This is a genomic window from Saccharothrix violaceirubra (assembly GCF_014203755.1).
Classification (GTDB): domain Bacteria; phylum Actinomycetota; class Actinomycetes; order Mycobacteriales; family Pseudonocardiaceae; genus Actinosynnema; species Actinosynnema violaceirubrum.
Window position 1 is genome coordinate 5,149,823 of record NZ_JACHJS010000001.1, and the last position, 57,671, is coordinate 5,207,493.

Annotated in this window: 48 protein-coding genes (2 of these 48 running past the window's edge); 29 read left to right on the top strand and 19 right to left on the bottom strand. The window is 70.0% G+C overall.

The features are described 5' to 3' along the window. The 5 genes from F4559_RS23485 to F4559_RS23505 form a co-directional block, all read left to right on the top strand. Nucleotides 1–843: the 3' portion of a WXG100-like domain-containing protein gene (locus tag F4559_RS23485; RefSeq protein WP_184672084.1), read on the top strand. The gene continues 534 nt to the left of window position 1, outside the view; the window shows 843 of its 1,377 coding nt (coding positions 535–1,377); the start codon falls outside the window, past its left edge; its stop codon occupies nt 841–843. Beyond that, nucleotides 840–1,316: a hypothetical protein gene (locus F4559_RS23490; RefSeq protein WP_184672086.1), complete on the top strand. Its 477-nt coding sequence runs from the start codon at nt 840–842 to the stop codon at nt 1,314–1,316. The genes F4559_RS23485 and F4559_RS23490 overlap by 4 nt, the downstream gene beginning before the upstream one ends. Before the next feature lie 88 nt (nt 1,317–1,404). Continuing rightward, a complete protein-coding gene (locus tag F4559_RS23495; protein ID WP_184672088.1) occupies nt 1,405–2,580 on the top strand; it encodes a DUF418 domain-containing protein in 1,176 nt (391 codons plus the stop codon). Then, a complete protein-coding gene (locus tag F4559_RS36540; RefSeq protein ID WP_184672090.1) occupies nt 2,577–3,758 on the top strand; it encodes a sensor histidine kinase in 1,182 nt (393 codons plus the stop codon). The genes F4559_RS23495 and F4559_RS36540 overlap by 4 nt, the downstream gene beginning before the upstream one ends. After that, nucleotides 3,755–4,390 carry a response regulator gene (locus F4559_RS23505; protein ID WP_184672092.1) on the top strand — a complete coding sequence of 212 codons (636 nt, stop codon included), beginning with the start codon at nt 3,755–3,757 and terminating at the stop codon, nt 4,388–4,390. Before F4559_RS36540 ends, F4559_RS23505 begins: the two co-directional genes overlap by 4 nt. Before the next feature lie 67 nt (nt 4,391–4,457). Here the strand turns inward: F4559_RS23505 and F4559_RS23510 are convergent, their stop codons facing one another. From F4559_RS23510 to F4559_RS23550, 9 genes are all read right to left on the bottom strand, one after another. After that, nucleotides 4,458–5,219, bottom strand: a complete 762-nt coding sequence (locus tag F4559_RS23510; RefSeq protein WP_184672094.1) for a lytic polysaccharide monooxygenase — start codon at nt 5,217–5,219, stop codon at nt 4,458–4,460. 136 nt (nt 5,220–5,355) lie between these two features. Next, a complete protein-coding gene (locus F4559_RS23515; RefSeq protein WP_184672096.1) occupies nt 5,356–6,951 on the bottom strand; it encodes a carboxylesterase/lipase family protein in 1,596 nt (531 codons plus the stop codon). A gap of 312 nt (nt 6,952–7,263) precedes the next feature. Continuing rightward, a complete protein-coding gene (locus F4559_RS23520; RefSeq protein ID WP_184672098.1) occupies nt 7,264–7,983 on the bottom strand; it encodes an alpha/beta fold hydrolase in 720 nt (239 codons plus the stop codon). A gap of 42 nt (nt 7,984–8,025) precedes the next feature. Beyond that, complete coding sequence (locus tag F4559_RS23525; protein ID WP_184672100.1) at nt 8,026–8,613, bottom strand: TetR/AcrR family transcriptional regulator; 588 nt, start codon at nt 8,611–8,613, stop codon at nt 8,026–8,028. 24 nt (nt 8,614–8,637) lie between these two features. Then, the gene (locus F4559_RS23530; protein ID WP_184672102.1) at nt 8,638–9,477 is read right to left on the bottom strand and encodes an ATP-binding cassette domain-containing protein; all 840 of its coding nucleotides are present in this window, start codon (nt 9,475–9,477) and stop codon (nt 8,638–8,640) included. Continuing rightward, a complete protein-coding gene (locus F4559_RS23535) occupies nt 9,477–11,336 on the bottom strand; it encodes a dipeptide/oligopeptide/nickel ABC transporter permease/ATP-binding protein (RefSeq protein ID WP_184672104.1) in 1,860 nt (619 codons plus the stop codon). Before F4559_RS23535 ends, F4559_RS23530 begins: the two co-directional genes overlap by 1 nt. Further along, on the bottom strand, nt 11,333–12,274 hold the full coding sequence (locus F4559_RS23540; protein ID WP_184672106.1) for an ABC transporter permease: 942 nt from the start codon (nt 12,272–12,274) through the stop codon (nt 11,333–11,335). The genes F4559_RS23535 and F4559_RS23540 overlap by 4 nt, the downstream gene beginning before the upstream one ends. Nucleotides 12,275–12,336: 62 nt before the next feature. Beyond that, entirely contained in the window at nt 12,337–13,878 is a 1,542-nt protein-coding gene (locus F4559_RS23545) for an ABC transporter substrate-binding protein (protein WP_184672108.1), read from the bottom strand. A gap of 249 nt (nt 13,879–14,127) precedes the next feature. Next, nucleotides 14,128–15,105: a methyltransferase gene (locus tag F4559_RS23550; RefSeq protein WP_184672110.1), complete on the bottom strand. Its 978-nt coding sequence runs from the start codon at nt 15,103–15,105 to the stop codon at nt 14,128–14,130. Nucleotides 15,106–15,359: 254 nt separating this feature from the next. Here F4559_RS23550 and F4559_RS23555 point away from each other — a divergent pair, with 254 nt between their 5' ends. The 6 genes from F4559_RS23555 (at nt 15,360) to F4559_RS23580 (ending at nt 21,593) form a co-directional block, all read left to right on the top strand. After that, on the top strand, nt 15,360–16,082 hold the full coding sequence (locus tag F4559_RS23555; protein ID WP_184672112.1) for an SDR family NAD(P)-dependent oxidoreductase: 723 nt from the start codon (nt 15,360–15,362) through the stop codon (nt 16,080–16,082). Nucleotides 16,083–16,315: 233 nt separating this feature from the next. Continuing rightward, on the top strand, nt 16,316–17,422 hold the full coding sequence (locus tag F4559_RS23560; protein ID WP_184672114.1) for a zinc-binding dehydrogenase: 1,107 nt from the start codon (nt 16,316–16,318) through the stop codon (nt 17,420–17,422). Between the two features lie 17 nt (nt 17,423–17,439). Continuing rightward, complete coding sequence (locus F4559_RS23565; RefSeq protein WP_184672116.1) at nt 17,440–18,396, top strand: aldo/keto reductase; 957 nt, start codon at nt 17,440–17,442, stop codon at nt 18,394–18,396. A gap of 10 nt (nt 18,397–18,406) precedes the next feature. Next, nucleotides 18,407–19,402 carry an alpha/beta hydrolase gene (locus F4559_RS23570; RefSeq protein ID WP_221447358.1) on the top strand — a complete coding sequence of 332 codons (996 nt, stop codon included), beginning with the start codon at nt 18,407–18,409 and terminating at the stop codon, nt 19,400–19,402. A gap of 83 nt (nt 19,403–19,485) precedes the next feature. Beyond that, on the top strand, nt 19,486–20,397 hold the full coding sequence (locus F4559_RS23575) for an alpha/beta hydrolase (RefSeq protein WP_184676138.1): 912 nt from the start codon (nt 19,486–19,488) through the stop codon (nt 20,395–20,397). Continuing rightward, complete coding sequence (locus tag F4559_RS23580; protein WP_184672120.1) at nt 20,394–21,593, top strand: multidrug effflux MFS transporter; 1,200 nt, start codon at nt 20,394–20,396, stop codon at nt 21,591–21,593. The genes F4559_RS23575 and F4559_RS23580 overlap by 4 nt, the downstream gene beginning before the upstream one ends. A 271-nt stretch (nt 21,594–21,864) precedes the next feature. On the opposite strand, the gene F4559_RS23585 is transcribed toward F4559_RS23580, so the two are convergent. Beyond that, the gene (locus F4559_RS23585; RefSeq protein WP_184672122.1) at nt 21,865–22,161 is read right to left on the bottom strand and encodes a hypothetical protein; all 297 of its coding nucleotides are present in this window, start codon (nt 22,159–22,161) and stop codon (nt 21,865–21,867) included. A 112-nt stretch (nt 22,162–22,273) separates the two neighbouring features. On the opposite strand from F4559_RS23585, the gene F4559_RS23590 reads away from it, so the two are divergent. The 4 genes from F4559_RS23590 (at nt 22,274) to F4559_RS23605 (ending at nt 24,489) form a co-directional block, all read left to right on the top strand. Continuing rightward, complete coding sequence (locus F4559_RS23590; RefSeq protein WP_184672124.1) at nt 22,274–23,167, top strand: helix-turn-helix domain-containing protein; 894 nt, start codon at nt 22,274–22,276, stop codon at nt 23,165–23,167. Between the two features lie 15 nt (nt 23,168–23,182). Continuing rightward, on the top strand, nt 23,183–23,362 hold the full coding sequence (locus F4559_RS23595) for a DUF397 domain-containing protein (protein WP_184672126.1): 180 nt from the start codon (nt 23,183–23,185) through the stop codon (nt 23,360–23,362). A gap of 338 nt (nt 23,363–23,700) precedes the next feature. Further along, nucleotides 23,701–23,901 (top strand): hypothetical protein, encoded by a 201-nt coding sequence (locus F4559_RS23600; RefSeq protein ID WP_184672128.1) that lies wholly within the window; start codon nt 23,701–23,703, stop codon nt 23,899–23,901. A gap of 6 nt (nt 23,902–23,907) precedes the next feature. Beyond that, nucleotides 23,908–24,489: a DUF3558 domain-containing protein gene (locus F4559_RS23605; RefSeq protein WP_184672130.1), complete on the top strand. Its 582-nt coding sequence runs from the start codon at nt 23,908–23,910 to the stop codon at nt 24,487–24,489. A 471-nt stretch (nt 24,490–24,960) separates the two neighbouring features. Here the strand turns inward: F4559_RS23605 and F4559_RS23610 are convergent, their stop codons facing one another. The 5 genes from F4559_RS23610 to F4559_RS23630 form a co-directional block, all read right to left on the bottom strand. Next, the gene (locus F4559_RS23610; RefSeq protein ID WP_312865788.1) at nt 24,961–25,569 is read right to left on the bottom strand and encodes an alpha/beta hydrolase; all 609 of its coding nucleotides are present in this window, start codon (nt 25,567–25,569) and stop codon (nt 24,961–24,963) included. A 109-nt stretch (nt 25,570–25,678) separates the two neighbouring features. Continuing rightward, nucleotides 25,679–26,410 (bottom strand): hypothetical protein, encoded by a 732-nt coding sequence (locus F4559_RS23615; RefSeq protein ID WP_184672132.1) that lies wholly within the window; start codon nt 26,408–26,410, stop codon nt 25,679–25,681. Continuing rightward, nucleotides 26,407–27,306 (bottom strand): ABC transporter ATP-binding protein, encoded by a 900-nt coding sequence (locus tag F4559_RS23620; RefSeq protein ID WP_184672134.1) that lies wholly within the window; start codon nt 27,304–27,306, stop codon nt 26,407–26,409. Before F4559_RS23620 ends, F4559_RS23615 begins: the two co-directional genes overlap by 4 nt. Beyond that, nucleotides 27,303–27,515, bottom strand: a complete 213-nt coding sequence (locus tag F4559_RS23625; protein WP_184672136.1) for a helix-turn-helix domain-containing protein — start codon at nt 27,513–27,515, stop codon at nt 27,303–27,305. The genes F4559_RS23620 and F4559_RS23625 overlap by 4 nt, the downstream gene beginning before the upstream one ends. Continuing rightward, complete coding sequence (locus tag F4559_RS23630; RefSeq protein ID WP_184672138.1) at nt 27,515–27,994, bottom strand: DUF2975 domain-containing protein; 480 nt, start codon at nt 27,992–27,994, stop codon at nt 27,515–27,517. The genes F4559_RS23625 and F4559_RS23630 overlap by 1 nt, the downstream gene beginning before the upstream one ends. Before the next feature lie 164 nt (nt 27,995–28,158). Between F4559_RS23630 and F4559_RS23635 the strand changes: the two genes are divergently transcribed. Then, nucleotides 28,159–28,698, top strand: a complete 540-nt coding sequence (locus F4559_RS23635; RefSeq protein ID WP_184672140.1) for a pyridoxamine 5'-phosphate oxidase family protein — start codon at nt 28,159–28,161, stop codon at nt 28,696–28,698. 165 nt (nt 28,699–28,863) lie between these two features. Here F4559_RS23635 and F4559_RS23640 read toward each other — a convergent pair whose 3' ends face one another. After that, entirely contained in the window at nt 28,864–29,967 is a 1,104-nt protein-coding gene (locus tag F4559_RS23640) for a cytochrome P450 (protein WP_184672142.1), read from the bottom strand. 844 nt (nt 29,968–30,811) lie between these two features. Between F4559_RS23640 and pglW the strand changes: the two genes are divergently transcribed. Genes pglW through F4559_RS23670 form a run of 6 tightly spaced genes read left to right on the top strand, consistent with a single transcriptional unit; the run spans nt 30,812 to nt 48,772 of the window. Further along, complete coding sequence (gene pglW / locus F4559_RS23645; protein ID WP_312865789.1) at nt 30,812–35,170, top strand: BREX system serine/threonine kinase PglW; 4,359 nt, start codon at nt 30,812–30,814, stop codon at nt 35,168–35,170. Nucleotides 35,171–35,191: 21 nt separating this feature from the next. Further along, the gene (gene pglX / locus F4559_RS23650) at nt 35,192–38,824 is read left to right on the top strand and encodes a BREX-2 system adenine-specific DNA-methyltransferase PglX (protein WP_221448295.1); all 3,633 of its coding nucleotides are present in this window, start codon (nt 35,192–35,194) and stop codon (nt 38,822–38,824) included. 6 nt (nt 38,825–38,830) lie between these two features. Next, nucleotides 38,831–42,649: a DUF6079 family protein gene (locus F4559_RS23655; protein WP_184672148.1), complete on the top strand. Its 3,819-nt coding sequence runs from the start codon at nt 38,831–38,833 to the stop codon at nt 42,647–42,649. Further along, the gene (gene pglZ / locus F4559_RS23660) at nt 42,649–45,345 is read left to right on the top strand and encodes a BREX-2 system phosphatase PglZ (RefSeq protein ID WP_184672151.1); all 2,697 of its coding nucleotides are present in this window, start codon (nt 42,649–42,651) and stop codon (nt 45,343–45,345) included. Before F4559_RS23655 ends, pglZ begins: the two co-directional genes overlap by 1 nt. After that, nucleotides 45,342–46,664, top strand: coding sequence for a BREX system ATP-binding protein BrxD (brxD, locus tag F4559_RS23665; protein WP_184672160.1), 1,323 nt, complete (start codon nt 45,342–45,344; stop codon nt 46,662–46,664). Before pglZ ends, brxD begins: the two co-directional genes overlap by 4 nt. After that, a complete protein-coding gene (locus F4559_RS23670) occupies nt 46,661–48,772 on the top strand; it encodes a DEAD/DEAH box helicase (RefSeq protein WP_312865790.1) in 2,112 nt (703 codons plus the stop codon). The genes brxD and F4559_RS23670 overlap by 4 nt, the downstream gene beginning before the upstream one ends. 170 nt (nt 48,773–48,942) lie before the next feature. On the opposite strand, the gene F4559_RS23675 is transcribed toward F4559_RS23670, so the two are convergent. Beyond that, nucleotides 48,943–49,587, bottom strand: coding sequence for a class I SAM-dependent methyltransferase (locus tag F4559_RS23675; protein ID WP_184672163.1), 645 nt, complete (start codon nt 49,585–49,587; stop codon nt 48,943–48,945). 64 nt (nt 49,588–49,651) lie between these two features. Continuing rightward, nucleotides 49,652–50,740, bottom strand: coding sequence for a TIGR03364 family FAD-dependent oxidoreductase (locus F4559_RS23680; protein ID WP_312865791.1), 1,089 nt, complete (start codon nt 50,738–50,740; stop codon nt 49,652–49,654). A 142-nt stretch (nt 50,741–50,882) separates the two neighbouring features. On the opposite strand from F4559_RS23680, the gene F4559_RS23685 reads away from it, so the two are divergent. Then, nucleotides 50,883–52,328, top strand: coding sequence for an alkaline phosphatase family protein (locus F4559_RS23685; protein ID WP_184672173.1), 1,446 nt, complete (start codon nt 50,883–50,885; stop codon nt 52,326–52,328). A gap of 42 nt (nt 52,329–52,370) precedes the next feature. Beyond that, nucleotides 52,371–53,414 (top strand): zinc-binding dehydrogenase, encoded by a 1,044-nt coding sequence (locus F4559_RS23690; protein ID WP_184672175.1) that lies wholly within the window; start codon nt 52,371–52,373, stop codon nt 53,412–53,414. Here F4559_RS23690 and F4559_RS23695 read toward each other — a convergent pair. Then, nucleotides 53,411–54,139, bottom strand: a complete 729-nt coding sequence (locus tag F4559_RS23695; RefSeq protein WP_184672177.1) for a GntR family transcriptional regulator — start codon at nt 54,137–54,139, stop codon at nt 53,411–53,413. The two genes, F4559_RS23690 and F4559_RS23695, sit on opposite strands and share 4 nt — an antisense overlap. Nucleotides 54,140–54,297: 158 nt before the next feature. On the opposite strand from F4559_RS23695, the gene F4559_RS23700 reads away from it, so the two are divergent. The 5 genes in view from F4559_RS23700 to F4559_RS23720 are tightly spaced (at most 46 nt apart) and all read left to right on the top strand, a layout consistent with a single transcriptional unit that may run on beyond the window. Beyond that, nucleotides 54,298–55,200 (top strand): phosphate/phosphite/phosphonate ABC transporter substrate-binding protein, encoded by a 903-nt coding sequence (locus F4559_RS23700; protein WP_184672179.1) that lies wholly within the window; start codon nt 54,298–54,300, stop codon nt 55,198–55,200. Then, the gene (locus tag F4559_RS23705) at nt 55,200–55,898 is read left to right on the top strand and encodes a phosphonate ABC transporter ATP-binding protein (protein WP_184672181.1); all 699 of its coding nucleotides are present in this window, start codon (nt 55,200–55,202) and stop codon (nt 55,896–55,898) included. The genes F4559_RS23700 and F4559_RS23705 overlap by 1 nt, the downstream gene beginning before the upstream one ends. Next, nucleotides 55,895–56,719, top strand: coding sequence for a phosphonate ABC transporter, permease protein PhnE (gene phnE / locus F4559_RS23710; RefSeq protein ID WP_184672183.1), 825 nt, complete (start codon nt 55,895–55,897; stop codon nt 56,717–56,719). Before F4559_RS23705 ends, phnE begins: the two co-directional genes overlap by 4 nt. Further along, the gene (locus F4559_RS23715) at nt 56,716–57,354 is read left to right on the top strand and encodes a phosphonatase-like hydrolase (RefSeq protein ID WP_184672185.1); all 639 of its coding nucleotides are present in this window, start codon (nt 56,716–56,718) and stop codon (nt 57,352–57,354) included. The genes phnE and F4559_RS23715 overlap by 4 nt, the downstream gene beginning before the upstream one ends. A 46-nt stretch (nt 57,355–57,400) precedes the next feature. Then, on the top strand, nt 57,401–57,671 hold the beginning of the coding sequence (locus F4559_RS23720) for a DUF6461 domain-containing protein (RefSeq protein WP_184672187.1). The gene runs 662 nt beyond the window's last position; the window shows 271 of its 933 coding nt (coding positions 1–271); it begins with the start codon at nt 57,401–57,403; its stop codon lies beyond the right edge, outside the window.

Here is a 57,671-nt window from a genome sequence, read left to right on the forward strand (position 1 = left end):
CGGGCACTCATCCGGGACGTACTCGCGGAACTGGCGGGCACGCTGATCACCTGGGGCATCCCGGCGCCGGCCTCGGCCGTGCCCACCGCAGGTGCCTCCATCGCCGCGTTCGTGACCCGCGCGGTCACCAAGGCGATCGAGATCGGCGGCCGGATCGCCCAGTTCCTCAAGAAACTGTTCACGATCATGGACACGCTCTCCGCATTGGCCAAGCGGATGGGTGGCAGCATGCGCGGCCGGGCCGACGAACTCGCGGACATGGCCCGTGTGTCACCCAACACCCCGGTCGGCAACCAACGGGCCGCCGACCTGATGCACGCCTCCACCACCCGCGCCTCCCGCGCCGATTCACTGGACGGCGCGGGCGACACCCTCGCCGGCGGTGCGCAACGCGGACGTGACGCCATGGACAACGTCACGAACAAGGCCGATGCCCTGGCCGACAACTGGAACAGGCGCGCAAGCGACTGGGCCGACCGCGTGAAACAGAACGGCCCGAACAGGCGGCAGAAGGTCCAGGACGTCTACGACAAACTCGGCAGCCCGTCGATGAACACCCGCAGCGCCGACATGCCCGACTCCCGCTGGGCATGGTTGACGAAGGCGGACAACGCCACCGGAAACGGCATCCTGTCCGGCCAGAACTGGGTCCGGGCGGCGCGCACGTTCGATCTGGGCCACCTGATGCCCGCCTGGGGCGACGTCATCTCCCCGATCCGGGAAGGGCTCAAAGAGCTGAACAAAGCGTTCTTGGCAGAGGATTACGAGAAGGCCAAGGAGCACCACCGCAACCGGGGCGACCAGGTCTTCCTGCCCTACCGCAACCGCGAAGAAAAACGATGACCGCGACACGCCGCCCCTGGCACCGCAAGCGCCGCCACCTGGGTCTGCTCATCATCGCCCTCTGCTACGCCATGATCTTCGTGTACGAGGTGGGGCAGGACAACGGCAAACCCGAGACCCCGACCGACGGCGTAGCCAGGGACATCACCTGCGAACGCCGCTGGTTCTTTCTCGGCGCATCCCATGTCTGCCGCGCGGTCGTCCACTACGAAGGCAAGGAGTACCCGAACATATTCACCTACGAGCTGGGCATGGACGATGTGGGACAGGAGGTCCCGGTCACCCGCACCGGGAAGTACAAGAAAAGTCAGACCCCCATGTTCACGACGGCACCCGCCCGCACGGGGGTCCCGATGTTCGTCATCCCCCTGGTCTGGTTCGCGCTCGGTTCGACGAACGTGTTCCTCCTGATCCGCATCATGCTGCTCACCGCCCCCTCTCAGCGCCCCAAGTCCAAGACGCGCATCGACTGATCGGTGGATGTCGGGCCCGCGGGGGTGGAGGTCGGGCTCCGTCGATGCGTCGATCCGCGCACCACCCCCGCCCCGACACGCTGAGCCCATGTCGCTCACCACAGCAAGCCCAGGCCCCCTCGCGGCCCGCGAACGGGTGCTCGGGCCGGACCTCGCGCGGGGACTCATGCTGGCGCTCATCGCGTTGGCGAACTCGGTCTACTACCTGCACGGACGCCCCTACGGCTCCCGGCAGCACATCGTCGAGGAAGGGATCCTCGACCGCATCGTCAGCGTGCTCGACGTGGCCGCGGTCGACGCCCGCGCCTACCCCATGTTCGCCGCCCTCTACGCGTACGGCGTGGTCCGGATCTTCCAGCGGCAGAAGGCCGCCGGGAGGTCCGACCAGGAAGCCAAGAAGCTGCTCCGCCGCCGGAGCCGGTGGTTGATCGTGTTCGGCTTCGTGCACGCCACGCTGCTGTTCCCCGGCGACGTCCTCGGCCTCTACGGCCTGGCGGGGTTCGTGCTCGTGGCGTTGACGCGGGTGTCGAACCGCGCGCTGATCGTCATCGCCGGTCTCTGGCTCGTGCCCGTGGCCGTCATCCAGGGCGGCGCCGCCATGATGCCGCCGACCGGGCAGCGCGAGTACTTCTTCTCGTTCGAGACCGAAAGTCTCACGAAGGCCCTCGCGCTGCACCCGGTCGAGTGGCTCATGGTCCCGATCGGCATGGTCGGCGTGTGGAGTGCCCTGCTCATCGGCACGTGGGCGGCACGGCGCGGCGTCCTCACCGACCCGGCCGCCCACCGGCCGCTGCTGGTCCGCACCGCCGCCATCGGGCTCCCCGTGGCCGTGCTCGGCGGCCTGCCGGCCGGTCTGGGTGTCGGGCGGTTCTGGTCGCCGACGACGGTCGACGGGCTGTGGGCCGTGTCCGCGCTGCACGCCGTCACGGGCATCGCGGGCGGGCTCGGGTACGCGGCGTTGATCGGGTTGATCGCGCTGCGCATCGGCGAACGACGAGGTCCCGTCGTCCGGGCCCTGGTCGCCACCGGTCAGCGGTCCATGACCTGCTACCTGTTCCAGTCGGTCGTGTTCGTGGCCCTGCTCTCGCCCTACACGCTCGGTCTCGGCGCGAAGCTCGGCACGGCCGAGGTCGGGGCACTGGCACTGGCCACGTGGCTGGTCTCGGTGGTGATCGCGGACCTGCTGCGCCGGGCCGACCGGCGTGGACCGGCGGACGCCCTGCTCCGGCGCCTGACCTACCGGCGGGGGAAGATCCCAGCGTGACGTCGATCGGCGAACAGGTCGAACGGCGGTGGAACCGGATCTGGGCCACCGCGCCGTACGCCGTGCTGCTCTTCGCGTGCGTGGTGGAGGTGCTGACCGGCACCTCCGTCCCGCGGGTCCTGGTCACGCTGGGCATCGCGGCGGCGCTGGCGGCGTGGCACGGCTGGTTCGTCCTCGGCCACCCCGCGTGGTGGGACCGGCTGACGTGGATGATGGCCGTCTACTACGTCGGCGTGCTCGCCTTCACCACGCTCCTGCTGTCGCGCAGCGACGCGTTCGAGGTGTTCCTCCCGATGTGCTTCCTGCTGGCGTTCGCCGCCCTGCCCGGCTGGCCCGCCTACCCGGCGGTGCTGACGGCGAACGTCCCGTGGCTGATCGTGTCCGAAGAGGACCCGTACACCAAGCTGGTCACCCTGGCCATGAGCACGTCGTTGGCCGTGCTGATCGGGGGCATGATGCGGACCATGGAGCGCGAGGCGATCCGCCGGCGCATGGTGAACAGCGAGCTGGTCGCCATGGCCGCCGAGAACGCCCGCCTGCACGAGCTGCTGCTGAGCCAGGCCCGCGAGGCCGGGATCACCGAGGAGCGGGCCCGCATCGCCCGCGAGATCCACGACACCGTCGCCCAGGGGCTGACCGGGATCGTCACCCAGCTGGAGGTGGCGGCGGACGCGGTGCCCGCGCCCGTGCGGCACCGGCTCGTCACGGCCCGCAACCTCGCGCGCACCAGTCTGGTCGAGGTCCGCCGGTCGATCGAGGCGCTGCGGCCGGGACCGTTGCAGGACGCCCGGCTCGGCGACGCCGTGCGCCAGGCCGTGACGACGTGGCACGAGCAGTACCACGTGCCCGCGTCGTTCACCGTGACCGGCACGCCGCTGCCCGTGCACTCCGAGGTGGAGGTGACCGTGCTGCGGGCCGCGCAGGAGGCGCTGGCCAACGTCGGCCGCCACGCCGCGGCGACGCGGGTCGCCGTCACACTGTCCTATATGGAGGATGTCATCGTGCTGGACGTGCGCGACGACGGCCGGGGCTTCGACCCGTCGGCGGCGACCGGGTTCGGGCTGACCGCGTTGCGGCAGCGGGTCGCGGCGCTGTCCGGGCACGTGGACGTCGAGTCGGCACCGGGCGCGGGCACCGCGGTCGGCGTGAGCGTGCCGGTGATCGAGGTGGACCGGTGACGCTGCGGCTGGTGGTGGTCGACGACCACCCGGTGGTGCGCGACGGGTTGCGCGGGATGCTCGGCACGCAGCCGGACTTCGAGATCGTCGGCGAGGCGGCGGGCGGGCTGGAGGCGTTGACCGTGGTCGAGGCCGTCGTGCCGGACGTGGTGCTGACCGACCTGCGCATGCCCGAACCCAGTGGCGGCACGCTGATCCGGCTGCTGCGGGAACGCGTGCCGTCCGTGCGGGTGCTCGTGCTCACCACGCACGACACCGACTCCGACGTGCTGCCGGCAGTGGAGGCGGGCGCGATCGGCTACCTGCTCAAGGACGCGCCGCGCGAGGAGCTGTTCCGCGCGGTCCGGGCCGCCGCGCGGGGCGAGACCGTGCTGGCGCCGTCCGTGGCCGCGTTGCTGCTGGAACGGGTCCGCCCGAAGCCCACGCTGACCCGCGCCCGGTTGAGCGCGCGGGAACTCGACGTGCTCGCCCTGATCGCCGAGGGCCGCACCAACCGGGAGGCCGCCGCCGAGCTGTTCATCAGCGAGGCCACGGTCAAGACCCACCTGCTGCACATCTACGCGAAGTTGGAGGTGCCCGACCGCGCGTCGGCCGTGGCCGCCGCCTACCGACGCGGCATCCTCGAACGCTGAGCACATCGGGGAACGCCGAGGGCGCGGGCCGTCCGGAGGCGGGAGGCCCCCCGGACGGCCCGCGGACTCACACCCGCTGCCAGAGCGAGGCCGTGTTCGGCGGCTCCCACCCGGCCAGCGAGGTGTGCGCCTGGACGCACCGGTACGACGCACCGCCGTACGTCACCCGCGTCCCCACCGAGTAGGCCACCCCCGGCGCCCAGTTCCCGACCGGCGTCGTGGTCGTGGTCGTCGGCACGGTCGTGGTCGTCGGTTCCGGTTCCGGTTCGGTCGTGGTCGGCTTCGTCGTGCTCGTCGGGCCGGGACCACCGGGCCCGACCTGGAGGTCGACGCAGTTGTAGAACGCCATCGCGGTGTCGGCGATGTTCCAGATCGCCAGCACCTTGATCCGTCCGGTGCGACCGCCCAGGCTCACGTTGTGCCGCACGGTCACCCCCGGCTGGCGACCGCGCTCGTCGAACTCCGCGATCTTGGACCCGCCGACCCAGTACTGCCACGTCGTGGTCGAGTGGTTGGCCGTGATCGTCCAGGTGAACGGGACGTTGTCGCCCACCGAGGCGGCGGGCCACGGCTTGTTGTCGTCGTTGAGCGGCGCCCACCGCGCGTCGCCGCCGTGGCAGTTCTTCTGCCCCTTGAGTCCTTCGACGCTCGCCGGCTCGTAGATGATGTCGCCGCAGCCGGACATCCGGCCCGCGAAGCACACCGCCTGGCGGCTCGGCGGCGACGTGATGTAGCCGTGCGCACTGGCCGGCCCGGCCGACAGCACCACGACGAACGGGGCAACGGCCGTTCCGGCGACCACCGCCGCGAGTTTTCGTCCCAACCTCATCGTCCGGCTCCTTCGCCAACGGGTTCGCAGGGGATCACGCGGCGGCGGACCTGCTCCGCGAACGTAAGCGTGAACGGATACCCGGATCAACGGACGAAAGCAGGATCGGAACCCTCCGCACGGCGGTGGCGCGTGCTCAATCGCGCGCGACCGAGTCCCAGAAGTCGCACTGGTGCTGCTCGCCGATCTCACCGGTCAGCACGCTGTTGCCGGCCGGCAGCAACGCGAGCGCCCGCTGGTCGTCGCGCGTGAACGGAGTCCACAGTGGAGTGCCGGGCACGGTCGGGTTCCCGGTGCGGGCGAACCCGGTCCACTGGGCGACGAGCTGACGCCCGTACACGGTCTGGTTCGGGTTCCACGCGGTGCCGACGGGCGCGAACAGGAAGCTGTTCTCCGACACGTGGAACGCCCCGTTGGGCTTGGTCTGGTCGAGCCACCCGGCGGGCGGCGAGTCGGGGTTGTCGACCTGGTACAGGAAGACGGTCAGATGACGGGAGAGCTGCCGCGAGGCGCGCAGCGACGGGCAGACGGAATTGGCGTCGGCAGTGATCGTCCGATAGGCCAGGAAGGGCGACGGCTCGGGAAAGCGCTCGAGCGGATAACGTGCGAACACCTCGTCGGCGTACTCGCCATACTGCTCGCGGACCAGCTCCCGGTACCGCTCGGGCGTCTCGGCCGCCGCGAGCTGCACGTCGTCCCGCGCCACCCCGTTCATCACGACGGCCCGGTTGAGCCGTCCGGTCCGGATCGCGTCGGCGGGCGCCAGCGGAATGGTGACCCCGTCCACGACCGGCGCGATAGTGCCGCTCGCGACCCCCATCCCGTTGCCGGCCTGGTCGACGAGCTTCGCGGCGGGAACCTTCCGCAGACAGCCGGCCACGTCGGCGACACCGCCACACCCGACAGCGGCGGCGAACCGCGCACCAGCCGCCTGAGCCTCCTCTTCGGAAGGCCACCGCGCCTTGCAGTCCTGCGCCTGCCAAGAGGTGTCCTTACCCCGCAAGGAGTTGTAGAACCCGCTCTGGATGATCCCCTTGTGGAACAACCCGCGCGACGCGGGCGAGACGAGCTGGGCGCAGACACTCGACCCACCGGCGGACGCACCGTAGATAGTCACGTTGCCCGGATCTCCCCCGAAGGCGGAGATGTTGCGCCGAACCCACCGCAACGCCTCCTGCTGGTCCTGGATGGCGTAGTTCCCGGCGTGCTCGCCCAACTCCTTGGCGGTGAAGAACCCCATGATCCCGAGCCGGTAGTGCACCTCGACGTTGATCACCGCCCCACCGGCGGCGAGCCGGGTCCCGTCACTGGGCCCGAAGAGCAGGAAACCCCCGCCGTGGAGCTGCACCATGACCGGCAGCGGACGGGGGAACTCCCCTTGCGGAACCCGGACGTTGAGGAACAGGCAGTTCTCGTCCCCCGAGCCAGGCTGAGGACATCGACTCCCCGGCCGCGTGGCGGCCAACGTCCCACTCCAGGGCGAGACCCGAACCGGCGCCCGCCACCGCGATTCTCCCACCGGCGGCTGGGCGTAAGGAACACCGAGATAAGACCTCACCCCATTCCCGACAAGCCCGCACACGGACCCGTCAGGCGCTCTGACCGAGGTCCCGTCGGCACAGCCGGGCTCCTCCCCGACAGCCTCCTCGACCCCCGCCCCACCCGACACGCACACGACCGCCGCACAAGCGACCGCGACCACCAACGACCACGCTCTCGACACCGATGCCATGGGACCACCCCTGCACAGTCGGAACGGACCCGCCCATGCTCGAAGCCCGACCGACGAAGGTCGACCACCTTCACCCGACCGCAGCTACTACTTAGGTGTCGACCCGTATCGAGACAGGACGCCCGAATCCCCGACACGCCAAGGGAAACAGCCCACTCCGAGCACCGACCGAGTGTGGATTTCACAGTGCCCGAACGCACAACTCACGGTGTCCGAGTGCACATTTCACAGTGTCTGAACGCATAACTCGCGCGTTCGGGAACGCAAAGGGCCACGGTGCGCCGCAGCACCGTGGCCACTTTCGGGAAGAGATCAGATGTCGAGGAACTCGAAGACGGCCTTGCGCAGGTCCTCGCCCGCCAGCGCGCCGAGGTGGTCGCCGGGCACCCGCACCAGCCGGGCATCGGGGACCAGACCGACCAGGTGGTCGATGCCCTGCGCCATCGGGTCCGCCTCGCCGGCGAGGAACAGCGTCGGCACAGTGGGCGCACCGGCAGCGGGGTTGAACGGCTCGCGCGCGAGGCCCTCGACCAGCAGCAGCAACGACGTGGCGTCCTGCTGGGCCACCATGCTGGTGATGATTCCGGTCAGCATGTCGGTGGGCTGCGGTCCACCCTGGACGGCGGCACGGGCCGCGGCCAGGTCGACGGCGCCGAACGGCTCCATCGGGCTGAGTCCGCCGAGCACCAGGCGCCGCACCCGCACGGAGGACACCAGGTCCCACGCGAGCCGGGCACCCAGCGAGTAGCCGACGACGTCGACCTCCTGGTCGCCGACGGCCGCCGCGATCCGACCGAGAACCTGGGTGGTCGTGACCTCGTCGGCCGACGACACCGCCGGGCCGCCCACGTGGCCGGGCAGGTGGACGACGATGGTCTCCCGACCGGCCGCCGCCAGGGCGTCGGCCCAGCGCTCGGCGGGCCAGTCGGCGGCGCCGTTGGAGGCGAACCCGTGCACGAGGACGACCGGCGGGCCGGACACCTCGGCGGTGGGAGCGGTGCGAGTAGCCGGCAGCGCGGCGAAGCTTGTCATTCTACGAGCGTAGACAATAAGCCGGTACGGGTCCAGACGAGGTCACCCGGCGATGCGCTTCATCAACCCGTCGATGTAGGCGTTGTAGCGCACCACGAGTTCACCCACCGGGTGCATCAGGCTGGCCACGTTCGCCCCGATCGTGACCGAGATGATCTCGTCCGCCAACACACCGACGGTCGGCGCGTCCGACGGCACATCGCCCAGGACGGCCGAGATCCGCGTGGTCAGCTCGGCCCGCCACATGGTCAGCAGCTCCCGGTACTGCCGCGCCAACTCCGGGTTCGCGACCGAGTGCTCCCACAGCACCAGGAGCACGCGCGCCGACGTGATCCGGTGCGAGTCGAGCGGCATCGCCGCCTCGACGAACCCGTGCAGCGCCTCCAGGGGCGTCGCGCCGGGGTCCAAAGTGGACACCCGGCGCTCCGTCTCCTGGAGCACGCTCTGGAACGTCGCGGCGATGATGCCGTCCTTGCCGTCGAAGTAGTGCTTGAGGGCGCCATTGGCGAAACCGGCGGCGGTGACGATGCTGCGCATCGTGGCCGCCTCGAAGCCGCCCTCGGCGATCAGCTTCTTGGCGACCTCGACGATCTCCCGACGCCGCTGATCATGATCTATGACCTTCGGCATGATGGGTGCTCCGATGCGCGTTCGTCACGCCGACGCCCGAAGACCGAGCCACGCGGCCCGGCGTTCGGCCTGACGGGTGGGGTCGGCGACGGGCGCGGCCAGCAGCAGCCGCTGGGTGTAGGGGTCCTCCGGCTGCTGCGTGATCTTCTCCGTGGGACCGGCCTCGACGATCTCGCCCTGGTACATCACGGACGTGCGGTGGCACACCCGTCGCACGACGCCCAGGTCGTGCGACACGAACAGGTAGGCCACGCCCGTCTCGCGCTGGAGGTCGATGAACAGGTCGAGGATGGTCGCCTGCGTGGTCAGGTCGAGCGCGCTGACCGGCTCGTCGCAGACGATCAGCCGGGGCCGCCGGACCAGGGCCCGCGCGATGGCGATGCGCTGGCGCTGACCGCCGGAGAACTCGCTCGGGTACCGGTGCACGGAGTCCCCGGGCAGCTTCACGCGGTCGAGCATCTCGGCGACGATCGCCTGCGCCTGGGCCTTCTTCGTGCCGGTGACCTCCAGCGGCTCGGCGAGGACCTCGCCGACCGTCATGGTCGGGTCCAGGGACCCGTACGGGTCCTGGAACACGACCTGGATGTCGTTGGCCAGCTTGCGGCGCTCGGCACCCTTGAGGTGGGTGATGTCCCGGCCGTCGAAGGTGATCTTCCCGCCGGAGACCGGCGCGAGCCCGAGCAGGGCCCGCCCCAGCGTCGACTTGCCCGAGCCGCTCTCGCCGACCAGGCCGACGCACTCGCCGGCGTTCACGTCGATCGACACGCCCTTGAGCGCCCGGAAGTTGACCTTCCGGGAGATGCGGTAGTCGACCACCAGGTCTTCCACCACGAGCAACGGCGTCGTGTCCTGGGGAGCGCTCATCACGCGTCGTCCTTTCCGCCCACGTTCGCGGCGCTCTGCTCCTCGACACCGGCACCGGCCGAAGCCGCCACCCACACCTCGTCGAGTTCGACCCGGCCCTCGGTGTCGTCCAGCGACGCACCGATCAGCTCGGCCGTGTACGGGTCCGCGGCGTCGCGGAAGATCCGCTCGACCGGCCCGGTCTCGACGATCCGGCCGTCCTTCATCACCACGACGCGGTCGCAGATGTCCGCGACGACGCCGAAGTTGTGCGTCACGATCACCAGCGCCATGCCGTACTCCTGCTGCAACTCGCGCAGCAGTTCGAGCACCTCGGCCTGCACGGTCACGTCGAGCGCCGTCGTGGGCTCGTCCGCGACCAGCAGCGACGGCCGACCGGCCACCGCGCCCGCGATGAGCACGCGCTGCGCCATGCCGCCGGAGATCTGGTGCGGGTAGGACTTGAGGACGCGCTCGGGGTCGGTGATGCCGACCCGGACCAGGACCTCGCGGGCCCGCTTGCGCGCCTCTTCCTTCGACAGGCCGATCACGCGGCGCAGCGGCTCGACCAACTGGTGCTCGATCGTGTAGCACGGGTCGAGGTTGGTCATCGGCTCCTGCGGCACGTACCCGATCGACTTGCCCAGCAGCGCGTGGCGGTCGGCGGACGACAGCTTGCCCACCTCACGGCCACCGACCCAGATGCCGTCCGCGACGGCCGTGCCGCCGGTGGGCAGCAGGTCGAGCGCGGCGAACATGGTCTGGGTCTTGCCGGAGCCGGACTCGCCGACGATGCCGAGCACCTCGCCGGGCGCGGCGTCGAGCGACACGCCCTTGACGACCTCCTTGAGCCCGGACTGGGTGGCGTACCCGACCCGGAGGTTGTCGATGCGCAGGGCGCAATTCTCGGCTTCGTGCTGGTGCACACCGCTGACCTCACGCGCGGAGAGGTCGTCCGCCTTCGGCGCGGCCTTGAGTTCTTCCCGCACCCGCAGGCGGATCTTGCGGGTGGGCGTCTCCGCCCGGACGCTGATCAGGTCGGCCAGGATCGAGCCGATGTAGGCCAGGGCCGCGATGGTCAACCCGAGCGCGAGCGACGGCCACAGCAGCAGCAGCGGGCTCGTCCGGATGTTCTGGTAGCCGTCGTTCATCGTCTGGCCCCAGCTCGGCGTGCTGGCCGAGCCGATGCCGAGGTACTGCAGACCCGCCTGCATACCGATCGCGAGACCTGCGGTCAGGGCCGTCTGGACGATGATCGGGGCGTAGACCGCGCGCAGCATGTGCGTGCGGATGATGCGCCCGTTGGTCACGCCGGCGACGCGCGCGGCGTCGATGTACGGCTCCTTGCGCACGGCCAGCGCACGGCCGCGGGTGATCCGGTAGTAGCCGGGTGCCAGGAACACGCCCAGCGTGATCATCAGGATCGTGAACGACTGGCCGGTGCCCGCCGCCACGATCAGCAGCACGAGCATGCCGGGGACCGACTGCAACGCGTCGCTGATCCAGGAGAAGACCCGGTCGGCGGTACCGCCGAAGTACCCGGCGATGACACCCGTGGGCACACCGAGCACGACGCCCGCGACACACGTGATCAGCGCACCGAACAGCGAGGTCTGCGCACCGTAGAGCAGGCGGCTGTACACGTCCCGACCGGCCGAGTCGCCGCCGAAGAGGTGACCGTTGCCCGGTTCGGCGCGGACCAGCTTGAAGTCGACGTGGTCGGGGTCGAACGGCGCGAGCCATGGCGCGAGGATCGCGGCCAGCACGATCAACAGCATCACGACGAGGGCGACCACGCCGGCCGGCCGGCGCAGGTAGCGCCGGAACAGCGACACCCGCTTGACGGGTGCCAGTGCGGTGGGGAACGGGGCTGCGGTCATCGTTCGCGCACCTTCGGGTTGACCCACCCGAGCACGAGGTCGAGCAGGAAGTTGATGACGACGACGAAGACGATGGAGATGGCGGTCAGGCCCAGCAGCGCCGGGATGTCGCCGATCTGCGCGGCGGACTGGGTCCACGTGCCGATGCCGTTGAGGTTGAAGATCGTCTCGACCACCACGGCACCGCCGATCAGGCCGACGAACATCAGCGCGAGGATGGTCAGCGCGGCCGGCGAGGCGTTGCGCAGGACGTGCCGGGTGACCCGGCCGCGCGGGAGACCGCGGGCCCGCAGGGTGCGGACGAAGTCCTGGTTGTTGACCTGGATGACGCTGTTGCGCAACTGCTCCGCGATCATCACGATCGCACCGATCGCGAGCGAGACCGACGGCAGCGTGATCGACACGAGCCACTTGCCCACCGAGATCTCCGGCGACACGTAGCCGAACGTCGGGAACCACTTGAGCTGGACACCGAACCAGGTGACCAGGACGAGGGCCATCCAGAAGCCGGGCAGCGCGAACAGGATCACCGACGCCGACTTCAGGACGCGGTCCAGCACGCTGCCGGGCCGCAGGCCGCACGCGATGCCGACGGCCACGCCGAGGATCGCGGACAGCAGGGTCGCGAAGAACACGACCGACAGGGTGATGGGCACCCGCTGCGCGAGCTGGTCGCCGATCGGCGTGAAGCTGCGCCAGGAGACGCCGAAGTCACCGGTGATCGCGTGGGAGACCCAGTCGACGAACTGGGTCGTCAGCGGCCGGTCGATGCCGATCTTGGCACCCAGGGCGGCCCGCTGGGCCTCGGTCGCGCTGGCACCGAGCAACCCGTAGCTCGGGTCCCCGATGACCAGGTGCGCCAGGAAGAAGGTGCCCGTCATGACGACGACGAGCAGCAGGATTCCCGACAACAGGCGTTTCGTGATGAAAGACAGCATTATCTCGGCTCCTCACCGGCAGGTCCGTCCGAAGTGGACGGACCTGCCGGAGCACGGGCGCGTCAGCCGCGCTGGATGAACCGCAGCGTCGGGAACATCATGCCGGTCATCGGAGTGACCTTGATGCCCTGCACGCTGAAGTAGGTGTTGTCGGCCTGGTACCACGGGCTCCACCACGCCAGGTCGACCAGCTTGGTGTTGAGCTGCTTGAGCAGCGCGGTCTGGGCGTCGCCGGGCTCGGCCTTCTCGACCTGCTCCACCAGGGCCTTGACCTCGGGGAAGGCGTCGACGGCCGGGTTCGGGTTGTACCACTGGGCGGTGGTCACCTGGTCGGTCAGCGTCGCCATGTCGTTACCCGCCAGCGCGATCACCGCGAGGAACATCGGGTAGGTCGGGGCGTTCTTCTGGTAGTCGGGCATGGCCATGTCGACCCACTCGACCTTGATGCCCAGCTCGGTGAACGTCTGGGTCGCGACCGGCTGCCACGCGGCGAAGATCGGCGACATCGGCATCTTGACCGAGAAGCCGTCGGCGTAGCCGGCTTCCTTCAGCAGCGCCTTGGCCTTGGCCATGTCGGTCTTGTACTTGTCGTTCATCGACTTGTCGTAGACCTGCGCGTCCACCGAGAACACCTGGTTGGTGACGGTGCCGGAGCCGGCGGCCACCGCGGACAGGATGCCCGCCGAGTCGAACGCGTAGCTGATCGCCTGGCGGACCTTCTGGTCGCCCAGGGCCTTGACCTGGCCACCGGTGCGGTCGGCGAACTGGACGCCCACCCAGGACGCGGCCTTCGAGGCCACGTTCCAGTTGTTCTCCTTGGCCTTGGGCAGGTTCGCCGCGTTCGCGAACTGCATGTTGAGCTGGCCGGAGAGCATGCCGTTGAACGCCGCGGTCTGGTCCGTGATCGGGAACAGCGTCACCTTCGGGAAGGGGAAGGTGGCGGAGTCCCAGTGCTTGTCCTTCTTGTTGAAGACGTACTGGGACTGCGGCGCGGACAGCGCCTTGTCGTACGTGTACGGACCGGAGCCCACCGGCGCGTTGACCAGCGAGTTGGCCTGGATGGCGGCCGGGGACGCCATCCAGCTGCGGCCGAGGCCCATCTGGTAGAGCAGCGCGTCGTCCCGCTTGGACAGCTTCAGGTCGACCGCGTCCGGGCCCTTGGCCTCGGCGCTCGCCACGTTCAGGTACGCCTGACCGGAGCGGACGCCCTTCTTGAGGTGGTCGATGTTCGCGACGGCCGCCGCGGAGTCGAACTTCTGGCCGTCCTCGAACTGGGCGTCGGTGCGCAGCTTCAGGCTCAGCGTGAGGCGGTCCGCCGACCACTCCCACGAGGTCGCCAGGCCCGGGACCGGCTTGCCGTCCTTGTCCAGGGAGACCAGCGGGTCGTACACGGCCGACAGGTACGGGCCGTCGAAGCCGATGTCGGCGTTGGCCGGGTCCCAGGACGTCACGTCGAGGAAGACGCCGGCCTTCAACTCGTCGATCTGCGGGGCACCCGCGGCGTCCGTGGGGGCGGCACCGCCGCCACCGGTGCCGGTACATGCGGCGAGCGCGGTGGCCGCCACCGCGGCGATAGCGACCAGGGCCGCTCGTGTCCTCGTCATCGAGTCCTTCTCTCGGGTGATGGACTGCCGGCGGGGTCACGCGCCGCGGAGCGGGCTGGTCCTCGCCTGAGGCATCTAGATCAAGGAGTGAGACCTGGCTCACTGTCAGGATGCGGGATAGTCTACGACCGTCGGCAAAAAAATCAACGGTTGACCAACCCGGAATTATCCGAAAAGTAACCGAGCATCCGTCGAGTGATCAGGCGGAATCGTATACGAGTCGGAGAATCGTATACGAAAAGCGACGACTCAGACCGCTTCGGCGACGAGCACGCGCGGGCTGCCCGGCAGCGAGAGCACCTCGCGCGCCTTCCAGCCGGTGGCCGTCAGCCAGTCCCGCACCTCGGACTCGAGGTAGACCACCGTGCCGTCGATGACGAAGTACTCGCCCGCGTGCAGGGCGTCGATCGGCCGCTGGCGGGCGTCGTCGTCGAGGAAGAAGTCGAGCAGCAGGAGCGTCGCACCCTCCTTCGCGGCGGCGCGCGCGTTGGCCAGGATGACCTTGTTCTGCTCCGCGTCGAAGCGGTGGATGACGTGGTTGACCATGACAAGGTCGTGGTCACCGCCCGGAGCGGCGGTGTCGGTGGCCGCCGGTTCGATGGTCGCCCGGTCGGTGAAGCCGTTCGCGGCGAGGGCGTCGGTGATGCCCTGCGTGGCCGACGGGTCGAAGACGAAGCGGGCCGTCAGTTCCGGATTGGCCTTGAGCGCGCCGACCGCGAACTCGGGCGACAGACCACCCAGGTCCAGCAGCGAGCGGTACCCCGAGAAGTCGAACCCGCGGGAGAGCTGCTCGGCGTGCAGCGAGTTGTAACGCATCACGCCCGCCATGAACACGGCCCAGCGACCTTCGTCCATCTGCAAGTCGCCCGGCGTGGTCGTGTCCACCGTGTTGTCGAATTGCAACCAATGGCCGTAGCTGATCTCGTTCAGGAAGCCGAGGAACGGTGCGAGATCGGTTGCACCATTGCCACCAAGGTATTCCGCGGCGTCCTCCGCAAGGGAGTAACGACCTTCCTCGCGGTTCAGCAAACCCTTCGCGTTCATCGCGTCGGCGAGGATGCGGGCGAACTTCTCGCTGATGCCGGTCGTCGCGGCCAGCTCGGCGGCCGAGCGGGGGCCGTCGGCCAGGGCCTTGAACAGGCCGACGCGGGACGCGGCGAACAGCTGCTTGGCACCCATGTAGCCGATCGCGATGTCGACGATGCGGTCCGGGGTAGGGACGGTCATGAGTTGCGGACTCCTCGTTGGGATGCGGACGGACCTGGGGGTGCCGCCCGGGGCGAGAGAAGCGTTAGTCTACGCACGTCGACTAAAATCGCCAGCCCCCCGAGACACGTCCCGGGCCCGGCCGCGCGAGTGCCGCCGACCGCGACCGCGAGGGCGCCCGTACGGACGGTTCACCTTGTGGTCCAACAGGTTTATTTTCTACGCTTGTATACTGCAAGCCCGATCGGCCACCGGCCACCCGAGAGGATTCGACGATGACCTCTGCCCGCACCGTCCTGGTCACCGGAGGCGCCGGCGGCATCGGCCGCGCGATCGTCTCCGCGTTCGCCGCCCTGGGTGACGACGTCGTCCTGGCCGACGTCGCCGGCGCCGCCGAGGCCGCCGCCGAGCTGGGTGTGCGCGGCGTGACCGCGGACATCACCGACGAGGACTCGATCGCCAAGGCGCTGGACGAGGCCGGCCCGGTCGACGTGCTCGTCAACAACGCGGGCCTGCTGACCATCCACGGCGGCCTGCTGGAGCTGCCCGCCGCGGACATGCTGCGCATCCTCCAGGTCAACGTGCAGGGCACGTTCCTCATCACCCAGCAGGTCGCCCGCCGCATGGTCGAGCGCGGCCAGGGCGGTGTGGTGGTCAACCTGTCCTCCATCGGCGGTCGTCAGCCCACCCCGGGCATGGGCGGCTACGAGAGCAGCAAGGCCGCGGTCGACGCGCTCACCCGGTGGTCGGCCATCGAACTCGCCCAGCACGGTATCCGCGTGAACGCGGTCGCGCCCGGCCCGGTGCTCACCCCGATGCTGGCCATGGGCCTGCCCGAGGGCTCCCCCGCCCGCGAGGCGTGGCTGGCCCGCATCCCGCTGCGGCAGCTCGCGGCCGTCGAGCAGGTCGCGGCGGCCGTCGTGTTCCTGGCGAGCGCGAACGCCGCCCACATCACCGGCACCAGCCTGCCCGTCGACGGCGGCCAGCTGCTGGTCTGACCCCCGCGCCGGGTCGGCGACCGACCCCGCGATCCGCGCCCGTGGATCACCGTCCCGTGTGGACGGTGATCCACGGGCGCTCGCACAACCGGGGGTGCACGATCGTCGTGGTCAGCACCCCACCTCGGACGATCCGGACCGATGTGTCCGGGGTCTCGACATTTTTGTCGACGTACGTAGACTAAAACGCCGGGTGGCCGGTCCGTGCCCACCCGCCATCCGGAAGGAGTCCGATGACCGTCCCGACTTCCACCCGAGCGGCGGTGCTGACCGAGCACGGCAAGCCGCTGACCCTCACCGAACTCCCCCTCCCGAGCGAGATCGAGCCCGGTGCGGCCCTGGTCCGCGTCTCGTGCGCCACGCTCTGCGGCACCGACGTGGAGATCTGGTCCGGCAAGATGAGCTTCCCGGGCATGCTGCCCATGGTGCTCGGCCACGAGATGGTCGGCGAGGTCGTCGCCGTCGGCGAGGGCACCCGCGACGCGCTCGGCCGAGACGTCACCGTCGGCTCCCGCATCGGCTGGTCCGAGTCGACCTGCGGCGAGTGTTACGGCTGCGTGATCCTGCGCGAGCCGGTGGCCTGCTCGCGTCGTGGCTACGGCTTCCTCCAGCGCTCCGACGTACACCCGTACGCCACCGCCGGCCTGTGCGAGTACGCCTACGTCGTGCCCCGCTCGGCCAAGCTGCTGCTGCCCGAGGCCCTGCCGGACACCTGGACGGCCATGGCCGGCTGCGCGGCCAAGACCGTGCTCCGGGCGTTCTCCTACGTCGGCGGCCTGACCGGCAAGAAGGTCGTCGTCCAGGGTTCCGGCGCGCTGGGCGTGTTCGCCACGGCCGTCGCCCACATCTCCGGCGCGGCCCAGGTCATCACGGTCGGTGCGCCCGAGTCCCGGCTCACGCTGGCCCGCGAGTTCGGCGCGAGCGACACCGTGGACATCGCGCTGGGCTCCGACGGCATCGTCGAGCGGGTCCGCGAGGTGACCGGCGGCCACGGCGCCGACCTGGTCCTGGACTTCGCCGGTGCGCCCACCGTCGGCGTCGAGGCCGTGAACATGGCCGCGCAGCGCGGCCACGTCGTGATCGTCGGCAGCACCGGCCCGGTCGGCGCCCCGCTCGCGCTGGGCACGATCATGGGCAAGGAGCTGACCGTGCACGGCTCCCTCAACGGCGACATCTCGGACTACCACAAGGCGATCGAGTTCTTCTCCGCCTTCACCGACCGCATGCCCTGGAACGACCTGTTCGGCTCCCCCGTCGGCCTGTCCGCCGCGTCCGAGCGCATCGAGGCGATGCACCGGCTCGACGAGGTCAAGGCCGTCATCGACCCCCGTCTCGCCTGACCGGCAGGAGGCACACCGTGTCCCCACTTCCCCGCCGACGCCTCGGCACGACCGACCTGGACGTGTCCGCGCTCTCGCTCGGCTCCTGGCACACCTACGACCGGATGGACTTCGCCGACGCGGTCACCATGATCCGCACGGCCGTCGACGCCGGTGTCAACCTGTTCGACGTGGGCGTGTACAGCGTCCCGCCGATGCCGCCGGTGTTCACCGACGTCATCTGGAACTCGATCATGCGCGCCTCGGGCATCCCGCGTGACGAGTACCTGGTCTCGGCCAAGCTGTGGCTGGAGGGCTTCGGCGAGAACGGGTTCCGCCCGCAGTTGGAGAACGCCTTCCTGCGCGGCGGCTTCGACGTCGCCGACCTGGTGATCCTCGGCGACATCCGCACCGAGGGCGTCGTCCTGGAGGACTTCGTCGAGGACCTGGGCGCGCTGACCAAGGCCGGTCTCATCCGCGCCTGGGGCGTCAACAACTGGTCCGCGACCAACATCCGCCGGCTGCGCGAGATCGCGGCCGAGCGCGGTCTGCCCGGCCCGGTGATCGCCCAGCTCAAGTACAGCATCGGCCGTCGGTCCATTCCGGACGGTGAGCCGTTCGGCGCGCTGTTCGCCGACGGGTTCGCGATGCAGGCCTCCGACGTGCTGGAAGGCGGCATCCTGGCCGGCAGCACCGGCCAGAGCCGCGAGATCGGCCGCGACCCCGGCGGCGTGCGGGAGGCCATGCGCGAGCAGGTCGCCGGCATCGCCGAGGTCGCCGAGCAGCTGGGCACCAGCCCGGCGCGGCTCGCGGTCGCGTTCACGCTGACCCACCCGGCCAACGTCACCACGCTGTTCGGCGCGACCAAGCTGACGCAGCTGGAGGACAACCTGGCCGCCGCCGAGCTGGTCGAGCGGGTCGGCGCCGAGGAGCTGCGCGCGCTGGTCGAGCCGTTCTGGGTCGACCGCGGCATCGTCGACCCCGAGGGGCCGTGATCCCCTAATCATGAGCGAGGAGCCCGCCGTGACCCACACCCCCGTCCCGTTCGACCCCGAGATCGAGGCGGCGCTGGCGCAGATCGTGCAGCCGGACGCACCGCCGTTCACGCCCGAGAGCATCCCCGCGATGCGCGCGGGCATGGCCGCGATGTTCCCGCCCGCCGCCGAGCAGGTCGGCGACGCGCCGGTCGACGTCGTCGAGCGGACGATCCCCGGCCCCGAGGGCGCACCCGACCTGGAGATCACGATCATCTCCCCGCGCGGCCTCACCGGCCCGGTGCCCGGCCTCTACAACATCCACGGCGGCGGCATGATGGTCGGCCACCGCAACATGGACGTCGGCCGGCTGCTGGCCCTGGTGCTGGAGCTGAACGTCGTCGCGGTCAACGTCGAGTACCGGCTCGCCCCCGAGCACCCGGACCCGGCGCCGGTCGAGGACTGCTACGCGGGCCTGGTGTGGACGGCGGCCAACGCGGCCGAGCTGAACATCGACCCCACGCGCATCGTGGTCATGGGCGGCAGCGCCGGCGGCGGCCTGTCCGCCGGCGTGGCCCTGCTGGCCCGCGACCGGCAGGGTCCGGCGCTGGCCGGGCAGCTGCTGCTGTGCCCGATGATCGACGACACCAACACGACGATCGCCAGCAAGCAGTACAGCGGCATCGGCACCTGGACCCGCGAGTCCAACATCGCGGGCTGGAACTCGTTGCTGGGCGACAAGGTCGGCACGGACGAGGTGTCGCCGTACGCGGCGCCCACCCGCGCCAAGGACCTGTCCAACCTGCCGCCCGCGCTCATCGAGGTCGGCAGCGCGGAGCCGTTCCGCGACGAGGACACCGAGTACGCCACGCGGATCTGGGCGACCGGCGGCAACGCCGAGCTGCACGTGTGGAGCGGCGCGTTCCACGGGTTCGACATGTACGTGCCGGACTGGAACGTCACCAAGATCGCGTTGGAGGTCCGCACCAACTGGCTGCGGCGCGTGCTGGGTCTGGGGGCGGCGTGAGCACGGAGAACTCCTCGGGCCGAACACCTCCCCCGGTCCCCTACGACCCGGAGCTGGAAGCGGGTCTGGCGGCGTTCCTCGACATGGTCGAGCAGATCCCGCTGCGCGCGGACACGATCCTGGCCAACCGGGACCACTTCGCCGGGATCATCCCGCCGATCGAGGTCATCGTCGGCGACAGCCCGGTCGTGGTCGAGGACCGCACGGTCCCCGGCCCCGAGGGTCAGCCCGACATCGTGGTGACGATCGTCCGGCCGCGTGAGGCGGTCGAGAACGCGCCGGGTCTCTACCTGATCCACGGCGGCGGCATGGTCCTGGGCACCCGGCACTTCGGCATCGACGGCCTGATCGCCGACGTGCTGGAGTTCGGCGCGGTCGGCGTCTCGGTCGAGTACCGGCTGGCGCCCGAGCACCCCGCGCCCGCCGCGGTCGAGGACTGCTACGCGGGCCTGGTCTGGTTCGCCGAGCACGCCGCCGAGCTGGGCGTGGACCCGTCGCGGATCGTGGTCATGGGCGCCAGCGCCGGTGGCGGCCTGTCCGCCGGCGTGTCGCTGCTGGCCCGCGACCGGCAGGGTCCGGCGATCGCCGGGCAGCTGCTCCAGTGCCCGATGATCGACGACCGCAACGTGAACGTGTCGACGTTGCAGTACGACGGCCTCGGCGCCTGGGACCGCAACAACAACGACACCGCGTGGAACGCGATCCTCGGCGAGCTGCGGCACACCGACGACGCGTCCCCGTACCAGGTCCCGACCCGGATGACCGACCTGTCCAACCTGCCGCCGGCGTACGTCGACGTCGGCGCGGCCGACATCTTCCGCGACGAGGCGACGGACTACGCCCTGCGGATCTGGGCCACGGGCGGACAGGCCGAGCTGCACATCTGGGCGGGCGGGTACCACGGGTTCGCGGGCTTCTCGCCCGACGCCCTGGTGTCCCGTGCCGCCGCCGCGAGCCGCTTGTCGTGGCTGCGGCGGATTCTGCGGACACCGTGAGCCTGCGCCGGGTCGCCGTCGTCCTGGGGCTGCTGGAGATGTTCGGGCCCATCTCGATGGACCTGTACATGCCCACGCTGCCGCAGCTCGCCGGCGACCTCGGCACCAGCGACAGCCTCGCCCAGGCGACCATGTCGGCGTGCATGCTGGGCCTCGCGCTCGGCCAGCTCGTCCTCGGGCCGCTCAGCGACCGGTACGGGCGGCGCAAGCCGCTGCTGGTCGGGGTGGGGCTGTTCGCTGTGCTGTCGTTGGTGTGCGCGATAACGCCGTCGATCGAACTGCTGCTGGCGGCGCGGTTCTTCCAGGGGCTGTGCGGCTCGGCCGGGATCGTGATCGCCATCGCGGTGGCGCGCGACCTGGCCGACGGCGTGGAACTGGTGCGGCTGCTGGCGATGCTGGGCACGGTCGGGGCCATCGCGCCGATCGTGGCGCCCGTGATCGGCGGCCAGTTGGCGCCGTTCATGGGGTGGCGTGGCATCTTCGCGGTGCTGGCCGGGATCGGCGTGCTGCTGTTCGTGCTGGCGTTGACGTCGTTGCCGGAAAGCCTGCCACCGGAAGCCCGGCAGGTGCACGGCAGCACGGGCGAGTTCGCCGTCGTGCTGAAGGACAAGCTGTTCCTGTGCTTCCTGCTGGTGGGCGCGTTCGGCGGGGTCGCGTTCTTCACGTACCTGGCGTCGATCAGCTTCGTGTTGCAGGGCAGCTTCTCGATGAGCCCGCAGCTGTTCAGCGTGTGCTTCGCCGCGAACGCGATCATGTCGGTCGTGGGTGCCCAGATCAACCGCCTCGTGGTGCGCAGGCTGGGACCGGCGCGGATGTACACGATCGGCACCACGATGGGTGCCGTCGCGGCACTGGCGATGCTCGTGTCGGTCCTGTTCGACGCGGGGCTGGTGGCACTGCTCGTGCCGCTGGCGCTGCTGATGGTGGCCAGCGGCGGCTCGTACGGCAACGGCACGGCGCTGGCCCTGGAGGACCACCGGGACCGGGCGGGCACGGCGGCGGCGCTGCTGGGCACGGCCGGGTTCGCGGTCGGTCCGCTGGTGGCGCCACTGGTGTCGCTGGGCGGCACCAGTCCGTTGTCGATGAGCCTGACCATGACCGTCGCGTACGCGCTGGCGGCCGTGTTGGTGTGGACCCTGGTGCTGCCGAGGTTGCGCCGCCGTCAGGCAGCATCCCCTGAGCCTTCGACGGCGTGAGTTCAAGGCCGGCTCCCCCTCGCGGGAGCCGGCCTTCACCGGTCGAGGTCGCGCACCGAGGACGCCTCGCCGAGCCGAGCCGACGCGGGTCCTCGTCGGTCATGGTCACGCGTTCCTCCGCGCCGCGATGCCGTGCGCCAAGAGTCCTTTTCGGACACTGGTCGGACCTGTTCCCCCGCGGTGCGGCGGAAAGCCCCTCGCCGGGACGGAGCGGGACCGGACCCCGGCCTCCCCGACGACATGGAGCGTGCGCCGCGACAGGATTTCCCGGTCACGCACGCGGCGCGGGAAGGTCGTCGGCCCGGACGATCCGCACCCGACAGCCGCGCCGGGTCCGCCGCACGAACGTGGCCACGCGCTCCGTCGAGGACGACTTCAGCCGGCCGCCTCCCGCCAGCACGACCTCGACGTGGTCGGGCCAGGCCAAACCCCAGGCGGCGATCTCGGCGTCCGTCCGCTCGCCGTACTCGGCCAGCACGGCGAACAGGGACGGCCGGTCGTCCGCGATCATCTCCGCGACGAACCTCTCGTAGTCGTCCAAGTCGCCGTCCTCGATCGTGTCCACCATGCCGTGGCCTCCGTGTCGTTCGTCGTCGATCGCGTGTAGCAGCGCTACCGTGTCGCACGGGATGGCCAAGCGAAAAGTGGGATACCACTTTTCCACCTGATCGGGGTACACCATGGGGCAGGAATTCGACGACCTGGCCAGCGCGACGGTCCGCCGCTGGCAGCTCACCGAAGGTCTCCGACAGCTACGCGAGCAGCGCGAACTCACCATCGACGACGTCATGGAACGGCTTCGGGACGCACCGGGCCGGTGGTCGAGGTCCAAGCTCAGCCGGGTCGAGACGCGGGAGCAGCGCGTCAAGCCCCACGAGGTGGAGCAGTTGCTCGACGCGTACGAGGTCACCGACGAGGACACGCGCACGTGGCTGGTCGACCTGGCGGCCACCGCGCACCGGCGCGGCCACTGGCTGTCGGTCCGCAAGGACCTGCCCGAGGACTTCCACAACCTGCTCAGCGTCGAACCGGCGCTCGTGGCCCGCCGCCAGTTCGAGACCATGGTGGTACCGGGCCTGCTCCAGACCGCCGACTACACCCGCGCGCTGATCCACGGCATCAACCCGGGCATCACGCACGAAACCGTGGAGCGCCGAGTCCTGGCGAGGATGGCACGGCAGCACGTCCTTGCTCGACCCGTCCCACTCCGACTCCACGTGGTCCTGGACGAAGCGATTCTGGAGCGGCAGGTCGGCCCGGCGTCGGTCATGCGCAATCAACTCCAGCGTTTGGCCGACACCGGTTCGCAGGAACACATCACCGTGCAGATCCTGCCGAGGTCGGTCGGCGTGACTCCCGCTCTGCTCGGGCCGTTCTCGTTGCTGACCCTGCCCGACCCCATCCCCGACTTCGGCTACACCGAGGGTCCGGGCGGCGCGATCTACATCGAAGACCGCGCCGCCGTGCGAGTGTGCACCGAACGCTGGGGCATCCTGACCGGACGAGCACTCCCGGCCTCCGACTCACTGGACGCGATCAAAAGGGCCGTGAAGACTTACGACCAACGGACATGACCAAGGACGGTGCCGATGACCAACTGGCGCAAGAGCAGCCACTCGGGTGATGGCGGAACCGGCGGGGGCGACTGTGTCGAACTGGCGGTGGACGGGAACAGGTTCCTGGTCCGGGACAGCAAGAACCCGGACGCGGGCACGGTGACCGTGACCCGCTCCTGGCTCGACGCCCTCAAGTCCGACCGGCTCGGCTGACCACCGGGTACCGCGTCACCGGCCCGAGAACCCGTCGGTCGCACGTTCACCCGCCGGGCCGATAGGCCGGAACGCCCCACTCGTTCGGGGCGCTATGCCATCATCGCGGAGCGAGCGGCGACGATCGAGGGGAGAAGCCCTACACGAGGCCGATGGCGGCGGAGGCAGGGTCGAGTTCCTGGCCGAGACGGTGAGCGCCAGAGGGGTGGAAGCTCCCTGACCGGCACCCAGACCAGGTTCAGCGTCGACCCGACCCAGGCCCGAAACTCATCGACGACCTCAAAGTCGCCCTGGAGAAGTTACTCGAACTCGAAAAAGCAGGCGACCGACTCAGCCAAATGGAACCGCCGGGCAAGGACTTGTACAGCGGTGCCGCAGCGAAGGCGATCCGCACGAGTTCAGGTCACGAACCAGGCGGCTATCTCTGGGCCAACCTCCAAGCCCGCAACGCACTGCAGAAGACCATCGAGAACATCGAAGCCGCACTGGCACAGTACCAAGTCACCGAAAAGAACGCCGAACTCGGACTGAAGGCCTGATACGCCGTGAACCGCAGACTCGCCGCGGCGGCACTCGCCGCGATCCCCATCATCATGGTCTCCGCGTGCACAAAAACCACCACCACCGGTAATCCCACCCCAGCCACCGAGCAAGGCGGCACCACCAGTACATCATCCCCCACCGGAAAAGACCTCAACATCTCTCGATTCACCGACCGCCCTTGCGAACTGGTCAAACCAGAACAGCTGAGTACGCTCGGAAAGCTCAAGACACCCAAACAAGAAGTCAGCATACTAGGACCCACCTGCACGTGGCCGGGAAAGGATCCCACAGCGGACAACACCTACGCACTCACCCTCGTAACCAAAGGATCAACCTTCGAATCAATGCGCGAGAATGTGAAAGACCGACCCATCTTCAAGGACACGACCGTCGCAGGACGAGAGGCTTACAGCTCAGACGCAACCAACGGCACACGTGATTGTGGAACCACCGTAAAAACATCCGGAAAAGACGCCGTACTTATTCAAATGACCCTTGGTGACGAAGACACGGCCAGAACCGGGAAATCCTGTCGGGAATCCGAAAAACTAGCCGAGATCGTCATCAAGAATCTGGCCGGCTAATCATGCCGTCGACGAGATCCAGGAACACCACCTCGTCAGGATGAGTTTTCTCACGAGCCGGTCCGGCGCCGGACCGGTGACACGGGTCACCTGGCGGCAAGGCCCGGGTATCGGTGGGCGGGCCGCGGTATCTCCCAACTCCCGGATCGACCGGCGGGCCGGCTTGACGTCGGACACGCTTCACAACACGGTGGTGAGGGCTGTCCACGTCTTTCCGAGACGGCCGGACCCGATGCGCACCGCGAAGCGGTGCGTCAAAGGGTGAAGGGGCGAGGGGGCAGCCTCAAGTCTTGGTCGACACTGCCGGGACCGCGCGCCTTGGCCGAGGCGGTCAAGACGTCAGCCAGTCCCGCACCGTCCCGATGACGAAGGCTTGCCACGCCTGACTTCGAGGATTCAGGTATAGCGGATCGTCATGGACGGCGAAGCCGTGCTGGGCACCGTCGATCTCCACCAGACGACATTCGGCGGTCAGCCGCGTGACGGCCGTCCGCGACGACTCCACCGGGACGAACGTGTCCTTGGTGCCGTGTACGACGAGGGTCGGCGCGACGATCTCGCCGAGGACCTCGTTCGGGCGGATCCGGAAGACGTCGTTGAGGAATGCCCGTCCGTGGCGGACTGTCGCGGAGTGGGCGATGAAGCCGTTCCTGGTGACTTCTGCCCGGCATAGCGGTCGAGGTAGTCGAATTGCGGGTTCAGGAGTACCAGACGGCCGACATCGGCGTGCCGCCTCGCGGCGTAGTAGGCGACCAGGCAGCCGCCGAAACTAGTGCCGATCAGGTGGACGGTGCCCGTCTCCCGGCGGCCCAGGTCGACCGCGACCGAAATGTCGTTGAGGTGCATGGTCAGGCTGCATTCTTCTTGGCGCCCTTCGCTCTCACCATGCCCACGGAGGTCGAATCGAAGCGACGTGATCCCCGCTTCGGCCAGGCCGGTCGCCAACCTCCCGAAGAAGCCGCCCTCCTCACGAGTGACGCCACCACCGTGGACCAGGACGGCGGTACGGGTCGACGGTGTGTCGGGTTCGACCAGCGTGCCGACCAGGCGAAGCCCGTCGAAGGTGCGCAGAGCGGTCACGGTGCTGCGTGGCATCGGTTCGACTCCGGGATCCGGTGTGGGCCACCCCATGGTCGCGCACGGGTGGCCGGGTGTCACCCGGTGCGGAACGACTTCGGAACCTCGACCTTCACCGGTTGGCGTCGTCCTTGGCGAAGCGCACCCAGCCGAGCGCGAGTGCACCGACAGCCCAGCAGAGCAACGTCACCACCGATCTCGTCGTGGTCATCCCGGGAATCTCCTGCAGCAGCAACGACACCACGCCCGAACCGGGCAGCACGTCGGCGACCGCCGTCGACCATTCGTAGCCGAAGTTCCGCAGGATCAGCGGCAGCACGAGCATCGCCAGGAACACCACGACCAGTGCCCCGGCCGTGCCGCGGGCCAGGAAACCCAGGCCGACGGCGAGCGCGGCACCCGCCGCGAACACCACGGCGACCTTGGGCAACGCCTCCCCCACCCCGTCCAGCGGCAACACCGGACCCGCCACGAGGTGGGCGGTGAGCGTGGACGCGGTCGCCGCCAGGACGCCGAGGACAGCGGCCGTCACCACGGCCGTCGTCGTGCGTGCCAGAAAAAGCACGCCACGCCGGGGCGTCCACTGGAGGCTCGGCACGATCCCTCCCGTCGCGTAGTCGGACGTGACGGCGAGCAGTGCCAGCGTGAGCAACGCGAACTGCGCGGGCATCGCGGCGAAGGACGCCGCCGTCCACGCCGACGCACCGGTGGGCGGGCGGTCGGCCGCCTCGGAACCCGTGATGAACCCGACCGCGACCATCAGGGCGGCGGCGACGCCCAACAGCAGCCAGGTCGCCCGGACCGTCCACAGCCGCGACCACTCGGCGGCACACGTCCTGATCATCGGCCGACTCCCCGGTACTCCACGCTGTCGTCGGTCAGGTCCAGGTAGGCGTCCTCCAGCGACTGGCGCACCTCGGACAGGTGGTGCAACAGGATCCGCGACTCGTGCGCCACGGTCCCGACGTGGTCGGCGCCGCTGTTCTCCACCCTCAGCTCCTCGCCGTCGCGGTGGACGACGAAACCCTTGTCCACCAACACCTTCTCGAAGTTCGCGGCCTCCGGGCTGACCACGCGCACGTGGCCGAGCCCGCCGAGGATCCGCTCGGTAGTGGTGTCGGCGATGAGTTTCCCGCGCCCGACGACCACCAGCCGGTCGGCGATCTGCTGCATCTCGCTCAAGAGGTGACTGGACACGAGGACGGTCCGCCCCTCGTCGGCGAGTTGGCGCAGCAGTCCGCGGATCCACCGCACGCCGTCGAGGTCGAGGCCGTTGACCGGCTCGTCGAACAGCAGCACCTTCGGGTCGCCGAGCAGCGCGGCGGCGATGCCGAGGCGTTGCCGCATGCCCAGCGAGTACCCCTTGATCCGACGCCGGGCGGCCTGGCCGAGTCCGGCCCGCTCGATCACCTCGTCCACCCGTCGGGTGGGGATCGCGTTGGTGCGGGCGGCGATCCGCAGGTGGTCACGACCCGTGCGGCCCGGGTGCACGGCGCCGGGGTCGAGCAGCGCGCCGACCTCGTGCAGCGGGGCCGGGAAGCTCGCGTACGCCCGCCCGCCGACCAGCGCCGTGCCCGAGGTGGCCCGGTCGAGCCCGAGCACGATCCGCATGGTGGTCGACTTCCCGGCGCCGTTGGGGCCCAGGAATCCGGTCACCGCACCGGGTTCGACGGTGAACGTGAGGTCGTCGACGGCGAGCACGTCGCCGTACCGACGGGTCAGTCCGCGTACCTCGATCATGCCTCGTCCTCGACCCACTCGAGCAGGTCGCCGGGCTGGCACCCGAGGACCCGGCACATGGCCTCCAACGTGCTGAACCTCACGGCCTTGGCCCGGCCGTTCTTCAGCACGGCCACGTTCGCGGGCGTGAGCCCGACGCGTTCGGCGAACTCGCCGACGCTCATCTTGCGCTTGGCCAACTCGACGTCGATGCGCACGACGATCGCCATCAGATCACCGAGTCCATGTCGGACCGCAGAGTGGTGGCCTGGACCAGCAACGCCCGCATGACGATCATCAACAGTCCGGCCACCGCGACCCCGACGGTCATCAGGAACAGCAGCATCGGCAACCCCGGGTCGTCGGCGTTGAAGCCGACGTAGAGCAGCACGGCGACCAACACGACCCACCCGGCGACGATCGCCCAGATGATCGCGTCGACCCACTTCAACGCGCCGGCGCTGAAGATCCGATCCCGCTTGACCATGGTGAGCAGCCGCCAGGTGGCCACGAGCACGACCTGGACGCACAGGACCCAGAAGACGGTGATCGCCGTGGCGGGCCACCGGAGGTAGGCCGCCTCCGGGTCCTGCTCGGCCATGTACCGGAACTGGCCGGGCAACGACATCGTCTGGAAGACGACCAACACCCCGAACAACACGACAAGGAAGACCCGAAGGGGCGCCACCGCCCGCTGCACTGCGACCATGGATCGAGTATCAAGTGAGATCTATCGAAAGTCAATCGCTTGCTATCGATCTACCTCGCCCACGACATACCGCCGTCAGTCAGGACCGGCACCGACCCGACCACTCCCGATCGGCGACCGCGCGCCGCGTCGACACTGTCGGTGGGAGCTGATTACCTGGTCGGGTGTTCGAAACTCCGGACGAACTCCGCAGCATCCAGGTCCTGCTCGACACGTCGTTGGCCGCCTCCAGCGGCCATCTCCAGTCGATCATCCGGGCAGGTGAGAGAACCTTGGACGCCGAACAGGTCGTCCGGGTCTGCCAAGGCATGTGCACCCTGGCGATCGCCACGGTCACCCGGCGTGGCGAACCGCGCATCAGCGGCGCCGACGGGCACTTCCTGCACGGCCGTTGGATCGTCGGCACCCACCGCCAGGCCGCCAAAGCCCGCCATCTCGCGGCACGGCCCGGCATCAGCGCGACTTTCCTGCGCGGCGAGCAGCTTGGCATCTTCACGCACGGACATGCCGTTCCGCTGAATCCGGAGGGAACGAGCAGCGACCCGACCTGGCCGACCATCCGCGACTACCTCGTCGACCACTACGACGGTGACGGTGACGACCCGTTCTGGGACGAGAGCGTCTGGTACCGCATCGACCCCACCTGGATGGTCGCCTACAGCGCCGACCCCGTCGGGCTGCTCGACCGGGAACCGCCGGTCTGACGAGAATCGGGCACGGCCTGTGCGCCGGGATCAGCGCACAGGCCGTCGGACCGGAGCGTCAGGGCCAGATCCACCGCTGGGGCGGCTTGGTCTTCAACACGCGGCGCAGCATGTCGATCATCGCGGGACACCTCCTCTCCGGGTTCGGGGAACGGTCGTGCACCGTCAAGCGGTGCGACGCAGGGTGAAGGGGCGGGGTACCGCGCCTTCGATCATCACCGGACGGGGTTCGCCGTCCGGGGTGTCCAGGCGGGTGTCGGCGGCCAGTGCGGCGAGGGCCTCGGTCGCGAGCAGCTGCGCCACGGTGGCACCCGTGCACGTGAAAGGCCCGGCCCCGAACGGGATGTAGGGACCGCGACCGTCCGGTTCGGACCACCGCCCCGGGCGGAACTCGTCCGGTGCCGTCCAGTGGCGTTCGTCGTGGTGGAGCAGGTAGGGGCTGACCGACAGGATCTCGCCCGCGGGGAACGCCACGCCGCCGAGTTCGGTCGGCCGTTCGACGACGCGGCCGACCATCCACACCATCGGCCGGTGCCGCAACGCCTCGCGCACGACCCACTCGGCGGGCCACGGCCAGGGGCGGGGCAGGTACAGGCACGCCAACAACACCGACCACGCCAGCGACGAGGCGACCGGCGCGAGGATCGACCGGTACAGCACCAGGAACACCTCGGCCACCGTCCGGTCGGGGGTTTCCGGCGGGCACGCGAGCAGCATCGCGTCCAGCACGTCCCGGGCCCCGGTGATCCCCCGACGACGCCCGACCTCCGCCGTCAGGGCCGCGATCAGCCGTGCCCGCAGCACTTCCGCCCGCGCCCGTTGCCAGACGCGACCCGGCCGGAACAGCACGCCGCCGTGGACGGCACGGTCGGCCAGAGGACGCGCCGGGCTGTCCGGCAGCAGCAGGACGTCGGCCAGGCACCGGTACACGAGGTCGATCCCGGCCCTCGGCCACCGGGTCGACGCGGGCAGTCGGGCGACCGCGGCACCGAGTTCACGCCGGTAGTCGGGCATCCGGTCGCGCAACAGGTTCCGCGCCGCGTGCCCGACGTCGACCTGCGCGGCCCGCGTGGGCAGCAGTCCGTTGAAGAACGCCGACGGGCCCGCGTTGAACTCGGGGGCGCGCAACAACGTCCGCGCCGACTCCGCGTCGCCGACGCACCAGCCGCCCCACGGCAACCGGATCACGTCGCCGTCCGCGCGACGTCGGAGATCCTCGATGAACTCGAACGGGTCGTGCCGGAAACGACGTTTCTCCGCAAGCTTCATCGAACGATCTCCTCCCCGAAGAATCGTCCAGGACAAGCCGGGTCAGGCAACCGTAACCACAGCGGAACCAGGCCGTGAATCGGCGATTCGGGGGTAGCACGAGGAGAAGGCGGTCACGCAGGGTCGCGTGGACTCATCCGGCGGAATCTCTTTGCGCCCAACGGACACCGGCACACCGACCGCGCACAGCAGGACGTCCTGCCGCACCTCCGAACCCTGCGCACCGAGGAGGCGGAGCGGGGGAGACGGTGATCCGCGAGATGCTCGACGTGCCCGCAGCCACGGTTCGCCGCAGGCCCCGCCGGGCACGACGAGCCCTGTCTCGTACTGGATCGTTTCCGCCGAGAAGCCGACCCCGCCCAGGCGGAGCCGTTGTGCGCCCGACCGGCTCGACGGTTCGGAACAGCACCCACCGACTGCCACCGGAACCCGGATGGCCGGATCGTGATCGCCAAGTCCCGCGAAGCAGGACGCCCGCACCCTCGGCACCACCACTCCACGTGAAGAGCCGACCGAAGAATTCCGCGAAATACGGGCCAACCACCCTCGAACGCACTATTCAACGAAACTTGACCAATCGAAAATCAGCCGGACAAACACCCTCGAACAGCCCATGCGCGTTCACCATAATATTTCTGCCACCATCCGAAAATTGCCTCGAAAAAGCGGAAAATGTGGACCGATCGGTTTCTGGCGACGAACGGCATGCATGTTCCCTCGGGCTCACATCCGACTGGGCACGAACAGATCGAGTCGGGCCGGGCGCGAATCCGGCGGCAGGTCGGGTTCGCGGGGCAGTAGCATCGCTCGCACTGCCGTGGGAGAGCGCTTCAGGGAGATCATCGTGGTGTCAGCGGACCGACCGGTACCCAAGCCCGGCCCGCCACCAGCTCCCCAGCGGTGGTTCCAGGAGCGCACCTCCCCGTACCCGTGGGAGCAGGACGGGCTCGACCACATCCGCCGGCTCATGCCGAACGTCGAACCACACCGGGCCTGGGCCACCTTCTCCTTCACCGCCGCCTCCGGCCGGATCAACGAGTGCGATCTGCTCGTCGCCGTGCCGGGCGGTCTCTACCTGGTCGAGTTGAAGGGACACCCCGGCAGGGTCGTCAACAACGGCGAGACGTGGAGCTTCTACCACGAGGACACCCGTCGTCCCCGCACCCTGTCCAACCCGCTGCACCTGACCGACCTCAAGTCCAAGGAACTGAAGGCGCGGCTGGCGTGGGCGGCCAAGCAGCTCGGCCTGCGTGACCGCGTCCCCCGGGTCGAACCGATCGTCTTCCTGTCCGCGCCCGGCCTGGAGTCGACGCTGGACGAGGTGCAACGCACCCGCGTCTACGGCCGTGACGACAACAGCACCGGACTGCCCTGGATCTGGCGCGACCTGCTGGGCCGCCCGCCCCAGCGCGAGTCACAGCGGATCAAACCCGAGTTCTCCCGTCGGCTGCCCGATCTGCTCAAGAAGATCGGCATCCGGGCCTCGACCGCACACCTGCGCTTCGGCGACGACTGGACGCTCACGCCCGACCCGCTCGACGCCGGTCCGACGTGGGAAGACCGGCTGGCCGAGCGCACCGGCATCGTGCAGGAGGAGGGTCGGGTCCGGATCTACCTCACAGCACAGCAGGCGACCGAGGAGGCACGGCAGTCTGTCGAACGCGCGGCCCGACGTGAATACCAGGTCCTGCAGGGCATCACGCATCGCGGTATCGCGCAGGCAATGGAGATCCGCGAGCACCAGGGCGGCCCGGCGATCCGCTTCCGGCACCGGGCAACCGATCTCAGGCTCGACGCGTACCTGGCCCTGTACGACGCGACCCTGACCCCCGAGGTGCGACTGGACCTGGTCCGCCAACTCGGCGAGGCGGTGCGCTACGCGCACAGCCGCTCGCTCTACCACCGCGCGCTCGCCGCACGGTCCGTCTACGTGTCCGCCAAAGACGACGGCTCCAGCCCGGTGCTGCGGATCATCGACTGGCAGAGCGCGGCCCGGGACTTCGACACCACGGGGATGTCGTCGATCCTGACCTCCACCGGAGGCAGGCACATAGGTGACATCGCGAGCGGGTTCCTCGCACCCGAGTTCGACACCCCGTACGCCGACCCGGTCGACCTGGACGTGTTCGGGTTGGGCGCACTCGCCTACCTCATCGTGACCGGGCAGCAGCCCGCGACCACACGTGGCGCACTGGTCGAGCGGCTCAGGTCCGAAGGGGGCCTGCACCCCTACGCGGTGACCGACAGCGTCTCCGACGCACTTGACGAGCTGGTCTTCCGGGCGACGAGGGCCGACGTCGCCGACCGGCTCGACTCGGCGGACGCGTTCCTCGACGGCCTGAACCTGGTCGAACAGGACTCCCCCACGCCCGAGCCGACCGGTGGCGGCGTCGATCCGCTGGAGGCGCTGCCTGGACAGCCGCTCGACGGCGACTGGGTGGTCGAGCGTGTGCTGGGTACCGGTGCCACCGCGAAGGCGTTGCTGGTGATCCGGTCGACGGAGGCCGACGACGACCGATCACGACCGGACAAGCGAGTCGTCAAGATAGCGCTCGACGAAGAGAAGGCGGAACGGCTACGGGCCGAGGCCCGTGCGCTGGAACTGGTCGGCGGCGGTGTGGTGGTGCGCCTCCTGGACGGGCCGCGCACGCTCGGCGGACGCACCGTTCTCGACCTCGAGTTCGCGGGCGATCGCTCTCTCGGTGCCCTGCTGCGTGCCGAGGGCCGGGTCGTCTACCACGAGCTCGAACGTTTCGGCAACGACCTGTTCACCGCACTGGACCAGCTCGCCGCCAAGGGAGTGCGGCACCGCGACCTCAAGCCGGACAACTTCGGCGTCTTCGAACGCGCGGACGGCACCCGGCAGTTGGTGCTGTTCGACTTCTCCTTGCACGGCGTATCCGAGCGCGATGTGAAGGCGGGCACGCGGGGCTACCTGGATCCGTTCCTCGACACGGCGCGTCGACCGGTGTTCGACGACCACGCCGAGCGGTACGCGGCCGCGGTCACCCTGCACGAAATGGCGTCCGCGCAACGACCGGTGTGGGGCGACGGCATGACCGACCCTCGTACGGCGACCGATGAGACACCGACCATCGCGGCCGACCTGTTCGAGCCCGCCTTGCGGGACGGACTCGTCGACTTCTTCCTGCGCGCGTTCCACAGCGACGTGGACCGCAGGTTCGACACCCTGCAGCAGACGCACGAAGCCTGGCGCTCGATCTTCGCCGGTGCGGACGCGGCGCGGCCGGTGACGACCCCGGCGACGGTCGACATGGGCACCGGGGACGCGGAGGAGACCAGGGACGCCCACGTCCGAGCCGCCGATCGGGACACGCCCCTGGAAGCCGCCGGACTCACCCCCCGCGCGGTGTCCGTGGCGCAGACGTTCGGCGCGTCCACCGTGGGCGAGCTGCTCGACGTTCCCCTGCACCAGATCGCGAAGGCACGAGGCGCCGGCGCGGTGATCCGCAAGGAGTTGAACCGCCGGCACAAGCAGTGGACGGCTGCCCTGCGCCGCCCGGCCGAGCGGTCCTCCTCCCGGACACCGAAGGACTCGCCGGAGGAACAGGCGGGGCTCGCCACACCCGGATTGCTCACGGTCGACGACATGGCGGACCTGCTGACTCCGTCCGCGGACCGCAAGCGGTCGTCGAAGGCGGACGCGGTGCGTCTGACCCTGGGCCTGCCGGACGCATCCGGCGTGCCACAGTCATGGCCGACGCAGGGCGAGGTCGCCAGGCGGTTGGGCATCACCCAGGCGTCGGTGTCGCGGCACCAGTCGGCCGCGGCGAAGGAGTGGGCCGCCGCGACCTGGCTCGACGCGGTCCGCGACGAGCTGGTGGACGCGGTTGTCGCCGCGGGTCGGGTGATGACGGCGCACGAGCTGGCCGCCGCTCTGCGCGCCCGGCACGGCGCCACCGGCGAGAATCCCGAACTCGCGGCGGCCAAGGCGTCCGCCGTGGTGCGGGCGGCCGTCGAGGCCGAGGTGTGGGCCGGGATGAACTCCGGCGACGAGGACGCGGGTCCCCGACTCGCCGTGCTGCGCCGCGGAGCGCGGGTGCTGGTGGCCTGCGAGTCGCTGGTCGGCACCGATGATCCGAGCGCGCCCGAGCTGGCCGATTACGCGCAGGCACTGGGCAAACAGGCCGACGACCTGGCCAGTCGGGACCCGCTGCCGGGCCGGGGTGTGGTGCTGCGGGAGCTGCGCGCGGTGACGCCGCCCGACGGCCTCGCGCCGTTGGCGGACACCAGGCTGGTCGCGCTCGCCGCGGCAGCGTCCGGGCATGCGGCGGGCTCTCCTCGGCTGGAGCTGTACCCGCGCGAGCTGGACCTGGCCAAAGCGTTCCGTATCGCGCAGGCCGGTGCCGGAGTGCGCCGCGACATCGGTGTGACCGTGGACGACGTGGTGAGCCGGGTGCGGGCCCGGTTCCCGGAACTGGTGCTCCCCAAGCCGCTCACCCACGTACCGATCGGCGAGGCTTTGCGCGCCGCCGGGTTCCCGTTGGAGTACGACACGACGGCGAAGAGGTTCCAGCCTCCGGCACCGGAGTACGCGAGGGTGCCGTCGTCCACGGGCACGTCGGTCAGCGCGCACGCGAGGCTGGTGGCCACCGGCCACGACCCTGCCGTGCTGATCCGGACCAAACTGACCGCCGCGATCGAACGGGGCGGGTTCGTCGCGCTCACCTTGCGCGGCGGCCAACTCCCGGGCACCGCCGAGGCGATCATCCGTGACCACCCGGTGCGACCGGTCGACCTGGACCGGGAGTTCCTGGACGAACTTCGGGCGCTGGTGGCCGAACGGGGCCAGGACTGGGAGAAGGTCCTCAGCGTGGATGCCCGGTTCGCCGAGTCCGGTGAGATGTCCCCCGGTCTGGCCTCCTACGTGCGGGCCACGTGGACGCGTGTCGCGGACCACCTGCTCGACCCGGCGAACTCCGCCGACGCGGTCCTGTTCGTGCACAACGCCGGACTGCTCGCCCGGTATTTCGACGAGGGTGGGCACGACCTGCTCACGCGGCTGCAGAACGCGGCGCGGCGACCGGCGGACGCCCCGCGCGGGCTCTGGCTGCTGTGCCCGGGAGAATCGGCGCTGGACACTGCCCAACTCGACGGCAGGACCGTCGAGGTCCTGGGAGACTCCGAGCGCGTCGCGCTCACCAGTACGTTCTTGGTCGGGTTGCGCGGCGACGTGGCCTGAACCGGCCTTGGCATGGCATCGATGGAGGGACACCCGGCGTTGGCGACTCGTGGACTGGACCAGGACGAGTTGGTGAAAGACCTGCGCAAGCAGGTGGTCGCGTTGGAGAACGACCTGCGCGTGCGCGGCGCGGAGGAGGAGTTCGAGACATCCTTGCGCGCCGAGTACGACCAGGCGTGGGAGGCCAAGCGGACAGCGGCCACCTTCGACGCGTGGCGTGAGGACCGGATCACCCAGGTCGCCGCGGCGTGGGTGCTCGGCACGGTGTTCGTGCGGTTCTGCGAGGACAACGGCTTGATCGAGTGGCCGTTCCTGGCCGGTCCGGGTGAGCGACTGGCCGACGCGGAGGAACGGCACGAGGCGTTCTTCCGGGAGAACCCGCGACTGAACGACCGTGACTGGCTCGTCGCCGCGTTCGACCACCTGTCCGACGCCCACCCGACGGTGGCGGGGTTGTTCGACAAACGGCACAACCCGCTGTGGGAGATCACGCCGTCGTTCGAGGCTGCGACCGCGTTGATCGGGTTCTGGCGGCGGCGGGGTGACGACGGCGGTATCCGCCACGATTTCACCGATCCCGAGTGGAACACCCGGTTCCTCGGCGACCTATATCAGAACCTGTCCGAACAAGCCCGCAAGACCTACGCACTGCTGCAGACGCCCGAGTTCGTCGAGGAGTTCATCCTCGACCTGACTTTGGAACCGGCGGTCGAAGAGTTCGGGCTCAAGGGTCTGCGCACCATCGACCCGACCTGCGGCTCGGGCCACTTCCTGCTGGGCTTGTTCCGCAGACTGCTGGCGAAATGGCAGGCCAAGGAATCTGGCACCGAGCCCTGGGTACTCATCCGCCGCTCGCTGGAGTCCGTGCACGGCTGCGACAAGAACCCTTTCGCCGCCTCCATCGCCCGGTTCCGCCTGCTGGTGGCCGCCCTGCACGCGGCCGAAGCGACTCGGCTGGACCGGATCAGCGCAGACTTCCCGATCAACGTCGCGGTCGGCGACTCCCTGCTGCACGGTCGCGGAACGCCCGGTGTGCAGGTCGATCTGTTTGAGCCTGTCAACGCACACACTTACCGCCCGGAGGATGTCGAAGAATACTCGACATGCGATCTTCTCGGAATTTCGTCATATCACGTTGTAGTCGGCAACCCGCCCTATATCACAGTGAAGGACAAGCGAGAAAACGAAAACTACCGCAGCATTTATGATGCATGCTCAGGCACTTACGCGCTCTCGGTTCCATTCGCGCAAAGATTTTTCCAACTAGCCGTGCGCGCAAACGGCTCCGACGAAAATTCCGGCCACGTCGGCCAGATAACCGCCAACTCGTTCATGAAGCGGGAGTTCGGCAAGAAACTCATCGAGAACTTCTTCCCATCCATCCACCTCACCCACATCATCGACACGTCCGGCGCCTTCATCCCGGGACATGGAACTCCAACTACGATTTTGGTCGGCCGCAACCACCACGCCCGGATGGCGCAGCCTGTGCGGGGAGTCCTAGGGGTGCGGGGCGAGCCATCCCAGCCCGAAGATCCGTCCCAGGGTCTCGTATGGTCGGCAATTGTCGACCACGTTCACAACCCTGGCGCAAATTCGGATTGGATTTCAGTCGAAGAAATCGAACGCGGTCATTTTGGCACTCACCCCTGGTCGTTGAGTGGCGGCGGTGCCGGAAGCCTTCAAATTTTCCTGGAAAGAGCCTGCTCAAACCGACTTGGAGCCAAGGAACCTACGATAGGCTTCGGCGCAGTGACGCGTGCAGACGATGCCTATGCGATCGGGGGAAGATCTCTCGATCGGCACAGGATTCCCTCCAGGTTTCAACGACCCACGGTCGACGGGGAGTCCATCCGCGACTGGTCTACGAACAGCCTCCTAGGCTTCCTATGGCCGTACGACACCGAAAGCCCGACACTCTCAGCGAGGACCACTCCAGCAATCGAACGCCTTTTGTGGGCAAACCGTGCGACCTTGCAGGCGCGAATTGCCTACGGAAGCAATCAGACCGAACGCGGGCTCGAATGGTTCGAGTACTCGATGTTCTTCTGGCGTCGCTATCTCGGACCCACACTGTCATTCGCTTTTGTTGCAACACACAATCACTTTGTACTCGATCACGGAAGCAAGGTATTCAAGCAATCTGCGCCGATGATCAAGTTGCCAGCGACGGCGACCGAGGATGACCACTTGGCGCTGCTCGGGGTGCTGAACTCGTCTACGGCGTGCTTCTGGCTCAAGCAGGTGTGTCACGACAAGGGAAGTCAGTCTGGGACCGGCGGCTTCATGCACGACGAGTGGGAACGGTTCTACGAGTTCACCGGCACCAAGTTGCAGGAGTTCCCGTTGCCTGCGGCCTTGCCGCTGGAGTTCGGGCAAGCGTTGGACGGCTTGGCACAGGAGCTTGCTCGACTTGAACCGTCGGCGGTGGCGGACCGCGAGGTTCCCGCGCGTGAGATTCTCAAGGACGCCCAAGCCGAACAGGAACACATCCGCGCCCGGATGATCGCCTTGCAGGAGGAGCTGGACTGGCAGGTCTACGGCTCCTACGGTCTGCTCACCGACGCCGAGGTCGCCCGGCTCACCGCGCCCGACCTCGACTCCGTGCCGGAGATCAAGCTCGGTGAGCGGGCGTTCGAGATCGTCTTGGCGCGCAAGGTGGCGGCCGGTAACGCGGAAACAGTCTGGTTCGACCGACACGGCTCGACCCCGATCACCGAGATCCCCGACCACTGGCCCGACTGGTACCGCGAGATCGTCCAGGAACGCATCGACACGATCACGCGGCGCCGGGACCTCGCGTTGATCGAACGCCCCGAGTGCAAGCGGCGCTGGTCCCTCGTGCCGTGGGAGAAGCGCGAAGCCGAGGCGCTGCGGGACTGGCTGCTGGACCGCTGCGAGAACCCGGACCTGTGGTACGCCCTGCGCGACACCATCAAGCAGCCCCGCGCGCTCACCGTGAACCAGTTGGCAGACAAGCTCGGCAGCGACGCGGACCTTGTCGCCGTCGCCCAGCTCTACGCCACCGACCACCTCGGCAAGCGCGACCTCACCCTCGCCGAGACGCTGGAACGAATCGTGGCCGACCAGCACGTCCCCTACCTCGCGGCCCTGCGCTACAAGGACTCCGGTCTGCGCAAGCGCGCCGAGTGGGAGAACGTGTGGGAACTCCAGCGCGAGGAGGACCGCACCGGCAGGCAGCTCGACATCCCGGTGCCGTCGAAGTACGGCTCCGGCGACTTCCGCCGGGCGAGCTACTGGTCCCAGCGCGGCAAGCTCGACGTGCCCAAGGAGCGCTTCGTCTCCTACCCCGACGCCAACCCCGACTCGGATCCGACGTTGCTGCTCGGCTGGGCCGGCTGGGACCACCGGGACCAGGCCCAGGCGATCGTGAACGTCGTCAACGACCGGGTCGACCAGTCCGGCTGGGACTCGGACCGGATCACGCCGCTGCTCGCCGGCCTGCTGGAACTGTTGCCCTGGGTGCGGCAGTGGCACGGCGAGTACGACGACGAGTGGGGCGGCATCCCGGCCGAGGAGTATTCGGCCTACCTCACCACGAAGCAGACCACCCACCAGCTCACCGAGGATGACCTTCGCACGTGGCGGCCCGCCGCCCCCACGCGTGGCCGGCGAGCGGCGGGGAAGGACTGAGCGACCGTGAGCACTTCGGAGAAGTTCCTCAGGGACGTCATCGAGATCCCGGAGTCGGTGCACGCGGGCGACTTCAAAGTCGAGCTGTCCGGCGGGTTCGCGGACACCGAGGCCCGCGTCGCCGAGTACGTGGTCACCGACCAGCTCCGGACGGCGTTCGGCAAGGCGCTGTCGATTGTGCGGGCCGCGGTCCGCGACGGCAGCTCACACGCCGCCTACCTGCACGGCTCGTTCGGTTCCGGTAAGAGCCACTTCCTGACCGTGCTGCACGCGGTGCTGAACAACGAGCCGGCGGCCCGCGCCAAGCCCGGCCTGCAGCCGGTCGTCGCGGAGCACGACGAGTGGCTGCGCGGCCGGAAGTTCCTGATGGTGCCCTACCACCTCGTGGGCGCCGGGGACATCGACTCGGCGATTCTCGGCGGTTACGTCGCCACGGTGCGCGACCTGCACCCCGGTCGGCCTACACCACCGGTGTACCGGGCGGACGCGATGCTCGACGACGCCCGTCGCCAGCGCGCGTACGAAAACGACGACGAGAAGTTCGCACGGTGGCTCGGCAACGACGGAGGGCAGCACGGTGGCGCCGTCGGCGCCGGTGACGATCTCGACGTGATCGATGCCGGCGCGGTCACCACGTGGACGACGGCCCGGCTCGACCAGGCGTTCTCCGCCCCTGCCGGCGACCCGGTGCGTGGCGCGCTGGTCTCGGCGCTGCTGTCCGGCCCGATGTCGTCATACGCCCGCGGCGCGAGCGGTGACCGCGACGCGTTCATCCCGCTGGAAAACGGTCTGGCCGTCGTCAGCCAGCACGCGAAGGACCTCGGCTACGACGGTCTCGTGCTGTTCCTCGACGAGCTGATCCTGTGGCTGCAGGCCCACATGTCCGACCAGCAGTTCGTCAACACCCAGGTCGGCAAGCTGGTCAAGCTGATCGAGTCCGGCGTCGCCGACCGCGCCCTCCCGATCGTGTCGTTCATCTCGCGCCAGAGGGACCTGTCCAAGCTGGTCGGCGAAGACGTCACCGGCGCCGACGTGAAGAACCTCGAATCGCAGGTCGAGTACCTGGCCGGTCGTTTCGACGTGGTGAACCTGGACGACCGCAACCTCATCCCGATCATCAAAGAGCGGGTGCTCAAGCCGAAGCCGGGCGCGCGGGCCGCGCTCGACGACGCGTTCGCCGGTATCGAGTCCGCGAACGCGATGTCCCGGGACGTCCTGCTCGACTCGACCGGCGTGACCGGTGCGACCTGGTCGGACTTCCGCGACGTCTACCCGTTGTCGCCCGCACTGCTGAACGTCCTCGTGGCACTGTCCGGTGCCCTTCAGCGGGAACGGACGGGCTTGAAGCTCCTACAGGAGATGCTTCGTCGCCGCCGGGCCGACATGAAAGTCGGCGATCTGATCCCCCTCGGCGATCTGTGGGACGTGCTGTCGGACGGCACCGGCGAGGCGTTCACCGACCGCCTGCGTCGTGAAGCCGAAGCGGCGCAACGTTTCCACGCGAGGGTTCGCGCGCATTTGCTGGAGAAGTACGGCAGCTCGGGCGACCAGCGATTCGTCGCCGACGACCGGCTGGTCAAGACGCTGCTGCTCGCGTCGCTCACGCCCAAGGTGCCCGCGTTCGCGCAGCTGACCGGCGCCCGGCTGGCCGCGCTCAATCACGGCTCCATCAGGTCGCGTACCGTCGCGCCGGGCGACGTGGTGGTGAGCCGGCTGCGCGAGCTGCAGGGTCAGTTCGGCGAGTTGCGCTCGGACCGCGACGAAGATCCGATGTTCGCGCTGCACCTGTCCGATCTGGACATCGAGCCGTTGCTGGACGCGGTCGGCGAGAAGGACCGGGTCGGTGCCCGCCGGGTATGGGTGCGCGACCAGTTGTGGAAGGCGTTGGGGATCAAGGACTCCGGCGAGTTCGTGTCGGAGCGGGAAGTCGTCTGGCGTGGTACCCGACGCACCGCGGAGTTTGTCTTCGCCAACGTCCGCGACAGCCAGGAGTTGGTCGACGCGCAGTTCGGTCCCAGCCTGGCCGGGCGGGTGCGCTTCATCCTGGACTACCCGTTCGACTCGGCGGGGCAGCACCCCAGCGACGACGCGGCACGGGTCACGGGGCTGGTCCGATCGGGGTTCGATGCGGCGACCGTCGTCTGGCTGCCGCACTTCCTGTCGACGCAGAAGGCCGCGCAGCTCGGCAGACTACTGAAGATCGACTACCTGCTGGAGCGCGACCGGCTCGACGACTACGCCGTGCACCTGTCCGCCGACGACCGCATCCGGGTCCGGCACCAGTTGCAGGCCCAGCGCGACAACCTGACTTCACAGCTCACCGCGGCGCTGCGCCAGCTCTACGGCATCGCGCAGGCTGAGGAGAGCACGATCAGCGCCGAGGTCGGGCAACAGGGACACGTGATGTCCCTGTTGCCGGCGCACAAGCCACGCCTGCTCGCGGGTGCCGGGTTCGAGCACAACCTGTTCGCGCTGGCCGACGGGGTGTTCGAAACGCTCTACCCGAAGCATCCCGATTTCGACCCCCAGCGCAACCGCAAGCCGGTCACCACCGGCGAACTGCGCACGGTGCTGGGGTGGATCACCCGTGCCGCGGAGGACGGTGGCCGACGTGTCGTCGTCGACCGCAACCACCTGGCGCTGGTGAAGCGGATCGTGCACCCGCTGGAACTCGGAGAGGTCAGCGACGGCCCGCTGAACCTGTCCAACGAGTGGCGGCGGCGGATCGAGCAGTACGCCGCCCAACAGGGCGTGACCGGCGACTACGCCGTCGAGGACATCAGACAGTGGATCTCCGGGCTCGGCTTCACCGGTTTGGACAAACCCGTCGCCAACCTGGTCGTCGCGACCTACGCGCTGCTCGCCGACCGTGCGTGGCTGCACCACGGCGGTCCGACCGATCCACCGGACCTGGATCGGATCGGTCCCGGCTACGCGTTGCGGGCGCAGGAACTGCCCACCGCCGAGGAGTTCACCGCTGCTCGCACGAGGGCGATGAGGCTGTTCGGCGTGCACGTGCCCGACGCGCTGTTCGCCCGCAACGTCAACCGACTCGCGGCAGAGATCCGGACGCAGATCGCCGCGCACGAGTCAGCGGTGAACGGAGTCCGCGTCTCGCTGGGCAAGCACGCGGCGGCGCTGGGCGTCACCGACGCGGACGCGCGACCGCGAACCGCGCGGGACGCGGCGGATCTGCTGGCCGCGCTGTCGACCCTGCACGACGCGACTCCGATGCTCCGGCACCTGGTTCGCGTCGCGTACGACGCCACGGACGAAGTGGTCGGCAACGCGATCAAGTCCGCGGTGTCGGTGCTGTCCGCGCTGGACAAGGTCGACTGGTCCCTCCTGGAGTCGGTAAGGGGATTCACCGGTCGTGAGGACGGCGTAGGCGACCGTGCCCGCCGGCTGGTCTCCGATGTACGGCTGGCCGCGGCGGACGACGAGTTCAACCGGCCGCTGGCCCCGGTGCTGGATTCGATCAGGCGGGACGCGGTCGCACTGATCAGTGAAGCGGCGCGTCTCGCCGGAGCCGCCGCCGGCACGACCTCCGGGAACCGGGTGATCGTCGAACCGGTGCCGCCGGTACCCGAGGGGGGCGCCGACCAGATCAGCTTGACCGACCACGGCACTCCCGCGGTGCCCGGTGGGAGCGGCGACAAGCCGGCCATGACGCCTCGCCGGCACGTAGTGCGGTCCAGTGCCGTGGAACGTGAACTGGCCGGGATCATCTCCGACATCCGGCGGGAGATCCACGCCTACGCCGGCCGACACCCGGGCGGGCGCATCGAGATCACCTGGCGCGTGGTGGCAGAGGAGGAATCCTGATGGTGGCGCCACCCGAGGTGAACCGACGCATCGTCGAGTCGCTGCTGGAAGCGGAACTGCCGCATGCCGGCGACCGCCGGCTGGTGCTCGTGCACGGTCGTTACGACGAGTCGTCGCCGAGCGAGTTCGCCCTGCGGGTGGGCGGCCGGCAGCGCCGGGTCACGGTGACCGACCAGCGGTCGGTCCTCGGCATCGTCGACGCGTGGAGGCGACACCGGGTGGGTGCGGACACCGACGACGTGCTCGTCGTGACCACCGGGGTGGACGACGCCCAGCTCGGCTGGAACCTGCGCGGCCACGCCGTCGGCCGGGCGACACGCACGGTCGACCGGGCCGAGATCGTCAAGCAGCGGTTCGGCGCGGTCGACATCGACCCGCGCATCCGCCGCGAACGCTGGCTTGTCGACGCGTTGCTGGCGGCCGAGCCCGCCGCCGGCTGGCGTCGCTCAGGCCCCGTGCTGACCCGGGACACCGCCGTACGTGCGTTGATCGGGGCACGGGTCGGAGGTACCGAACTCGCCGAGGGGACGCTGGACGCGAGCAGCCTGCTGAGCTGGTCGCGCACCGCGGCGGGTTCGGCCTTCGCCGCCCTGCCCGAGGCGGAACAAGCGGGACTGTCCTCGTGGTTGGTGGAGAACGTCGGCGCGGCGGCGGTGGTGGTGATGTCGCTCGCCGCCGCCGGACAGGCGGACGACGTGATGGCACTGGGGGTGCTCGCGTCGGCGATCGCCGGGCCGAACGCCTCGACCGACGCGGCCCTGGCGATCGGTGGCCTGCTCGGACGGGTCCGCCCACGCGGCAACGAACTCCAGGCGTTCGTGGACGCGGTCGAGGGCGTACTCGACCGGTGGGCCGGGGAGGCTGCGACCGGCACCGCGACCGGGCAGGAAACCCGCCGCCAAGTGCTGGACGTGGTGCGCCGGGCCGACGATTTGGCCGTCTCCGCGGACCTCACCGCGAGCCTCACCGCGAACCGGTTCCTGCCGAGCAGCTTCGACGCCCGGCTGCGCGACCTCGCCGGCGCGCTGGCCCGGGGACCGCACAACGCCGCCGACACCGCACTACGCGCGGTCGAGGAGCACGCGCTGGCGCGGTTGTTCCCCGGACGCGCCGCCGCGGCGGCCACGGCCGTCCGCCTCGCGCGCTGGATCGCCGAGCCCGAGGACGATGTCGAATCCGTCGCCTCGGGAGTGCGGAACCACCTCGCGGACTGGGCGTGGGTGGACCGTGCGCTGGCGCTGCTGTGGATGGGCGACAGCGTGCACGACCCGGTCGTCGGGCAGGCGTACCGGTCCGTGCACGACGCCGCGCGTGCCCGCCGGGACAGGCTGGACGAGCGGTTCGCCAAGCACCTGGCGGTGTGGACCCGGCACGCGTCGACCCAGGACACCGGTGGCTGTCTGGTGATCGAGGACGTGCTCGGCCAGGTCGTCGCACCGTTGGCGGGCGGACACCGGTCCCCCCTGATGATCGTGCTGGACGGCATGAGCGGCGCGGTCGCCACCGAACTCGGCGAGCAGCTTGCCGCACGGGGGTGGGAGGAGGTCTCGCCGGAGGCCGACACGCGGGTCGTCGCCGTCGCCGCGATCCCCTCGGTGACCCGGGTCAGCCGTGCGAGCCTGCTCACCGCCGGCCTGGCAAGCGGCGACCAGTCGAGCGAGAAGTCCGGGTTCGAGGCGTTCTGGCGTCGACACCGCAGGACGGCCTCGCTGTTCCACAAAGGAGAGATCGGCGGCCATGCGGGGCAGCGGCTGTCGGACGATCTCGTCACCGCACTGGCCGGCGACGAGATCGTCGGTGTCGTGCTCAACACCGTCGACGACGCCCTCGACCACGGACGTGAAGGCGACCGCACCGGATGGCGGGTCGGTGACGTCACCTACCTGGCCGACCTGCTGGACGCCGCCCGCGCCTACGCCCGGCCTGTCGTGCTGGCCTCCGACCACGGGCATGTGCTGGAACGAACGGAGCCGGGCTCCGGGCCGATCGACGCGCCCGGTGTCGAGTCGGCCCGCTGGCGTACCGGTACACCTCGGGAAGGCGAGGTCTCGCTGACCGGGCCCCGGGTGCTCGACGGTGGTGGCAGCGTAGTCGTGCCCTGGCGTGAAGACATCCGCTACACACCGCGTAAGGCCGGCTACCACGGTGGCGCGTCACTCGCCGAGATGGCGGTCCCGGTGCTGGTCCTGCTCCCCTCGGTCGACCTGATGCCGACCGGCTGGCACCTGTTGTGCCCGGAGGCGGTGACACCCGCGTGGTGGAGGCGTCCGGTCGAAGCCGCCACGCCGGCACCCGCGCAGCGGCGCAGGCCACAGCGCGCCGAGCCCCGCGCGGACGAACGGTCCACACCGCTGTTCCCGGTCGAAACAGCGAGCCGGGACGCCGAGACTTTGGGCCGCCGGGTGGTCGCGTCGAAGATCTACGACGCGCAGAAGGAGTACGTGCCGAAGGCTCCCAAGAAGCCCGAGGTCGCGGCCGTGATCGACATGCTCGCCGCGGCCGACGGAACGCGCTCGCTCACTTCCGTCGCCACCGCGGCAGGTCGGTCGGGACGCAATCCGGAGTTCCTCGTCAGCACCCTGCAGCGGCTGCTCAACGTCGAGGGCTATCCGGTACTGTCCTCTGTGGATGGTGGTCGCACGCTCAAGCTCGACCTGGAGCTGTTGTGCGAGCAGTTCGGGGTGGAGAAGCCGTGACCGGTCCCGTCAGCGAGGCCCGCCGCCGTGAGGTCGTCGCGGCCTTGCGGCGGGGTACCGTCCCACAAGCCGGGCTCGACCTGTTCGCGGTGGGACTCGACCGGTTCGTCACCGCGATGGACGAAGACCTCGCCACCGCGTCGAAAGGTGGCGCCGCGTTCCACGCTGTGCGGGGCGAGTACGGCTCGGGCAAGACGTTCTTCGCCCGCTGGCTGGCCGAGCGGGCCAAGCGGTCGGGGCACGCGACGGCCGAGGTCCAGATCTCGGAGACCGAGACTCCCCTGCACCGGTTGGAGACGGTGTACCGGAGGTTGACCGAACGGCTGACCACGGCGACGCACCGACCCAGCGCGCTCGGCCCTGTTGTCGATTCCTGGTTCTACACCCTTGAGGAGGAGGTCCTCGACGCGGGCGAGGTGGCCGAGGACGACCGGGACGCGTTGTCCGAAGCGGTGGACGCACTGCTGGAACAGCGCCTTGCGGAGGTCGCCCGCACGACACCCGCGTTCGCCGCGGCCCTGCGCGGTTACCGACGCGCACGGGTCGAGGGTGACGCCGCGACCGCCGAGGCGCTCATCGCCTGGCTGGGCGGGCAGAAGTCCGTCGCGACGTCCGCACGTCGGGCCGCCGGAGTGCGGGGCGACCTGGACCATTTCGCCGCCCTGGGATTCCTCCAGGGTCTGCTGACCGTGCTCCGTGACTGCGGCCACCCTGGCCTGCTGCTCGTGCTCGACGAGATCGAGACGCTGCAACGGGTTCGGACGGACGTTCGGGAGAAGGGGCTCAACGCGCTCCGGCAACTGCTGGACGAGATCGACGCGGGTCGCTTCCCCGGGCTGTTCCTCGTGATCACCGGGACGCCTGCGTTCTTCGACGGACAGCAGGGCGTGCAGCGCCTGGCCCCGCTGGCACAGCGCTTGGCCACCGATTTCACCACCGACGCGAGGTTCGATTCCCCCAGGGCGGTGCAGCTGCGACTGCCCGGGTTCGACCTCGACCGCTTGACCGAGCTCGGCAGCGCCGTCCGCGACCTCTACGCCGGGGTGGCACGTCATCCCGACCGGATCGGATCCATCGTCGACGACGCCTACGTGGCGAAGCTGGCCGCGGCCGTGACAGGGGGGCTCGGCGGCCGGGTGGGTGTGGCGCCCCGGATCTTCCTGCGCAAGCTCGTAGCCGATGTGCTGGACCGGGTCGACGAATACCCGGAGTTCGATCCGCGGGTCCACTACGCCCTGACGATGACCTCCGCCGAGTTGACCGAGGTCGAGCGCAACGCCGCGGCCGGCGCGGACGACATCGAGTTGGACATGCCGTGACGGACGGCTCCGACGACCTGCACCCGACCCTGGCCCACCACATCGTGAACACGCTCGGGTGGAGGTCGATGCGACCTCTGCAGTCCGCGGCGGTACGGCCGCTGGTCACGGGCGATGACGCCCTCCTCCTCGCACCCACGGCGGGCGGCAAGACCGAAGCCGCCTGCTTCCCTTTGCTCAGCGCGATGGAGCGGCACCGATGGACCGGCTTGTCAGTGGTCTACGTGTGCCCGCTCAAGGCGTTGCTGAACAATCTCCTCCCGCGCCTGGAGTCCTACGCGTCGTGGCTGGGGCGTCGCGCGGCACTCTGGCACGGTGACACGACCTCGTCCGCGCGCCGGGGCATCCTGCGTGAGCCTCCGGACATCCTGTTGACCACGCCCGAGTCCCTCGAAGCGATGCTGGTGAGCGCGAACGTGGACCACAAACGCGTGTTCGCCGACCTGCGCGCTGTCGTCGTGGACGAGGTGCACGCGTTCGCGGGTGACGATCGGGGCTGGCACCTGCTCGCGGTCCTGGAACGCCTCACCCGGATCGCCGGGCGGCCGGTACAACGGGTGGGCCTGTCGGCGACCGTCGGCAATCCGCATGACCTGCTGACCTGGTTGCAGGGCTCCGGCCGAGGATCCCGCCCCGCCCAGGTCGTCGCGCCGGAAGCCGACAGTCCGCCCACCGCCCCGGCATCCGTCGACATCGAAGTGGACTACGTGGGCTCGGTGTCCAACGCCGCCACGATCATCGCCACGTTGCACCAGGGTCGGAAACGGCTCGTGTTCTGCGACTCGAGGCAGCTGGTCGAGGAACTGGGCGCCGCGCTGCGCTCCCGCGGCGTCACCACCTTCCTGTCGCACGCGTCGTTGTCCGCCGACGAACGACACCGTGCCGAGCAGGCATTCGCCGAAGCCCGCGACTGCGTGATCGTCTCGACCAGCACGCTCGAACTGGGCATCGACGTCGGCGATCTGGACCGGGTGATCCAGATCAACACACCCCGCTCCGTCGCCTCGTTCCTGCAACGGCTGGGCCGCACAGGACGCCGGCCGGGCACGACCCGCAACTGCCTGTTCCTCGCGATCCGACGGGACGAAGTGGTGTGGACGTCGGCACTGCTGCTTCTGTGGAGCCGGGGCTACGTCGAACCGGTGACCGCACCACCCGAGCCGCGGCACATCGTGGCCCAACAGCTGCTGGCGCTGTGCCTGCAGGAGAACCGCATCGGGGCACGGCTGTGGGATCGGGAGTGGAACGGGTTGACGCCGTTCGACCGCAGTGCGGAGCCGGTTCTCGGACACTTGACGGACAACGGATTTCTCGACCGGGACGGCGAACTGCTGTTCATCGGTCCCACCGCCGAACAGCGGTTCGGCCGACGGCATTTCATGGACATGACGGCCGTGTTCACCGCGCCGCCGCAGTTCACCGTGTTCCACGGACGCCGCGAGATCGGCCGCACGGACCCGGCGCTCCTGACGGAGAAGGTGGAAGGACCGCGACTGCTCCTGCTGGCCGGGCGCAGTTGGCAGGTCGGCTGGATCGATTGGAAGCGCCGCCGGTGTTTCGTGGAGGAAGCGGATCGCGGCGGCAAGGCGCGCTGGCACACCTCGGGCATCGGCGGCGCGTCCTTCGACCTCACGCGGGCGGCGCGGGAGGTGCTGCTCGGTGAACGGCCGCCGGTCACGCTGACCCGACGTGCGGAACGCGCGCTCGCGGACGAACGTGAGGACGCGGGAAGTCGGGTGTACCCCGGCGGCACGGTGATCACCTCGGACGGGGTCGACACCCGGTGGTGGACCTGGGCCGGTTACCGGGCGAACGCCACCCTCGCCGCCACCTTGTCGGACCTTCTCGACGAACGGCAGCGAGTCGACGACGCCTCGATCCGCCTGCGCAACGACCTGAGCCGCGAAATGTGGCGGGTGGCGACCACCGGCGCATCGGGACGGCTGGTGCTGCCGGAGGTCGACGAGCAGGCTCTCACCGGGCTGAAGTTCGGCGAGGCGTTGCCCACGCGCCTGGCGGTGGCGACATTGGCGACCCGCATCGCAGATGTCCAGGGTGCGACCCGAACGCTCGCGGAACCAGTCCGTCACCACGTCCGGCCCCGTTGACGTCGCCGCACGACATGGTCGTCCGGGGCCACCGGCGAACAACCTTGCGCACGGTCCAGAGCGTGTTCCGCTGGAGCTTCGACCTGACTCGCGGTGTGGAAACCGGAACTCCTTCCTGCCGAACCACAAGCGATCCGGGAGTTCCTTCGGAAGGTTCCCACCGACAAGCGTCAGACCGGCCGGGCCCGGACCCAGCTCCTGTCCTCGGTCAGGAACGACTCCAGCTCCAGGTCCGCGGCGCGCAGGCACGCCGCCAGGGCATCGTCGTCCAGCAGGTGGTTGGTGATCCGGTGCGTCCAGACCTGCCCGTCCAGCCGGTATTCCAGCGTGGCCACGATGAGGTCGTCGCCGACGCGACGGATCTCCCCCACGCTCACCTCGCCCCCGTCGGAGTCACCGTGGCTGGGCACCGCGCGTTCGACCAGGACCACGCCGTCGTCGCGCACGTGCGCCCGCGCGGTGTCCAGGAAACGGCGGCCCAGCGCCGGTCCGGCCGAGTTGATCAGGAACGATCCCAGCACCACCGCGTCGAACCGCCGGTCGAGGCGCAGCTCCTCGATCGGGGCGCACACCACCTCGGTCCGCACGTGCGCCAGCATCTCGGGCGATTCGTCGACGCCCACGACGGGATGCCCCAGGGCGAGCAGCGGGTGCGTGACGCGCCCGGCTCCGCAGCCCAGTTCGAGGATGGCCGCGCCCTCGGCGACGGCCCGGTGCACGACCTCGGGTTCGCGACGCGCCGGCGACCGGGCGAAGAAGCCCACCGGACTGCCGTCGGGCGCGATGGCCCCCGGTCCGTTCCCCGACTGCCCCATCGCGCCCATACGACCAGGATGGCACGGTCCGCGGACGCGGTGTTCCCGCTTTCGCCGTAGCGGGTCACAGCCCGTCGAGCACGGTGGGCGCGAGACCGAACGCCGTCGTCATGCCGATCCCCGACGTCACCGACACCACCCGCGTCGTGGGGTGCGGCGCGGCGACGAGGAATTCGCCGGGCGCGGACGCGTACACGCCCGTCCACCGCCGCCGCACGGTCAACGCCGCCACGCCCAGCAACCGGGCGGCCTCGCGCAGCACCAGCTCGTCGACGTCCTCGTCCAGGAACGGTCCGTGCGTCAGGGCGTAGTGGTGGGTGTCGCCGACGACGAGGTTGCCGTCGGGACGCTGCGTGAACATCAGGTTCACCACGGCGTCGAGCAACTCCGGTCGCGTACGTGCGATCCGGGCCCGCACGTCGGCCGCCGCGGGGGTCGCGGCCAGGCCCGCGTAACGCAGCATCGACAGTCCGGAAAGGACAGCCGGTTCGACCACGTGGCCGCCGGGCGACGCCACCTCGAACATCCGCAGCCGGCACCGCGTCAGCCCGGCCTCGTCGGCGAGGTCGGGCAGCAGCCGGTCGACGTCGTGGCCGACCGCGACCACCACGGCGTCGGCCGCCACGACCCCGCGCGTGGTCCGCACCAGGCCCGGCTCGACCGACGTCACGGCCGTACGCCACCGGAAGTCCACGCCCCGCGCGGAAAGCCACGCGGCGAGCGCGGGCACGACCTCGCGCGGATCGACCCGCAGGTCCAACGGCAGCAGGGCCGCGCCGACGACGTCGTCCGCGACCAGCGGCAGCGGGACCTTGTCGAGCAGCCGCACCTGGGAGTCCCCACGCAGCCGCGCGAACTGGCTCAACACGGCCATTTCGTCGTCGGCCCGCGCGAGCACGACCGTGCCCGCCCGCCACACCCGGAAACCGACGCGCTCGGACAGGTCGAGCCACGTACGCCGGGCCGCCAACGCGAGGTCGAGCGCGTGACCGTCCTGGGCCGTCACGCACACGTGGCCGAAGTTGCGGATCGATGCGCCGACCGCGCGTTCGTCGCGGTCCAGCACGACCACGCGCATGCCCCGCCGCACGCCTTCGACGGCGTGCGCCAAGCCGACGATGCCCGCGCCGACGATCACCAGAGTGGGTTCCACAGCGCCGACCCTGCGTCCACCACCCCCGAGTTGCAAGACTTGTACTGACAAGTTTCCCAGTTATTCACCCTGATCGCAGGCCACCTCCCCCACGATTGACCGGCACTCGTATGGTCAAGTTCCCGCAGAGAAGGAGAAGCGCGTGGGTTCCCTGCGCAACCTCGCCGCGACCGGTCTCGCGCTCGCCGCGCTGACCACCCTCCCCCTTCCCCAGGCCACCGCCGCCGCCACGCCCAAGGTGCTCGTCATCGGCGTCGACGGCCTGATGCTCGACCGGATCGCCGCCGCCGACGCCCCGGCGCTGGACAACCTGATCGCCACCGGTTCCGCGAACAAGACCGTGCTCTACGCCAACCCCATGGCACCCACGCTGTCCGGTCCGGGCTGGGCGACCATCGCCACCGGCGTGTGGCCCGACAAGCACGGCGTGCTCGGCAACACGTGGGGCACCACGGGCCACCGGCTCGCCGACAACCCCGACTTCCTGACCCGCCTGGAACGCGCCGACCGCGCCACGACCACCTATGCCATCGCGACGTGGTCCCCGCTGGTCACCACGTCGGCGGGCACCGCGATCTTCGGCTCCGAGGTCGACCTGCGCGTCTCCTCGGGCGGCGACCAGGCCACCGCCGACCAGGCCGCGCAGCACATCCGCACCACCGACGCCGACGCCGGGTTCCTGCACTTCGACGACGTCGACGCGGCCGGGCACGGCTGCGGCGCGGCCGGCGCGTGCTACCGCACCGCGATCACGGCCGTGGACAAGCGGATCAAGCAGGTCCTCGACGCGGTCGCCGCGCGCCCGACCCGGGCGCAGGAGGACTGGACGATCATCGTCACCGCCGACCACGGCCACACCGACACCGGCGGCCACGGCGGCACGAGCCAGTCCGAGCGCTCGTCGCTGATCATCTCCAACCGCCCGGCCACCGCGCCGAAGAACGTCGACGTCGCGGCCACCGTGCTGGCCCGCTTCGGCGTCCCCACCGCGGGTCTGGACGGCCGCCCGCTGGGCACCGCGTCCACCGACCCGTTCGACACCGTCACGCTCAAGCCCGCCGTGCACGAGGCGATCCCGGTGCTCGGCTGGTCCGACACCGCGCCGAACGGCTGGCGGATCGACGACACCGGCATGGGCACCGGCGGCGTGACCGAGTGGCACGGCTGGGCGTTCACCAACGACGACTTCTGGACGCGCACCGAGGCCGGCCAGAACCGGGAGACGAACGTGCGCGCCCGCGGCGTGTTCGCCGTCGCCGACTCCGACGAGTGGGCCGACCGCGCCCGCACCGGCAAGTTCACCAGCGCGCTGGTGTCGCCCGCGTACGACGTGACCGGCCGTTCCCAGGCCGCGGTCTCGTTCAGCTCGCACTACCGCAAGGAGGGCACCGAGACCGCCACGGTGTCGGTGTCGTTCGACGGCGGTGCGGCGCGGACCGTGCTGACCTACACCGGCGACGTCGTCGCCAAGATCGAGAACATCGCGGTCGCCGTGCCCTCGGGCGCCAAGAAGATGACCGTAACCTGGAAGCTCGCCAACGGCGACAACAACTGGTTCTGGGCCGTCGACGCCCCCGCTCTGAACTAGCACCGTGAACCAGCACTGTGAACTGACCTAAAAGGACACACCATGCTCCGCGAGCACGCCCGCTACGCCAGGTGGGACGGCGTCGGCACGCCGTTCGCCCTCGTGACCACGCCGCTGTCCGAGCCCGGACCGGGCGAGGTGCTGGTCCGCGTGGACCTGGCGACCGTGTGCGGCAGCGACCTGCACACCGTGCACGGTCGACGCCCCTCCCCCGTGCCCGGCGTACTGGGGCACGAGCAGGTGGGCACGGTGCTCGCGGTCGGCGACGACGTCCCCGCGTGCGTGGACGGCACCCCGGTGACGACCGGACTGCGGGTGGTCTGGTCGGTCACCGCGTCGTGCGGTTCCTGCGACCGGTGCGCGCGGGGCATGGCCCAGAAGTGCCGGGTGCTGCGCAAGTACGGGCACGAGCGGTGGGACGCGGACGCGCCGCTGACGGGCGGGTTCGCGTCCCACTGCGTCCTGGTGCCGGGAACGGCCGTCATGCCGGTCCCGGCGCACGTCCCCGACGAGGTGGCCGCGCCCGCGTCGTGCGCCACGGCGACGGTCGCCGCGGTGGTCGCCGCCGCCGGGCCCCTGGCCGGACGACGTGTCCTGGTCACCGGCGCGGGCATGCTCGGCGTGACGGCGGCGGCCATGGCGTCCCGATCCGGCGCCCACGTGGTGGTCCTCGACCCCGATCCGGGTCGACGGGCGCAGGCGATCCGGTTCGGCGCCGCCGAGACCCCGGAGGCGGCGCCGGTCGAGGACGTCGACGTCGCCCTGGAACTCTCGGGCCGCACCGAGGCCGCCCAGGCGTGCCTGGGCGCGGTGACGATCGGCGGCACGGTCGTGCTCGCGGGCACGGTGTCGCCCGGTGCGGCGATCGGTCTGGACCCGGAACGGGTGGTGCGCGGTCTGCACACGATCGTCGGCGTCCACAACTACCGCGCGGCGGACCTGCGCACCGCGGTCGACTTCCTGGCCGCGCACGACGATCTGCCGTTCGCCGGGCTGGTGTCCGGGCGGTTCGCGCTCGACCGGCTCGACGACGCGATCGCCGCGGCCCGCACGTCCACCGCACCCCGGCAGGCGGTCGTCCCCTAGAACGCGACGGCCCGCGTACCGCGCGTGTTCGTCACGGTCACGGTGGCCACGTCGGGCCGGTAGCGGTCGTCGGACCACTCCAGGGGCACGCCCCTGGAGTCGGTCGTCAACCGCCGTTCCCGCAGCAGCGGCGTGCCCTCGTCGACCTCCAGCAGCGACGCGTCCAGGGCGTCGGCCGCCACCGCGTCGAACGTGTGCCGGGCCGAGTGCAGGTCCACGCCCTGCTCGATGAGCAGCGCGTAGATCGACCCGGCGTCGAGGTCGGCGTCGAGCAGCGGCCGGCCGACGGACTCCACGTACGTCATCCGCTCGACCATCGCAGGCCGGCCGTCGAGCAGCCGCAACCTGAGCAGCTGCACCACGACGTCGTCCGGGTCGACCTCCAGTGCCGCCGCGACGGCGGGTTCCGGGCGCCGCAACGCGATCTCGCGCAACCGCTGCCCCGGCACGTGCCCGGTCAGCTCGGCGCGGCGCGTGAACGACAGGAACGACTCGAAGGGCTGGGCGGGCACGGCGTCGAGCACCACGGCCCGCCGGCCCTGCCCACCGCTGATCAACCCCTCGTCGCGCAACGCCGCGAGCGCCTGGCGGACGGGTCCGCGCGAGGCCGAGAACTCCCGGCAGAGCTGGGCTTCCGACGGCACCGCCTCGCCGACCGCGAGTTCGCCGCCGCGGATGCGCCGACGCAGTTCGGCCGCGACCGTCCGGTGCAGGGGTGTCGACATGCACCTGACTCTACAAGTCGCACTCACGTCGTGGCGCGGAATGCACTCGGGCCTACACCAGGTGAACAGAGCATGACTTGTCAATACAAGTCGTTGACCCGGACGGCTCAGGGTTGCGAAGGTCTTCCCGAATCCCCCGCCTCCCCCGGAGCCCCATCATGCGCCTTACCGCGCTTGCCACCGCCCTGATCACCGCCACCCTGACGCTGACCGCCTGCGGCGGGTCCGCCGACGAGGCCGCGTCCTCCCCCACGTGCCCCGACGGCAAGGTCCGCTTCGGCGTCGAGCCGTTCGAGGACCCCGAGCGCCTCACCCCGGCCGCCCGCGTGCTGGCCGACGCCCTGTCCAAGTCGCTGAACTGCCCGGTCGAGCTGACCGTCACCGAGGACTACGCCGCCGAGGTCCTCGCCATGGAGAACGGCAAGCTCGACATCGGCGTCTTCGGCCCGCTCGGCTACGTGTTCGCGAGCAAGCGCGCCAAGGCCGAGGCCGTCGCGTCGTTCGGCGAGGCCGACGGCAGGCTGTCCAGCTACACGGCGGGCATCTGGGTGCCCGTCGGCTCGGACATCACCGGTGTCGACAAGTTGCGCGGCCGGTCCCTGGCGTTGAGTTCGGTCGGCTCCACCTCCGGCGACGCCCTGCCGCGCAAGGCGCTCAAGGACGTCGGCATCGCCGAGACCGACCTGAAGATCTCCTACGCGGGCGGCCACCCCGAGGCCCTGCTGGCGTTGACCAACGGCTCGGTCGACGCCGCCGAGATCAACTCGCAGCAGCTCGCGAGCGCCACGGCCGCCGGCACGTTCGACAAGTCGAGGTTCCGCCAGGTCTGGACGTCCGCGCCGATCCCGAACGACCCGATCACCGTGCGCGGCGACCTCAAGCCCGAGTTCAAGACCGCCGTCAAGGACGCGCTGCTGGGCCTGTCGCCCGAGGCGGTCAAGGAGATCGGCGCCCTGCTCGACGTCGACCCGCCCGGCAGGCTCGTCGCCGTCGACCGCTCGACCTACCAGCCGCTGTTCGACCTCGCCGAGACCCTGGGCCTGACCGAGAAGGACGTCTGATGCTGGCCTTGAGCGGCATGACGGTCCGCTACGGCGACCGCACCGTGCTGCACGGCGTGGACGTCACCGTGGCCGGCGGCGAACTGCTCGCCGTCCTGGGCGCCAACGGTTCGGGCAAGTCGACGCTGCTGCGCGCCGCCGCCTCCCTCGTCCCGGTGGCGGCGGGCCGCGTGACCGTCGACGGCCGGCCGTGCGGCCGGTTGGACCTGGCGCTGGTGTTCCAGCGGATCCACCTCGTGCAACGCCGTTCGGTGCTCGACAACGTGTGCGCCGGCGCGTTGGGCCGCCTGCCGCTCGGGGCCTCGCTCTTCGGTTTCCCCCGCGACGTGCGCGAGGAGGCGATGGCCTGCCTGGACCGGGTGGGCCTCGCCGACCGCGCGCACGACCGCGCGGGCAGCCTGTCCGGCGGCCAGCAGCAACGCGTGGCCGTGGCGCGGGCGTTGTGCCAACGCCCACGCGTGGTCCTGGCCGACGAACCCGTGTCGGCCCTGGACCCGGCGGCCTCGGAGCAGGTCCTGGCGTTGCTGGCCGAACTCGCGCACGTCGAGGGCCTGGCGGTGCTGGCCGTCCTGCACCAGCCGGCGCTCGCCGCCCGCCACGCCGACCGCGTGGTGGGCCTGCGCGACGGCCGCGTGGTGCTGGACGGCCCGCCGGACCAGCCCGTCGACGCGCTCTACCCGACCCTGGAGGCGGCGTGATCACCGTCGACCGGCTTCCGGTTCCCCCGAAACCCAAGCGCCCCAAGGCGGTCCTGTTCGGCTGGCTGATCGCGGCGGCCGTCGTGGCCGCCCACGTGATCGCGTGGGACGCCACCGACGTGTCGTTCGGCGCACTGGTCGAGGGCTGGGAGGGCATGGCCGACTTCCTGGGCGAGGCGATTCCGCCGGACCTGTCGTGGAAGGTGCTCGGCCCGAGCCTGTCGGGCGCGCTGGTGACGTTGTGGATCGGCCTGCTGGGCACGGCCCTGTCGATCCCGCTGTCGCTGCTGCCGGCGTTGGCGGCGGCCAAGGGCACCGCCCCGTCGGCGTGGGTCTACCAGGCGTCCCGGGCCGTCCTGTCGTTCCTGCGGGCCGTACCCGACGTGGTGTTCGCGCTGATCTTCGTGACGGCGGTGGGCCTGGGCCCGTTCCCCGGCGTGCTGGCGTTGGTGTGCCACAACGTCGGCGTGATGGGCAAGCTCTGGGCCGAGGCCCTGGAGGACGCCGACCCCGGCCCGCCGCAGGCACTGCGTTCGGCGGGCGCCGGCCGCATCCAGGTGGCCGTGCACGCCCTGTTCCCGTCGGTCCTGCCGCAGCTGGCGGGGCTGCTGATGTACCGCTTCGACGTGAACGTCCGCTCGTCCCTGGTGCTGGGCCTGGTGGGCGCGGGCGGCATCGGCTTCCTGATCAACCAGTCCATCAAGCTGTTCAAGTTCGACGAGATGCTCACCCACATCCTCGTGGTGGTCGTGCTCGTCGTGGCCGTGGACCGCCTGTCGGCGACCGTCCGCGCCCGCCTGTCCCGAGAGGAAACCCGATGATCACCCTGGCCGCCTTGGACATCGCCGGCACGACCGTGGACGAGGGCGGTGCCGTCTACCGCACGCTGGCGTCCGTAGTGGCCGACCGGGGCATCGACGCCGACATCCGGCCGTGGATGGGCGCGGACAAGCGCGAGGCGCTGGCGGCGTTGACGGGCACGGACGACGTGGAAGACCTGCACACCGAGTTCGTGACCCGGCTGCGCGCCGAGTACGCCGCCACGCCACCGACCCCGCTGCCGGGCGTCACGGAGGCCCTGGCGACGCTGCGCGCCAACGGCGTCCGCGTGGTCCTGACGACGGGTTTCGACCGCCAGATCACGGATCCCCTGCTGGAATCGGTGGGCTGGCGCGTGGACGAGCACCTGGACGCCGTGGTGTGCGCCTCGGAGGTCGGCGGCGGCCGGCCCCTCCCCCACATGATCCACCGCGCGATGGCGTTGACCGGCACGACCGACCCGGCCGACGTCCTGGTGGCGGGTGACACGGTCCTGGACGTGCGCGCGGGGCGGGCCGCCGACGCGGGCTACGTGGTCGCGGTCCTCACCGGTGCCCAGACCAAGGCGGAACTGTCGGCGGAACACCCGACCCACGTCCTGGCCGGTGTCCGCGACGTGCCGACCCTGCTGTTCTGACCGACCTCTACCCTCGGACCCTCGGCACGATCAAGGGGGATTCCACATGACGGCACTCGACGATCTCTCGTGGGCCGACGCCCACGCCGGTCACGACCGGTTCCTCGGCGAGATCTTCTGCTTGACGTTCATCCGGGACGTGGACGGTCCCGAGGCACTACGGCGCATAGGCGGCTTACCCGACACGGTGGCGACCCGCACGCCCGAGGAGTGCGCGGCACTGCACGACTTCGACCACGGCTACCCGGACCTGGCCGCCGCCCTGTCGCTCGGCACGTGGACCGTCCTTTTCGAACCGTCCGGCTTCACCGGCTCGA

Excerpts from the sequence above, each read along its gene's own strand:
- F4559_RS23490 (WP_184672086.1), top strand. The coding sequence starts at position 840 with ATGACCGCGACACGCCGCCCCTGGCACCGCAAGCGCCGCCACCTGGGT.
- F4559_RS23495 (WP_184672088.1), top strand. The coding sequence starts at position 1,405 with ATGTCGCTCACCACAGCAAGCCCAGGCCCCCTCGCGGCCCGCGAACGG.
- F4559_RS23510 (WP_184672094.1), bottom strand. The coding sequence starts at position 5,219 with ATGAGGTTGGGACGAAAACTCGCGGCGGTGGTCGCCGGAACGGCCGTT.
- F4559_RS23515 (WP_184672096.1), bottom strand. The coding sequence starts at position 6,951 with ATGGCATCGGTGTCGAGAGCGTGGTCGTTGGTGGTCGCGGTCGCTTGT.
- F4559_RS23520 (WP_184672098.1), bottom strand. The coding sequence starts at position 7,983 with ATGACAAGCTTCGCCGCGCTGCCGGCTACTCGCACCGCTCCCACCGCC.
- F4559_RS23525 (WP_184672100.1), bottom strand. The coding sequence starts at position 8,613 with ATGCCGAAGGTCATAGATCATGATCAGCGGCGTCGGGAGATCGTCGAG.
- F4559_RS23530 (WP_184672102.1), bottom strand. The coding sequence starts at position 9,477 with ATGAGCGCTCCCCAGGACACGACGCCGTTGCTCGTGGTGGAAGACCTG.
- F4559_RS23535 (WP_184672104.1), bottom strand. The coding sequence starts at position 11,336 with ATGACCGCAGCCCCGTTCCCCACCGCACTGGCACCCGTCAAGCGGGTG.
- F4559_RS23540 (WP_184672106.1), bottom strand. The coding sequence starts at position 12,274 with ATGCTGTCTTTCATCACGAAACGCCTGTTGTCGGGAATCCTGCTGCTC.
- F4559_RS23545 (WP_184672108.1), bottom strand. The coding sequence starts at position 13,878 with ATGACGAGGACACGAGCGGCCCTGGTCGCTATCGCCGCGGTGGCGGCC.
- F4559_RS23550 (WP_184672110.1), bottom strand. The coding sequence starts at position 15,105 with ATGACCGTCCCTACCCCGGACCGCATCGTCGACATCGCGATCGGCTAC.
- F4559_RS23555 (WP_184672112.1), top strand. The coding sequence starts at position 15,360 with ATGACCTCTGCCCGCACCGTCCTGGTCACCGGAGGCGCCGGCGGCATC.
- F4559_RS23560 (WP_184672114.1), top strand. The coding sequence starts at position 16,316 with ATGACCGTCCCGACTTCCACCCGAGCGGCGGTGCTGACCGAGCACGGC.
- F4559_RS23570 (WP_221447358.1), top strand. The coding sequence starts at position 18,407 with ATGAGCGAGGAGCCCGCCGTGACCCACACCCCCGTCCCGTTCGACCCC.
- F4559_RS23575 (WP_184676138.1), top strand. The coding sequence starts at position 19,486 with ATGGTCGAGCAGATCCCGCTGCGCGCGGACACGATCCTGGCCAACCGG.
- F4559_RS23585 (WP_184672122.1), bottom strand. The coding sequence starts at position 22,161 with ATGGTGGACACGATCGAGGACGGCGACTTGGACGACTACGAGAGGTTC.
- F4559_RS23590 (WP_184672124.1), top strand. The coding sequence starts at position 22,274 with ATGGGGCAGGAATTCGACGACCTGGCCAGCGCGACGGTCCGCCGCTGG.
- F4559_RS23595 (WP_184672126.1), top strand. The coding sequence starts at position 23,183 with ATGACCAACTGGCGCAAGAGCAGCCACTCGGGTGATGGCGGAACCGGC.
- F4559_RS23600 (WP_184672128.1), top strand. The coding sequence starts at position 23,701 with ATGGAACCGCCGGGCAAGGACTTGTACAGCGGTGCCGCAGCGAAGGCG.
- F4559_RS23615 (WP_184672132.1), bottom strand. The coding sequence starts at position 26,410 with ATGATCAGGACGTGTGCCGCCGAGTGGTCGCGGCTGTGGACGGTCCGG.
- F4559_RS23620 (WP_184672134.1), bottom strand. The coding sequence starts at position 27,306 with ATGATCGAGGTACGCGGACTGACCCGTCGGTACGGCGACGTGCTCGCC.
- F4559_RS23625 (WP_184672136.1), bottom strand. The coding sequence starts at position 27,515 with ATGGCGATCGTCGTGCGCATCGACGTCGAGTTGGCCAAGCGCAAGATG.
- F4559_RS23630 (WP_184672138.1), bottom strand. The coding sequence starts at position 27,994 with ATGGTCGCAGTGCAGCGGGCGGTGGCGCCCCTTCGGGTCTTCCTTGTC.
- F4559_RS23640 (WP_184672142.1), bottom strand. The coding sequence starts at position 29,967 with ATGAAGCTTGCGGAGAAACGTCGTTTCCGGCACGACCCGTTCGAGTTC.
- pglX (WP_221448295.1), top strand. The coding sequence starts at position 35,192 with ATGGAGGGACACCCGGCGTTGGCGACTCGTGGACTGGACCAGGACGAG.
- pglZ (WP_184672151.1), top strand. The coding sequence starts at position 42,649 with ATGGTGGCGCCACCCGAGGTGAACCGACGCATCGTCGAGTCGCTGCTG.
- F4559_RS23675 (WP_184672163.1), bottom strand. The coding sequence starts at position 49,587 with ATGGGGCAGTCGGGGAACGGACCGGGGGCCATCGCGCCCGACGGCAGT.
- F4559_RS23690 (WP_184672175.1), top strand. The coding sequence starts at position 52,371 with ATGCTCCGCGAGCACGCCCGCTACGCCAGGTGGGACGGCGTCGGCACG.
- F4559_RS23695 (WP_184672177.1), bottom strand. The coding sequence starts at position 54,139 with ATGTCGACACCCCTGCACCGGACGGTCGCGGCCGAACTGCGTCGGCGC.
- F4559_RS23700 (WP_184672179.1), top strand. The coding sequence starts at position 54,298 with ATGCGCCTTACCGCGCTTGCCACCGCCCTGATCACCGCCACCCTGACG.
- F4559_RS23705 (WP_184672181.1), top strand. The coding sequence starts at position 55,200 with ATGCTGGCCTTGAGCGGCATGACGGTCCGCTACGGCGACCGCACCGTG.
- F4559_RS23715 (WP_184672185.1), top strand. The coding sequence starts at position 56,716 with ATGATCACCCTGGCCGCCTTGGACATCGCCGGCACGACCGTGGACGAG.